At 54.9% G+C, this 57,671-nt stretch carries 64 protein-coding genes (2 of these 64 running past the window's edge); 39 read left to right on the top strand and 25 right to left on the bottom strand.

Annotated elements, in window-relative coordinates; all coding sequences use genetic code 11:
* From KJZ99_06930 to KJZ99_07000, 15 genes are all read right to left on the bottom strand, one after another.
* A protein-coding gene (locus KJZ99_06930) for a T9SS type A sorting domain-containing protein (GenBank protein ID MCL4305631.1) crosses the window boundary here: on the bottom strand, positions 1-1,481 show its 5' portion. Its footprint begins 295 nt before the window's first position; the window shows 1,481 of its 1,776 coding nt (coding positions 1-1,481); it begins with the start codon at positions 1,479-1,481; its stop codon lies off the left edge, out of view.
* Positions 1,482-1,491: 10 nt separating this feature from the next.
* Positions 1,492-1,971, bottom strand: a complete 480-nt coding sequence (locus KJZ99_06935) for a DoxX family membrane protein (GenBank protein ID MCL4305632.1) — start codon at positions 1,969-1,971, stop codon at positions 1,492-1,494.
* A gap of 247 nt (positions 1,972-2,218) precedes the next feature.
* Positions 2,219-2,752, bottom strand: coding sequence for a rhodanese-like domain-containing protein (locus KJZ99_06940; GenBank protein ID MCL4305633.1), 534 nt, complete (start codon positions 2,750-2,752; stop codon positions 2,219-2,221).
* On the bottom strand, positions 2,749-3,594 hold the full coding sequence (locus KJZ99_06945) for an LOG family protein (GenBank protein ID MCL4305634.1): 846 nt from the start codon (positions 3,592-3,594) through the stop codon (positions 2,749-2,751). Before KJZ99_06945 ends, KJZ99_06940 begins: the two co-directional genes overlap by 4 nt.
* A 261-nt stretch (positions 3,595-3,855) precedes the next feature.
* Positions 3,856-4,275 carry a VOC family protein gene (locus KJZ99_06950; protein ID MCL4305635.1) on the bottom strand — a complete coding sequence of 140 codons (420 nt, stop codon included), beginning with the start codon at positions 4,273-4,275 and terminating at the stop codon, positions 3,856-3,858.
* Positions 4,254-5,384 (bottom strand): saccharopine dehydrogenase NADP-binding domain-containing protein, encoded by a 1,131-nt coding sequence (locus tag KJZ99_06955; GenBank protein MCL4305636.1) that lies wholly within the window; start codon positions 5,382-5,384, stop codon positions 4,254-4,256. Before KJZ99_06955 ends, KJZ99_06950 begins: the two co-directional genes overlap by 22 nt.
* 32 nt (positions 5,385-5,416) lie before the next feature.
* Positions 5,417-5,761: a hypothetical protein gene (locus KJZ99_06960; GenBank protein ID MCL4305637.1), complete on the bottom strand. Its 345-nt coding sequence runs from the start codon at positions 5,759-5,761 to the stop codon at positions 5,417-5,419.
* A 213-nt stretch (positions 5,762-5,974) separates the two neighbouring features.
* Complete coding sequence (locus KJZ99_06965) at positions 5,975-6,487, bottom strand: SRPBCC domain-containing protein (GenBank protein ID MCL4305638.1); 513 nt, start codon at positions 6,485-6,487, stop codon at positions 5,975-5,977.
* A gap of 78 nt (positions 6,488-6,565) precedes the next feature.
* The gene (locus tag KJZ99_06970; GenBank protein ID MCL4305639.1) at positions 6,566-6,943 is read right to left on the bottom strand and encodes a HEPN domain-containing protein; all 378 of its coding nucleotides are present in this window, start codon (positions 6,941-6,943) and stop codon (positions 6,566-6,568) included.
* Positions 6,940-7,260 carry a nucleotidyltransferase domain-containing protein gene (locus tag KJZ99_06975; protein ID MCL4305640.1) on the bottom strand — a complete coding sequence of 107 codons (321 nt, stop codon included), beginning with the start codon at positions 7,258-7,260 and terminating at the stop codon, positions 6,940-6,942. The genes KJZ99_06970 and KJZ99_06975 overlap by 4 nt, the downstream gene beginning before the upstream one ends.
* Positions 7,261-7,263: 3 nt before the next feature.
* Positions 7,264-9,198 (bottom strand): DNA topoisomerase (ATP-hydrolyzing) subunit B, encoded by a 1,935-nt coding sequence (gene gyrB / locus KJZ99_06980; GenBank protein MCL4305641.1) that lies wholly within the window; start codon positions 9,196-9,198, stop codon positions 7,264-7,266.
* A 33-nt stretch (positions 9,199-9,231) separates the two neighbouring features.
* Positions 9,232-10,446: a DUF4935 domain-containing protein gene (locus KJZ99_06985; GenBank protein MCL4305642.1), complete on the bottom strand. Its 1,215-nt coding sequence runs from the start codon at positions 10,444-10,446 to the stop codon at positions 9,232-9,234.
* Positions 10,447-10,572: 126 nt separating this feature from the next.
* Positions 10,573-11,226: a hypothetical protein gene (locus tag KJZ99_06990; GenBank protein MCL4305643.1), complete on the bottom strand. Its 654-nt coding sequence runs from the start codon at positions 11,224-11,226 to the stop codon at positions 10,573-10,575.
* Between the two features lie 137 nt (positions 11,227-11,363).
* Entirely contained in the window at positions 11,364-12,488 is a 1,125-nt protein-coding gene (locus tag KJZ99_06995; protein MCL4305644.1) for a hypothetical protein, read from the bottom strand.
* Between the two features lie 167 nt (positions 12,489-12,655).
* A complete protein-coding gene (locus KJZ99_07000) occupies positions 12,656-12,880 on the bottom strand; it encodes a hypothetical protein (protein ID MCL4305645.1) in 225 nt (74 codons plus the stop codon).
* 232 nt (positions 12,881-13,112) lie between these two features.
* Between KJZ99_07000 and KJZ99_07005 the strand changes: the two genes are divergently transcribed.
* Both KJZ99_07005 and KJZ99_07010 read left to right on the top strand, forming a co-directional pair.
* The gene (locus KJZ99_07005; protein ID MCL4305646.1) at positions 13,113-13,535 is read left to right on the top strand and encodes a hypothetical protein; all 423 of its coding nucleotides are present in this window, start codon (positions 13,113-13,115) and stop codon (positions 13,533-13,535) included.
* A 177-nt stretch (positions 13,536-13,712) separates the two neighbouring features.
* Positions 13,713-14,114 carry a prepilin-type N-terminal cleavage/methylation domain-containing protein gene (locus KJZ99_07010; GenBank protein MCL4305647.1) on the top strand — a complete coding sequence of 134 codons (402 nt, stop codon included), beginning with the start codon at positions 13,713-13,715 and terminating at the stop codon, positions 14,112-14,114.
* 139 nt (positions 14,115-14,253) lie between these two features.
* Here the strand turns inward: KJZ99_07010 and KJZ99_07015 are convergent, their stop codons facing one another.
* From KJZ99_07015 to dnaA, 6 genes are all read right to left on the bottom strand, one after another.
* Entirely contained in the window at positions 14,254-14,457 is a 204-nt protein-coding gene (locus tag KJZ99_07015) for a hypothetical protein (protein MCL4305648.1), read from the bottom strand.
* Between the two features lie 30 nt (positions 14,458-14,487).
* On the bottom strand, positions 14,488-14,946 hold the full coding sequence (locus tag KJZ99_07020; GenBank protein MCL4305649.1) for a hypothetical protein: 459 nt from the start codon (positions 14,944-14,946) through the stop codon (positions 14,488-14,490).
* Positions 14,947-14,981: 35 nt separating this feature from the next.
* The gene (locus KJZ99_07025) at positions 14,982-15,761 is read right to left on the bottom strand and encodes a M48 family metallopeptidase (GenBank protein ID MCL4305650.1); all 780 of its coding nucleotides are present in this window, start codon (positions 15,759-15,761) and stop codon (positions 14,982-14,984) included.
* A 48-nt stretch (positions 15,762-15,809) separates the two neighbouring features.
* Positions 15,810-16,091, bottom strand: a complete 282-nt coding sequence (locus KJZ99_07030; protein MCL4305651.1) for a DUF721 domain-containing protein — start codon at positions 16,089-16,091, stop codon at positions 15,810-15,812.
* 128 nt (positions 16,092-16,219) lie between these two features.
* Complete coding sequence (dnaN, locus tag KJZ99_07035; GenBank protein ID MCL4305652.1) at positions 16,220-17,335, bottom strand: DNA polymerase III subunit beta; 1,116 nt, start codon at positions 17,333-17,335, stop codon at positions 16,220-16,222.
* Between the two features lie 242 nt (positions 17,336-17,577).
* Positions 17,578-19,014, bottom strand: coding sequence for a chromosomal replication initiator protein DnaA (gene dnaA, locus KJZ99_07040; GenBank protein MCL4305653.1), 1,437 nt, complete (start codon positions 19,012-19,014; stop codon positions 17,578-17,580).
* Between the two features lie 570 nt (positions 19,015-19,584).
* Between dnaA and rpmH the strand changes: the two genes are divergently transcribed.
* From rpmH to KJZ99_07135, 19 genes are all read left to right on the top strand, one after another.
* Positions 19,585-19,734, top strand: coding sequence for a 50S ribosomal protein L34 (rpmH, locus tag KJZ99_07045; protein MCL4305654.1), 150 nt, complete (start codon positions 19,585-19,587; stop codon positions 19,732-19,734).
* Between the two features lie 54 nt (positions 19,735-19,788).
* A complete protein-coding gene (locus KJZ99_07050) occupies positions 19,789-20,049 on the top strand; it encodes a ribonuclease P protein component (GenBank protein MCL4305655.1) in 261 nt (86 codons plus the stop codon).
* A gap of 31 nt (positions 20,050-20,080) precedes the next feature.
* Entirely contained in the window at positions 20,081-20,311 is a 231-nt protein-coding gene (gene yidD, locus KJZ99_07055) for a membrane protein insertion efficiency factor YidD (GenBank protein MCL4305656.1), read from the top strand.
* A 12-nt stretch (positions 20,312-20,323) separates the two neighbouring features.
* Entirely contained in the window at positions 20,324-22,087 is a 1,764-nt protein-coding gene (gene yidC / locus KJZ99_07060) for a membrane protein insertase YidC (protein ID MCL4305657.1), read from the top strand.
* A 374-nt stretch (positions 22,088-22,461) separates the two neighbouring features.
* Positions 22,462-23,628, top strand: a complete 1,167-nt coding sequence (locus KJZ99_07065; protein MCL4305658.1) for a hypothetical protein — start codon at positions 22,462-22,464, stop codon at positions 23,626-23,628.
* An 8-nt stretch (positions 23,629-23,636) separates the two neighbouring features.
* Complete coding sequence (locus KJZ99_07070) at positions 23,637-25,430, top strand: DUF262 domain-containing protein (GenBank protein ID MCL4305659.1); 1,794 nt, start codon at positions 23,637-23,639, stop codon at positions 25,428-25,430.
* Positions 25,427-26,812 (top strand): tRNA uridine-5-carboxymethylaminomethyl(34) synthesis GTPase MnmE, encoded by a 1,386-nt coding sequence (gene mnmE, locus KJZ99_07075; protein MCL4305660.1) that lies wholly within the window; start codon positions 25,427-25,429, stop codon positions 26,810-26,812. The genes KJZ99_07070 and mnmE overlap by 4 nt, the downstream gene beginning before the upstream one ends.
* A 13-nt stretch (positions 26,813-26,825) precedes the next feature.
* A complete protein-coding gene (locus tag KJZ99_07080) occupies positions 26,826-27,401 on the top strand; it encodes a hypothetical protein (protein ID MCL4305661.1) in 576 nt (191 codons plus the stop codon).
* A 24-nt stretch (positions 27,402-27,425) separates the two neighbouring features.
* Positions 27,426-27,824, top strand: a complete 399-nt coding sequence (gene queF, locus KJZ99_07085; GenBank protein MCL4305662.1) for a preQ(1) synthase — start codon at positions 27,426-27,428, stop codon at positions 27,822-27,824.
* 60 nt (positions 27,825-27,884) lie between these two features.
* Positions 27,885-28,493 carry an HAD-IA family hydrolase gene (locus KJZ99_07090; protein ID MCL4305663.1) on the top strand — a complete coding sequence of 203 codons (609 nt, stop codon included), beginning with the start codon at positions 27,885-27,887 and terminating at the stop codon, positions 28,491-28,493.
* A 274-nt stretch (positions 28,494-28,767) separates the two neighbouring features.
* Positions 28,768-29,253 (top strand): hypothetical protein, encoded by a 486-nt coding sequence (locus tag KJZ99_07095; GenBank protein ID MCL4305664.1) that lies wholly within the window; start codon positions 28,768-28,770, stop codon positions 29,251-29,253.
* A 40-nt stretch (positions 29,254-29,293) separates the two neighbouring features.
* Positions 29,294-30,217, top strand: coding sequence for a c-type cytochrome (locus KJZ99_07100; protein MCL4305665.1), 924 nt, complete (start codon positions 29,294-29,296; stop codon positions 30,215-30,217).
* Positions 30,218-30,318: 101 nt separating this feature from the next.
* Entirely contained in the window at positions 30,319-31,245 is a 927-nt protein-coding gene (locus KJZ99_07105; GenBank protein ID MCL4305666.1) for a c-type cytochrome, read from the top strand.
* Between the two features lie 53 nt (positions 31,246-31,298).
* Positions 31,299-31,763, top strand: a complete 465-nt coding sequence (locus KJZ99_07110) for a DinB family protein (protein MCL4305667.1) — start codon at positions 31,299-31,301, stop codon at positions 31,761-31,763.
* Between the two features lie 79 nt (positions 31,764-31,842).
* Entirely contained in the window at positions 31,843-32,280 is a 438-nt protein-coding gene (locus tag KJZ99_07115; GenBank protein ID MCL4305668.1) for a GNAT family N-acetyltransferase, read from the top strand.
* Positions 32,281-32,301: 21 nt separating this feature from the next.
* A complete protein-coding gene (locus tag KJZ99_07120; protein MCL4305669.1) occupies positions 32,302-33,279 on the top strand; it encodes an NAD(P)-dependent alcohol dehydrogenase in 978 nt (325 codons plus the stop codon).
* Between the two features lie 10 nt (positions 33,280-33,289).
* Positions 33,290-35,035: a carbon starvation protein A gene (locus KJZ99_07125; protein MCL4305670.1), complete on the top strand. Its 1,746-nt coding sequence runs from the start codon at positions 33,290-33,292 to the stop codon at positions 35,033-35,035.
* Positions 35,032-35,526, top strand: a complete 495-nt coding sequence (locus tag KJZ99_07130) for a DUF4396 domain-containing protein (GenBank protein ID MCL4305671.1) — start codon at positions 35,032-35,034, stop codon at positions 35,524-35,526. The genes KJZ99_07125 and KJZ99_07130 overlap by 4 nt, the downstream gene beginning before the upstream one ends.
* 150 nt (positions 35,527-35,676) lie before the next feature.
* Positions 35,677-36,051 carry a TfoX/Sxy family protein gene (locus KJZ99_07135; protein MCL4305672.1) on the top strand — a complete coding sequence of 125 codons (375 nt, stop codon included), beginning with the start codon at positions 35,677-35,679 and terminating at the stop codon, positions 36,049-36,051.
* 227 nt (positions 36,052-36,278) lie between these two features.
* Here KJZ99_07135 and KJZ99_07140 read toward each other — a convergent pair whose 3' ends face one another.
* A complete protein-coding gene (locus tag KJZ99_07140; protein ID MCL4305673.1) occupies positions 36,279-37,001 on the bottom strand; it encodes a hypothetical protein in 723 nt (240 codons plus the stop codon).
* 374 nt (positions 37,002-37,375) lie between these two features.
* Between KJZ99_07140 and mnmG the strand changes: the two genes are divergently transcribed.
* From mnmG to KJZ99_07225, 17 genes are all read left to right on the top strand, one after another.
* Complete coding sequence (gene mnmG, locus KJZ99_07145; protein MCL4305674.1) at positions 37,376-39,247, top strand: tRNA uridine-5-carboxymethylaminomethyl(34) synthesis enzyme MnmG; 1,872 nt, start codon at positions 37,376-37,378, stop codon at positions 39,245-39,247.
* 182 nt (positions 39,248-39,429) lie between these two features.
* Positions 39,430-39,996 carry a 16S rRNA (guanine(527)-N(7))-methyltransferase RsmG gene (gene rsmG, locus KJZ99_07150; GenBank protein ID MCL4305675.1) on the top strand — a complete coding sequence of 189 codons (567 nt, stop codon included), beginning with the start codon at positions 39,430-39,432 and terminating at the stop codon, positions 39,994-39,996.
* Complete coding sequence (gene murQ / locus KJZ99_07155; GenBank protein MCL4305676.1) at positions 39,993-40,934, top strand: N-acetylmuramic acid 6-phosphate etherase; 942 nt, start codon at positions 39,993-39,995, stop codon at positions 40,932-40,934. The genes rsmG and murQ overlap by 4 nt, the downstream gene beginning before the upstream one ends.
* Before the next feature lie 208 nt (positions 40,935-41,142).
* The gene (locus KJZ99_07160) at positions 41,143-41,619 is read left to right on the top strand and encodes an SRPBCC domain-containing protein (GenBank protein MCL4305677.1); all 477 of its coding nucleotides are present in this window, start codon (positions 41,143-41,145) and stop codon (positions 41,617-41,619) included.
* An 88-nt stretch (positions 41,620-41,707) separates the two neighbouring features.
* Complete coding sequence (locus KJZ99_07165) at positions 41,708-42,232, top strand: hypothetical protein (GenBank protein MCL4305678.1); 525 nt, start codon at positions 41,708-41,710, stop codon at positions 42,230-42,232.
* Positions 42,233-42,261: 29 nt separating this feature from the next.
* Positions 42,262-42,726 (top strand): SRPBCC domain-containing protein, encoded by a 465-nt coding sequence (locus tag KJZ99_07170; protein MCL4305679.1) that lies wholly within the window; start codon positions 42,262-42,264, stop codon positions 42,724-42,726.
* 15 nt (positions 42,727-42,741) lie between these two features.
* Positions 42,742-43,416: a hypothetical protein gene (locus tag KJZ99_07175; protein ID MCL4305680.1), complete on the top strand. Its 675-nt coding sequence runs from the start codon at positions 42,742-42,744 to the stop codon at positions 43,414-43,416.
* Positions 43,417-43,596: 180 nt separating this feature from the next.
* The gene (locus KJZ99_07180) at positions 43,597-44,085 is read left to right on the top strand and encodes a hypothetical protein (GenBank protein MCL4305681.1); all 489 of its coding nucleotides are present in this window, start codon (positions 43,597-43,599) and stop codon (positions 44,083-44,085) included.
* Positions 44,082-44,720 (top strand): DUF2179 domain-containing protein, encoded by a 639-nt coding sequence (locus KJZ99_07185; GenBank protein ID MCL4305682.1) that lies wholly within the window; start codon positions 44,082-44,084, stop codon positions 44,718-44,720. Before KJZ99_07180 ends, KJZ99_07185 begins: the two co-directional genes overlap by 4 nt.
* A 37-nt stretch (positions 44,721-44,757) precedes the next feature.
* Entirely contained in the window at positions 44,758-45,165 is a 408-nt protein-coding gene (locus KJZ99_07190; protein ID MCL4305683.1) for a VOC family protein, read from the top strand.
* Positions 45,158-48,559, top strand: coding sequence for a transcription-repair coupling factor (mfd, locus tag KJZ99_07195; GenBank protein MCL4305684.1), 3,402 nt, complete (start codon positions 45,158-45,160; stop codon positions 48,557-48,559). Before KJZ99_07190 ends, mfd begins: the two co-directional genes overlap by 8 nt.
* A gap of 47 nt (positions 48,560-48,606) precedes the next feature.
* On the top strand, positions 48,607-50,424 hold the full coding sequence (locus tag KJZ99_07200; protein MCL4305685.1) for a hypothetical protein: 1,818 nt from the start codon (positions 48,607-48,609) through the stop codon (positions 50,422-50,424).
* 16 nt (positions 50,425-50,440) lie between these two features.
* Positions 50,441-51,652 carry a hypothetical protein gene (locus tag KJZ99_07205; GenBank protein ID MCL4305686.1) on the top strand — a complete coding sequence of 404 codons (1,212 nt, stop codon included), beginning with the start codon at positions 50,441-50,443 and terminating at the stop codon, positions 51,650-51,652.
* 12 nt (positions 51,653-51,664) lie between these two features.
* The gene (locus KJZ99_07210) at positions 51,665-52,105 is read left to right on the top strand and encodes a GNAT family N-acetyltransferase (GenBank protein MCL4305687.1); all 441 of its coding nucleotides are present in this window, start codon (positions 51,665-51,667) and stop codon (positions 52,103-52,105) included.
* A 17-nt stretch (positions 52,106-52,122) separates the two neighbouring features.
* Positions 52,123-53,862: a peptidylprolyl isomerase gene (locus tag KJZ99_07215; protein ID MCL4305688.1), complete on the top strand. Its 1,740-nt coding sequence runs from the start codon at positions 52,123-52,125 to the stop codon at positions 53,860-53,862.
* Positions 53,852-54,643, top strand: coding sequence for a peptidyl-prolyl cis-trans isomerase (locus tag KJZ99_07220; protein ID MCL4305689.1), 792 nt, complete (start codon positions 53,852-53,854; stop codon positions 54,641-54,643). The genes KJZ99_07215 and KJZ99_07220 overlap by 11 nt, the downstream gene beginning before the upstream one ends.
* Complete coding sequence (locus KJZ99_07225; protein MCL4305690.1) at positions 54,640-55,908, top strand: peptidylprolyl isomerase; 1,269 nt, start codon at positions 54,640-54,642, stop codon at positions 55,906-55,908. The genes KJZ99_07220 and KJZ99_07225 overlap by 4 nt, the downstream gene beginning before the upstream one ends.
* Positions 55,909-55,981: 73 nt before the next feature.
* Here the strand turns inward: KJZ99_07225 and KJZ99_07230 are convergent, their stop codons facing one another.
* The 3 genes from KJZ99_07230 to KJZ99_07240 all read right to left on the bottom strand — a co-directional run bounded on the left by KJZ99_07230 (position 55,982) and on the right by KJZ99_07240 (position 57,368).
* On the bottom strand, positions 55,982-56,341 hold the full coding sequence (locus KJZ99_07230; GenBank protein ID MCL4305691.1) for a DUF190 domain-containing protein: 360 nt from the start codon (positions 56,339-56,341) through the stop codon (positions 55,982-55,984).
* Between the two features lie 9 nt (positions 56,342-56,350).
* Positions 56,351-56,734: a fluoride efflux transporter CrcB gene (gene crcB / locus KJZ99_07235; GenBank protein ID MCL4305692.1), complete on the bottom strand. Its 384-nt coding sequence runs from the start codon at positions 56,732-56,734 to the stop codon at positions 56,351-56,353.
* Positions 56,735-56,903: 169 nt separating this feature from the next.
* On the bottom strand, positions 56,904-57,368 hold the full coding sequence (locus KJZ99_07240; protein MCL4305693.1) for a universal stress protein: 465 nt from the start codon (positions 57,366-57,368) through the stop codon (positions 56,904-56,906).
* Between the two features lie 175 nt (positions 57,369-57,543).
* Between KJZ99_07240 and KJZ99_07245 the strand changes: the two genes are divergently transcribed.
* A protein-coding gene (locus KJZ99_07245) for a 4-hydroxybutyrate CoA-transferase (protein MCL4305694.1) crosses the window boundary here: on the top strand, positions 57,544-57,671 show its 5' end (the start). Its footprint extends 1,183 nt past the window's final position; only the first 128 of its 1,311 coding nucleotides appear in the window; it begins with the start codon at positions 57,544-57,546; its stop codon lies beyond the right edge, outside the window.

Raw genomic sequence — 57,671 nt, forward strand, 5'->3', positions numbered from 1 at the left:
CCGGTTTCCCCTACGGCGATAATCTCAAGCAGTTGTCCCGCGTCGTTCGTCACGCGCATCGGAACTTCAAACACTCCATCCTGTGATGGAATGAACATCACCGTGACCGTCATGGACTCGTTCGACTCCAGCAACACTTCAAACGGACAGCAGTCGTTGAAAAACGGCCCGCTCGTCGTCACGTCCGATACAAGCACGTGATCGTTGCCAAGATTACTTATTGTGAACTGTGCGACATCCGTTTGCCCGACTGCGGCGAATAAGCGCACGGTATCTTGGCTTGCCACCAGCACCACTCCCGATGTATCCGGAGCGAAGTAACGCGAGCGCCAGATGCCGCCGCGAAAGTCTGCAAAGTAACCCGCCGCGATGACGTTGATGTATGCGTTGCTCTCGCGCGCGACGCCGAGTTCGGTGATTTCCGCGTCAACACTCAAATCCAGCTCCCACGTGTTGCCGCCGTCTATCGTGCGCCAGACTTGTCCAGTCGCATTCGCCGCGATGCCGCCCGCCACGAACCCCAGCGTGTCGTTCACCATCACCGCCGTGCGCAACGGAATGGACGTCGTCACGCGGCGCGCCGACCATGTCGCTCCGGAATCCGCACTCGCTCTCACCCAGCCCGCAGACGGACTTTCGCGACCGCCGCAAACCAAACCCACCGCGCCGCTCGGCGAAAAGCAGATATCCGCATCGCCCAAAACATCGGCCGAGGGCAGCTGCACCCAACTGATTCCATTATCTACGGAACGCCAGATATGCGAACCGACCGCGACGATCACATTTCCAATAGTTGCGGTTTCGCTGACCCATGTGCCGCTGAAGTGATAAGCGAGCGTATCCCAATTGCGGTTTACACCCATCGAATCATTCCGATAGATATCCGCGTCGAATCCCGCGAAGGCAACGGCTGTTTGTGAATCCGGCGCTGCGATGCCGGTCAACCAGCGCCGCGCAAAAAGACTGGTGTCGGGATGCACGACGTGAATCGGCCCGAATCCGCGCAGCAGGCGCACCGCGCCGTCAAACGTTGTCGTGTTGAAAGCCGTGATATACAGCGTATCATAAATCGCTTCCGTTCGCAGCACGGGACGTGCAGTGATATCGGAGATGAATTTCGGAAAGCGAAAACCCGAGAAGGTGGGGGACTGGCCCGGAGGCGGTTGAGGATCGAGATTGGCCCACGTGCGTCCGCCATCATACGTGCCAAAAACGGTGTGCAGTGTGGCGACAAACGCACGGCCTTCGTGTGTCGTCGCATAGCCCACAGGCACCGCGCCGAACGAATCGGGCATGAACTGCGCCACGTCGTAGAGCGTCTGCACATACACCCACGGCTCATCAAGTGAGCGCGTATTCTCTTCCGGCACTCGAAACTCAGGCAAAACCGCCGGACGTTGCGGAATCAGACGATGCTGCGCGGCGGCCACTGCCGCGCACAGTAACACAATCCAGAGCACAAGTGTATTCCGCGTCCCCATGCGGTGACTCCTACAGCTTATACTTTGGTTTGGGCGGACACGCGCGCAAATAGACAAACACTGCCGCAACCAAGAATCCGGTGTTCTCGAGAACTTTCTGCCAGCCGACCTTGCTCGCAAGTGCAGATGCCGTTGCTGATGCACCGAAACATCCGCAGTCTATATTGAAGCCGCGCAAAACGGCTTGCACTATCATTACGATAAAGATAACCAGCATCACGCTCAATAGCAGCGCCGCACCGCGCCGCAATCGGCTCATGAACAAACATATCGCGCACACCGCTTCCAGCGGCGGCATCAAAATCGCAGCCGCATACACATAATCCTGTCCGATGAGCGGCAGGCTGAAACGGTAGTTGGTAATCGCCTTCGCGAACGCTCCGGGGTCCAGCATTTTCGGCCAGGCGGCATACAAAAACACGCCGGCGAGCAGCAGCCGGAAGCCCCAATCCAAACCCGTCAGTATCTGATCTCGTAAGTTCCTGTGCATAGCATTTTAGTATAGTAATACTCTGTCACAAAGTCAAGGCAAAGTCCCGATATTTTCAAGAAGTTACGTCAAAGATTTGAGACTTTTTTGTGTCCAATCCTCTCGGCTGGAATCATCTGCGGCTTGCGGCTTTTCTCTCCGCTTTTTTCGCCAGCCAAAGCCAAACGAAAACGGGCTCACCCCCGCCGGTAAGCCCGCTTCATCTCCAATCTATTCCTGCGGCAAGTGCTGCACTTGGACCGCCCAATCAGTTCTCGCCGGCTGTCTCAATGAGTTCTGTTTCGGCCGCCCATTCCGCCCAGCCCCCCGTGAACACGGCTAACCTGCCATAGCCATTTGCAAGCGCCCACTCCGACAAGTCGTGCGACAGATGGCAATCGCCTCCGTCACAGTAGATGACAATCAAATCTTCCTTCGGCAGTTCGAGAAACTTCTGTCCGTCCTGATCAAGGTGATCATACGATACGTTAATCGCCCCGGGAATATGCCCCTCCGCATAGAGCTTGGCTTCCCGCGAATCCACAAAATGTATGTTGCTCTTCGTGCGCTTCATATACAGCACCATCGCCGTCGCCAAATCCACTTCATACGGCTGGCTTGACGCCGCGAACAGGCTGTCAGGCTTGGCGGCTCCCTCCGCCGCGAACGACGGCGCAGGCTGCAGTTTGATCGGCTGCGGAAATCCCCACAGCGGTGTATCATTCTTGGTGACAACCCGCGTGCCCAATCCCAGTAGAATCGCTGCGATAACCAATGTCGTAATCTGTTTCGCCAAACTCATGGTTCCTCTGTTGTTTCAACTCCGCGTGAGACGTCGATCTGTTCCGTCAGATAATTGAACGCTTCGTCCACGTCGTCGCAGATCTTGAATAAACTCAAATCCTCCGCCGAAATCACACCCCAGCGGACCAACATGTCAAAATTCACAACGCTGTTCCAGAACTCGCTGCCGTACAGCAATATCGGCAGCTTCCGTCTGATCTTCTGCGTCTGTACCAACGTCAAACACTCGAACAATTCGTCAAAAGTTCCAAATCCGCCTGGAAACGCCACCAACGCGCGAGCCAAATAGACGAACCAATACTTCCGCATAAAGAAGTAGTGGAATTCGAACGTGTAGGGCGGATCGAGATAGCGGTTGACTCCCTGCTCGTGCGGCAGACTGATCGACAGTCCAAGTGTCTTGGCTCCGATCTTGTTCGCGCCGCGATTGGCCGCCTCCATCATTCCCGGACCTGCGCCGCTGCACACGACGTGTCGGTCGCGCGGATCCGGCATCTGCTGATAATGCGCCGCGACCTTCGCCGCCAGCTTTTCCGCTTCGTGATAATAGAATGACAGCCGGTGAAACGACTGCGCGCGCTGCTCCATGATCGCGGGTGTGATTCCCGGTTCATTTTCCCATTGAGCACGCAGCTCAACCAGCCGCTCTTTGTATTCTTCCTCCGGCACCGAGCGCGCTGACCCGAAAAAAACAATCGTGCTCCGGATTTTCTGCAAGCGGAGCCGCGATTGCGGCTCCAGATATTCTCCTAAGATGCGGAGACTGCGCGCGTGCGCGCTGTGCAGAAAGCGGGGATTGTCATACGCCTTGGGATAGAACACCTTGTCGCTTTCAATCAAGTCGCGAGGTCCTTTCTGAATCCGCTGGCAAACCTGCGGATATTAACTCATACCTCATAATGGCGCGGATGGTTCCCCTCACTTCCGCCATCAATTCTGGCTAAGTATTTGTTTTTACGTTTCTTTATTAGGTTCGGGAACATTGGCCGGAGGACAGAAGTTTAACATTTTGAACGGATGGGCAGATTTCTGTAACATATTCATTCTGCTGAACATCCGTCTTTCCCCTGATTCTTCAGCACTTAGAAGACGAACTGTAGATTACCCCTGGCTCGCCCTTGCAACCACCAACACGTGCCCATCGGGATCGCGGAAATAAGCCGCATCATCGCCCCAATTGCGAGCTTGCCACGACGAAAGTTCGGTGGCGCCCGCGCTGATTAATCTTGCGCATTGCGCAGCCGGATCATCACAATGAAAATACAGCTCAGCGCCGGAAAGCTCTCTCGCGCCGACGGCATTGGGAACTATTCCGGTATTCGCGCCGAAACTCTTGCGTTCATAGAGTCCGATCTTTCTGCCGTCAGGCATTTCGAATTCCGCATACACCGGCACATCCACCGTCTGCTTAAACTCGAACGCCGACCGATAGAAGTCTGCGGCGCGCTTCACCTCCGCCACCGCCAGGATAGTCAGAATCTGCTGCATCTCGCCCGCTGCTAACTTTTCAGGTGAATCCACCGAAGCGCCAATTCGCTCTTCATCGTCTCAAAGTTCACCACAGTCTCCTGCGGATGCGCGCCCGCCGGAATCTGTCCGAGATAAATCGCGCGCGTAATCGCCGCCGACGGAAACGATGTCATCTGCCCCATCGCGGAAATTCCGTTCACGTCGTCGCGCAGCACGGTCAGTTCGAGCTTCTCTTCGCGTCCCCCATCACCCTTCGCCCAGACCCGCACCAGCACCATGTCCGGCACATTCTTCGGCAGCATCTCTTCCAACACGTGCGTCAGCAGTTCGCGCGGTGACACGGACGTGCCGCCAAACAAAAAGGCGCGCTTCGACGTAATCCCGATCTCGCGCAAAAACTGTAAATAGTTCGCGTGCCCGGGAAAGCGAATCGTCTTGTAGTCGAGCCTCTGTACCTTGCCGAGCAGCGTGCGCGGCAGCGTGGATGTGCCGCCCGACGTGATAAACGCTTCGAGTTCGCCCACTCCGTCAAAATACAGTGTTTCGATTTCGTCGAGCGACGGCACCTTGACTTCCACTCCGTTGCGGATTTCGCGCGCGTCTTCCAGATACTCGTTGAGCAGCCCGTGAATCGAGAAAACCTGTGCATATTTTAATCTGCCGGTTGGGTCTTTGGGCAAACCGCCCACCCGTACGTGCACATCATCACACTTTTCGAAGCGGTGCACAAGCTCCCACGCCAGAATGTTCGTCAGTCCGGGCGCCAGTCCGGTGTCGGGAATCAAACACACTCCCTTGGCCTTCGCTTCGGCGTCCTTCGACAAAATCTTGTCGGTGACTTCCGGATTGCCGCCGAGATCCACGAACGACACGCCGTTCTCAAGACACGCGCGGGCAATCTGCGGATTGAGAAAATACGGCACACACGACTGGCAGACCTTGATGCCTTTCAGTACCTTGTCCAGCGACTCGTCGCGCTGTACGTCAACGACGACGCCTTCGACGTGTTCGGAATTCAGCCACTGAATGGCCTCGTCCACTGCGCCGCGCGAGAGGTCTGCAAGTCTGACGCGGTATGGCCCTTCGGGGTGATGCACAAAAAAGTGCGCTGCGACGCGGCCCATCAGACCCGCGCCAAGAATCAGAATTTCAGGTTGCATGGAGTTCTATCGTTCCACTCAAAGCGGAACGTTTAAGCTGGTTCAAGCTCGTGTTCGGAGCGCGGCAACGGCTGTTTCAACAGCGAGCCGTCCGTGTCAACCAGCACATTGAGACGGAAAGTTAAAAGATCTTTCTTTATCGGTGGATATTCGCGCGCGATGCGCTCTGCGTCCAGCAGTGTCTTGACTTTGAGCAGCCACATGCCGCCGACCGACGAAAGGTAGCGGCCGCAGGCAAGCAGGTTGCCGTGATTTCTCAAGGTCTCAAGATAGGCCGCGATGTCGCGGCGCTGCGCATTCATGATGCGCTTGGAGGTTCCGGGTCGTCCTGCGAAATGTACCTGAACAATGTAGCCGTCCGGTACTTCCGGCATCATGTGGCGTTGCGGGCGTCGCGGGCGCGAGCCGCGTCCTTGTCTTACAAAACTCATAGCCTTGTTACATCTGTCAGTTAGGTGAAATGGTTGCCACTCATCATCTGCTCCCCAGAGAATTTGCTGAACCTGCATTTCTGTCACGCGTGGCCCGTGAGGGTTCGGCGTAACACTTCCCCTAAACCTGTCGCCGCGGGTCTCCCGCCCGCAGCCGCTCTATCTCAAGATTGTCGCAAGTTCCGTGTGTCGCACGTGTCCCGGAAAATCATGCTCGTCTACGTGTGACAAAAACTCCTCGACATCCTGCTCGCTCACAGATTCGGCGACTTTGCCGATCTTCTCCAAATAATACCCGCCCCACGAATTCTGCATCATCTGCATCGCGGCTTCGTCCGGAAATCCCGTCATCTTCAAATGCAAAACGGTCTTTCCCTGCTGTGGTTCAAGTGTGAACTCCTGCCGCACAAGATAGCTGCCCTCTTCAGGCTCTTCGGGATTCACGGGAACCGCCACCAGCGCGGCCAGTCGTTCGCACACGTCATAGAGCAGAATCTCCGCTTCGAACAATGTGCCCTCTTCGTTGCGTGCGCGCAGCTTCCCGCCGACCCGCCCGTCATTCTGCCCCCAGCGGTTACCGTCCCACTTCGTCGTATACTTCGGATCCGTCAGCGCCAGCCATACTTTTTCCACCGACGCCGGTGCCGCATAGTTTAATGTGAATGTGTGCATAAGTGAGAATACTCTACTCCTTGCCTCGATTGTTCCAAGGAGGATTGGATTTCGAAATTAACGATTGCTCTAAACCTATTATCTCGCAAGTAATTCCCGACCCAGCTTCAGAAACGCCTCAGCTCTGACTATTTGTTGTTCCGATGCCTCGTGGGTGTCCTGAAAAACATTGTCATAGTCCGAGCTGTTTCGACGGTCAAAGGCTGTTGTTATGAACCTGTGGTAGTCTTTATCAACTTGTCCGGTCTTCACCCAGTTATCGTGAAAGGCAGAAATCAGAGCTGAATGGCTCTTGTATCGCTTCTCAAATTCGGACATGAGTGCACATACTACGTAAAACATCACATAGTACGATCTTGAGTTGGCATCGTTGCATAGACCATCCTTAAGGAGAAGTCGCGCGCCACGCAATGCATCGTCCGCTTTCGCAAGCCACCTCCTCTGCTCGTCGGTCAAACTCTGACCCCCTCGTTTGCGGCGTTCCGATAAATCCTGCGGTTTCTCGCTTCAAAATCTCGCCGCGACACCACTACGGTTGAAATCAACGCTCCCAATTCCCCTGACAACTCCGCTGTGATATAACTGATGCGCTCAAGCTCGTCCGAGTGCTGAACCTCCCCTTCCAGCACCACCAGCACATCTACATCGGAATCCTCCGTCGCATCACCGCGAGCTTGTGAGCCGAACAGAATCAATTGCGACAGCCGTTCTCCGTAGAGTTCCGTCAGCCTCAGCTTCAACTCGGCAAGAATGGGTCTTAAGGCTTCGTTCATTTCTTATACATCAATCGCCGTCGCGTATTTCGCGTTCTTCTCGATGAACTCGCGGCGCGGTTCGACGGCATCGCCCATCAGCATCGAGAACGTGTGGTCCGCCGCGGCAGCATCTTCGAGTGTCACATTCAACAGCACGCGGTGTTCGGGATCCATCGTGGTTTCCCATAACTGATCCGGATTCATTTCACCGAGTCCCTTGTAACGCTGCACCACCACGCCCTGCGCCCCGCCGAATTCTCCGTTGATAATTTTGTCTCGTTCGATTTCGTCCATCGCATAGCGCTTCTTCTTGCCCTTCCATACGCCGTAGAGTGGCGGCTGCGCGATAAACATCCGCCCCTGTTCGATCAGCGGCCGTTGATAGCGGAAGAAGAACGTCAGGAGTAGCGTGCGAATGTGCTGCCCGTCCACGTCCGCGTCGGTCATGATAATTATCTTTCCATAGCGGCACTTGCTGATATCGAAATCCTCTTCGGTTGCGATACCCGCGCCGATGGCAGTTATCAGCGTGCGCAATTCCTCGTTGCCGAGAATCTTGTCGAGCCGTGCCTTTTCGACGTTGATGACTTTTCCGCGCAGCGGCAGAATCGCCTGAAACTCGCGGTTGCGTCCCTGCTTCGCCGAGCCGCCCGCCGAGTCGCCCTCGACGATGAACAGCTCCGAGCGCTCGATGTCCTTGGTCGAACAATCCGCAAGTTTGCCCGGCAGGCTTCCCGATTCTAATGCTGTCTTCCGTCGCGTGAGATCGCGCGCCTTGCGGGCCGCTTCGCGTGCCCGCGCCGCTAAAATGGACTTCTCTACAATCTTCTTCGCTTCGTGCGGATGCTCTTCAAAGTATTCCGCGAGCTTTTCGTTCACCGCCTGCTCAACGATGCCCTTGACTTCGCCGTTGCCGAGCTTGGTCTTCGTCTGACCTTCAAACTGCGGCTCCTGCACGCGTACCGAAATCACCGCCGTCAACCCCTCCCGCACGTCGTCTCCCGACAACGACATCTTCTCGTTCTTGAACAGCTTGCTCTTCGCGGCATAGTTGTTCAGCGTGCGGGTCAGTGCGGCTTTGAAGCCCACCAGATGCGTGCCGCCTTCGATCGTGTGGATGTTGTTGACGTAGGTGACGATGTTGTCCGTGTAGCCGTCGTTGTATTGCAGCGCGATTTCAATCGGCACTCCTTCGCGGTCTACGGCGAAATAGATCGGCTTCGCCTGCAGCGGCGTGCGGTTCTCGTCGAGATACTTCACGAATTCCGCGATGCCGCCTTTGAATTCGAACGTGGCCTGCGTGCCGTCGCGCTTGTCCTCGGCGACAATCTTCAATCCGCGATTCAAGTAGGCAAGTTCGCGCAGGCGTTCGAGCAGGGTGTCGAACACAAAATCGATGTTCTTGAAAATCTGCGCATCCGGCATAAACGTCACCGTCGTGCCGCGTCCGCGCGCGCGGCCCAGCTCTTTGACGGGACCCTCAGGAATTCCACGGCGGTAGGTCTGTTCATAGCGTGTGCCGTCGCGCACCACCTCCGCCTTCAGCCATTCCGAAAGCGCGTTCACAACGGACACGCCGACGCCGTGCAGACCGCCCGAGACTTTATAGGAATCCTTGTCGAACTTTCCGCCCGCATGAAGCACGGTCATTACGACTTCGAGTGAAGACTTCTTTTCAGTCGGATGCATTTCGACGGGGATGCCGCGCCCGTTGTCGCGCACGCTTACCGAGCCGTCGGTGTTGACAGTCATCTCGATTTCTGTGCAGTGTCCGGCCATCGCTTCGTCCACGGAGTTGTCCACCACCTCATAGACGAGGTGATGCAAACCGCGCGTGCCGATGTCGCCGATATACATGGCCGGGCGCTTGCGCACGGCCTCCAGTCCTTTGAGCACCGTAATAGACGATGCGCCGTAATCTTTGCTCACTTTGCTATCAAATAGTGTATCGGACATGTGGGAAATCGGAACTATTCTTGTTACCCAACTTTACTCATCGTTCGCCGTATCGCCGGGTGAAGCTTCATCGGACTCGCCGAGGTTGCGGTTGTGACGTTGTTCATCACGCATTCTATCTAAGAACTGCCTCAGCGCTTGCATTGTCACCATGCTCGGGTCCCGTTCTACTTGCCGAAGAGCAGCGCGCACGGCTTCAATATCGGCGTTATGCGACTGGGTTTTAACGTATTCGAGAAACTTTATAATAGACTTATTGGCCAAAGTGGCTTTTTGTGCTTCTAAGATTGCGTGGTCTTGGCCCAATTGTGGAATTAACGCCCGCATTCTCTCTTCCCAATCTTTCATTTGCGCTCTTCGCTCGGTGACCTCTTGCCTGACTTCTCGCACTTCCCTTGTGGCCGCCTCAACAGACGATTCCTTGTCAGAAAGCGCTTCAATGTGCTTTGTCGCGAACTCTATGAATTGGTCGTTCTGATAAAACCATACTTGTTGACCTGTGGTCTCGGCAAACTCTTGAACGAGTTGTGGATGAGGTCCAACAATATTTTTGTCTATCTTCTGCCACCAATCATCCTTGTTTTCTTCTGTCACAAAAATTGTTGGTTTTTTGTCTGATTTTGCCTTGTCAATCAGTTGGAACCAAATAATAACATCTCCTGCCGCTCGCTCATTACCCTTCTTGGTATCTGTAACGCCTGGCCTAATCCCTTTTCCCAATCTTTCCATCGCTTCTTTTATCTTTTCTGCATGGGTTTTTTCATCGTAAGGGCTACCAACAGATTTCTCGAAGTATCGGTCTAGTTTTGTGCGAAGTTCGTCGTTGTTAAGGTCTTCAGGATGATTCGTTTTGGCGTCTACAATCTTTCTTCTCAGGTCATCGAGTGTCCTGGCAAAAGACGACTGAAGTTCGTCAGGGTTAAGCATCGAATGGCGCCTGCGCTTGTCTAACAGCTCCTTAAGACTATTGCCGAAATCGCCTAACTTTTGGTCTATCGCCTTGTAATGATCCAACTGTTCGACGATTGTCTTGATTCTATTCTTCTGGTACTCGAAAGCCGCTTGATGTGTGAGCCAGAGCTGAGCCTGCAATTTGTCCATTGCAGAGAAGAACAATTCTCGTGTCTCAGAAGTGTATGCGTAGAATTGCAAAAGTGCATTGGCATCAAATGAAATAATTGCGTTTTTCCAAAGTTCTTCGAACTCTGCCTCGCTTGGCCTATAATAACCCCTGAAGAGGTTTTTCAATTATCTTCACTCCGTGTTGAGCGCACCTGCGAACCGAACAGCACAGGCTTCGCCAGTCGCTCGCCATAGTGAGCGGGCAGTGCGTTGCGTGGTTCGGTGCAAATTACTTGGATGTTCTGAATCGCGTTACACCGCCACTCTTCTCTTGTCCAGCCATGCCGCGACTAAGCTGAAGACGACATACATCGCCAGGCCCGTGCCCGCCAGCGCCGTCGTGGTGGGCGGAGCTTCACCCGAAAAAGTCGTCATCGCGAAGGTGCCGAGCAAAAGCAGGCACAAGACAATCATTCCCCATCTGCCGCGTTTCCCGTCGGGTTTTGTCGCGCGCAGGTAGACCCACAAACCGCCGAGCAACAGCGCGCCCTCCAATACAACTGTGGCGATCTTGCTGTTCCACAACCCAAGTCCCACCATCGGCGAATCGCCGAACGCCAGCGGCAGATCGGGCAGATGCACCGGCACATCCAGAAACCAATGCGAGAGCGCGACCGCGCCGAGAATCAGCGCCGCACGCGCATTCCACACCATCCGCGCAACACCATACACCAGCACGCTCCACACAACCGCCATCAGCAGACTGTGTGAAAACGGATAGGAAATGAAATTCAACGGACTCGCCGCCGTATATCCGGGACGAATCTCAACCTGTTCGAGGCCTGTCAGAATAAACAGCGTCCACAGAATATCAATTATCTGTGTGGCGACGAACAGCCAGCCGAGCGAAATCTTCGGCTCAACTTTCTTCGCCGCCAGCGCGACGCCATAGTGCCCGATAAACAAATTCTACTCCCCTGAATAATTGCTCGCCGCGCGGGTGAAGCAGAGGGAATCGCTCCACCCGCGCAGCGAAAGTTCATCGCTCTCTCCATTGCGGGATTCTGCTTGTTCGCGCAGGCAAACCCGCAAGGCCGGCGTCCTTATGCTTCGACCAGAACGCCCTCGCGCGCGGCTTCCATGTGCTCAACTGTTTCGGCGGCCTGGAAATTGGCAAACGTCACAGGGAAGGCGTCAATCTCTTCAATCGTCTTTTTGCCGGCGAGACTTTGCAGAATCCGGTTCATGCCGAATCCGCAGCCCGCGTGCGGCAGCGCGTGGCTCGACACCTGCTCGATATACGGCGCGAAGTCCGCCAGCACCGAAGCTTCCACTTCGCCTTCGGTCACGTTCTTGCCGGCGCGCGCAAACCACTCGAAGCGGCGCGACACCAGATGCTCGAACATGATGGAATTCGTCAGACGCTCCTTGAGCAAATCGAGCAGATGCAGACGTACTGCCGCGCCCACCGACTCGCCGCTGCCGGGCAGAATCAAATCTGCGCTGTCGATGCGGCCCTTGCCGTCGGGATACATGTTAAAGAACTTGATCACGCGCAACTCGCGACCTTCGAGTTCCGGATGCTCCCACATCGGGTCGGGGAACTTCGTCAGAAAGACCGGACCATACATCTCGGCGAGCTTCAGCTCCTGCCAATGCGTGAAGTCCATTCCCCACTCAATCGCTTCGCCGTCTTTCTTCAGCACGGCAATCGCTTCGTCGTAGGTTAGCTTCGCAAACGGCGTCGTCGCCCACTTGTGCAGCTTCTTCGCGTGCGCGTTGCTGATACCGAGTTCGTGCGCGTGCGCGCTGATGTTCGAGGCCAGCGCCTGCACGAATCCCTGAATCTCCTGCAGCAGTGCGCCGTAGAGTTCCGTCTGTTCGCCTGTGAATTCGATTTCATGCAGGCTGAACTCCATGCAGTGGCGGCCATCCGAGGGATTGTGCCGCTCGCCGCGAAAACTTCTGCCGACCGTAAATGTTTTGGGAAAGAGTCCGAGCGCACCTTCGAGGTGCAGCTGTCCGGTCTGTTTCAGAAAGACCGGCTGCGCGGCCCAATTCAAACTTGAATCGAGCGACGCTTCCATCAGAGAATCCACAAACTCGCAGGCTCCCGACGCGCGCACCATCGAAGGCACTTCGACATAGTGATAACCGCGCGCCCACCAATGACAAAAACTGGTTTGCGTGGAAAGGTGCCACAGCTTGACTTGCTGTTCGAGGGTCATAATCATACTCCTTGTTTTGAAACCGTGAAATGTTTCGGTGCGGCTCTCTGTCCGCGCCATTCCGAATTGAAGCGGCGGCTCGCTGTCCGCCATTACTTACCGGTTCTTCCGGAGCAGGCCCTGCCTGCGTGTGTGTGTGTTGTTTTGTGGATGCTCCTGTTTTTCTTCTACGGTTGACTCATCATCGCTTTAAAGAACTGCCAATCGAGATAATTCTGATATGCCTTCTTTTCCCAATCATTCAGCAGCTCTGGATTGAAATCCTCGGATTCCGGAACCAGCATCGGACCCCACGGATCGGGAAACGGCACGTCATCTATTGGACTTTTTGCCTTTGTGGTTTTCGCTTTAGGCTTCAGCGCAGACTTCCTGTTCGCTGGAATCTTCTTCATGACGCTTGCTCCTTGCATTATGGCTAATGACGAGCTGAACCACTTGATCATTTGCTCTAATCCGCCGGCTCAAATCCCCAAATCCGGTGGTGCAATTCCCGCTCGGTTCACCACACCTAAATCCGATAAATATACGAATTTTCAGCCTTTTATTACAACTGCAAGGGTTGGGAATAAATATTGCGAATATACTTAGTAGGCTTGCGCGATTCGACATACGGAGGATAGGCTCATGGCTCAGAACTTCAACCAACTTACCACCACACGGACGGCCCAAATTTGGGTCGGCGCGCTCAGCGCAATCGTGTTTATCGTGTTGATTTCCGGTCACTTAATATCCTTGCGCGACCGCACGTTGGTCGCTTCGGCCCTGCAGGATGCCAATCGATTCCGGCAGGCCCTGGCCTCCTTTGAAATAGACTACGGCCGCTTTCCCGCCGACAGCGTTGCCAACCCCTTTCAGTTTGTCGGCGAACTGCGCGACCCCAATGGCAGACCGTATCTCAAGCTGCCGTCTGATACGGAATATATCAGCTTCAGCTATGTTCCCGCGCCGGATGGTGATGGCTATACCATCGTGATTCAGGCCCGCGACCGCAAAAATACACCGATCGTCGCCAATCCCGCAACGGTTTCTGCTCAGCCCGAGGGTTGAGTTTCGCCAAGCCTGTGGCAACCTGTTTTCGCGCAGGTTGCAAATCGCCCTTGCACAACACCAAGACTCGTCCGGAGGGCGGGTCTTCTGCTCTTTGTAAATCAAATAAAAACAGTTTTCTTCCTGTGGCACTTTGGTTGCTTTTTCCGGAGCAGAACCTTGGGAAGGAGACCCCATATGCGGCACCAACGCGGATTCACCTTGATTGAGTTGCTGGTCGTGATACTTGTGCTTGGCATTATCGCGGCAATCGCGATTCCCCGTTTTCTGGAAGCACGCGACCGTGCGAGCGTGACGGCGGCGGTCTCCGATGTGGACCACTTCCGCAAGGCACTCGCGGTCTACGAGATCGACTACGGCATGTTTCCGGATCAGAGTTTTGCCAACGTGTCGGCCATTGTCTCCGCCTTGGTTGACCCGGCGGGGAATGACTACATGATATTGCCGGACGGCCAGAATTTCACTTCTTTCAGCTATTCACCCATCAACAGCGGGGAGAGCTACGAAATACAAGTCGTTGCCACAGATCACCGCAATACGGCCGTAGTGGCCGATCCGAACGGCGCCGCCGTTCAGTAGGTGCCCCCCCATAGCACCGTTTCGTGCGCTGCTGCGCACACACTCTTTTGCAAAGAGCGACTCGATTGAGTCGCTCTTTCAGTTCAGTCATCTATTGTGCCCACGGTGTTCCGCCTCCATCCTGGAGGGGACGCGCACATCAGGCCGGTGCCCAGCCACTCGTGGCCATCCACCAGACACCGACCGCGACCAGCCCGACCAACGCCAGATAATATACCCTGCGCAACACAACAAACTTGCTTGCGAATTCCGGCTGGGCGGCGCGTCGTTTTTCCTGACGCCACCACCAGAATTCGAGCAATGCCCACGCCGTGATTAGTGCGACCGTCACAACGGTTTTCATACTTCCGCTTTCTCGCTTCGCCGCATCCTGCTACGGCATCATTTCAACTGAGGTGCGCGCGAGCGACGGATTTTCCGCCCACGCCGTGACGACAGCTTTGCGCTTTTTGACGGCGACGCGGCGCTTCATGTCTTCCAGTTCTATATAGGACGTGTCGGCCCAGCAGACTTCGTGTTTCTTGTAGGCCTCGAGTTTCATGCACAGCTTGCCGACGGGGACGCGAGTGGAATCATCGCGTGAGGCGGTGGTCCAGGCTTTTCCGATAGACTTTTGATAGATCCACGCGTATTTGGTTTCCACAACCACATGCAGCCACGGCAGCCCTGCTGTGGTGTCCCCCGACGACGCGCTGGCGGTTTTGATTTCTTCTTCGCGTTCTTCGCTTGCTCCCGCAGTCACCAGCGGCAGGTCATAGCGCGTGACTTCCGTCCGCGGCCAGAGCGAGGCGACGAGCATGAGTGTGACAACTGCGCCCAGAAACTTATTCATCAACTTCTCCCGTTTTCGTTTCACTTATATTCATCCTATTTCCCTCTTCTTTCATACTCTTTGATGGCGTCGGGGAGCAATTCTTCGAGCTGTTTGATGCGCCGCTCATCGGTTGGATGAGTTGAGAGAAATGCCGGAACGCTTCCGCCCGGGTCTTTATATTCCTTGAAGCGCTTCCAGAAATTCACCGCTTCGCGCGGGTCATATCCGGCGCGCGCCATATACATCAAGCCCATGCGGTCGGCCTCAAGCTCCTGCGAGCGCGAATGCGGCAGCGTGCGGCCCAGCGTGGTGCCCGCGCCGTAAGCCATGAGCGCAATCTGTCGCGTCTCTTCGGGCTTGTTCGACAACGCAATATCGAGCGCGACGCCGCCCAGCTGAATCAAGAGCTGTTCACTAACACGCTCTCCGCCGTGCCGAGCGGTGGCGTGCGCGACTTCGTGTCCCATCACCGCGGCCAAGCCGGCTTCGTTCTTGGTAATCGGCAGGATACCTGTGTAGATACCGATTTTTCCGCCGGGTAAACAGAAAGCGTTCGGCACCTCCGACTTGAAGCAGACATACTCCCACTGCGCGTTGGGCAATCTCACAACGCCGGAAATCTTGCGTCCGACTTTTTCCACCAGCGCCTGCTGCGCGGAATCCGTCGTGCGCGGCGTGTTGGCTTTGATATCGTTGAAGGCTGTTAATCCGAGCTGCGCCTCTTGAGACGAATTCAAGAGCATCAATCCCTTACGTCCCGTTTCGGGGTTGGTATAGCACGTGACGACCAACGCCAGTGCCAACAGTGCTCCTATCCATCCAAGCTTCTTCATGTTCTTCTCCCTTATGATTGTTCCGTCGTCGCGCGCCGGGGAATCACGCTAATTCAGAAATATCTCTTTTACCACGCCCTTGCCGACCACTTGTTCGATCCGGCCAAGCAGTTCGGGTTTGGTGTGGTGCAGCGTCGCCCGCCAGACGTCGTGGTCGCAGAGCACCATCAGCCGCCCGCGCTCCAACCCCTGAACGTGCGCATATTTGGCAATCTGTTCGCCCACGATTTCCACCCAATGCTCTTCGATCTGCGCCAGGCGCAACCCTTTCTGATACTTCTTGTCGCGCAGCAGGGAATCGAGAATCTTATTGATGGGGATGGTCTTCATATCTATAATTTACAACTTCCTGTTCCATTCTCAAGTGCTTTTTGACAGAAAAGCACAACCCCCGGCGCCGCACGCCGAGGGTTGCTAATAGCCCGCCAATGTTCTCGAACGAGTCTCTGCCGCGGCCTTCAGTTGAGCCGGACCGGCATGATCAGCATCAGCAGGTCTTCATTTTCTTCCTGTTCAGTCGGCTTCACGATGCCCGCGGAGGTGGATGAGCCCAGCTCAAACCGCACGTCCGTCGTGTCTATTTGCCGCAGCATGTCCGAGACATAGTTTGCATTATATCCGACGTCCATCGGCTCGCCGGAGTATTCACAGGGCACGCTTTCGTAGCCTTCGTTGCCCTGCTCGATGTCTTCCACTTTGATTTGCATCTCCTGCTTTTCCAGATGCACACGAATCTGCCGCGAAATCTCGTTTGCGAAGACGTTTGCGCGGCGCACTGCGGATAACAGCGAGTCCAATCCCACCGTCAAAACATTCTTGTTTTCTGACGGAATCACCGCTTCATAGTTCGGATAGCGGCCTTCAATCAAGCGCGTAATCAACGTCGTGTTCCCTGCACGAAAGCCTAATTGTGAGCCTGCAAATCCGATTTCCACCTCGCCTTCCCCTTCGCTGATGCGCTGCACGGCCTGCATCGCTTTGGCAGGCACGATAGCCGTTTGCGGATCCCCTTTGAACCCGTTAGACGGCGCGGTGATCTTCACCAAACGATGCCCATCTGTCGACACTAAGCGGAAATGCTGCTTGGAAAGTTCGAGGCAGACACCCGTCAACTGCGGACGCAATTCGTCGCGAGACACAGCAAACAACACCTTACCTATCATCCGGCGCAATTTCTGGCGCGGCATCTTGAACACTTGTGTTTCCGAGAGTTGCGGCACTTGCGGATAGACGTCCACCGACTCGGCAGAGCATTGATACTTCTTGCCTTCCGTGTCGGTTATGGTAATGCGATGTTCCTTGCTCGCTTCAATCGTCACCGTCACATCAGGTAAGCTGCGCATGAGATCAAGGAATTTGCGCGACGGCAGTAACGTGCGTCCGTCTTTCTGACCCTGCACTTCTATTTCAGTCTGCATCGTGACTTCGATGTCCGATCCCGTCAGCACGAGTCGATTACCCTTGAGTTCCGCAAGAAAATGCGACAACACCGGCATGGGGCTTTTTTGCGGAACGACCGTTGCGAGCGGGGCTAAGGCTTGTGCCAAGCTGCTTTGTGGAGCGGAAAATTTCATGGAAGTATTCTGATCCGAGAGATGAGAGAGAGATTATAAAAGAATGGTTGTAGTAGTAGAGGGCGTGAATTCGTGGACAACTGCGCTTACTGCTTGGATTCTCTGAACTCTGTCGTGCCGATAACCGAGTGCATGTCCGCCTTCACTTATCCCCTCTGTGTCCGTAGTCTCCGAAACTCTGTGCCGCTTTAAACGCTATTCACTCCGTGAACGCACTTGCCCACAGGTTTGCGGACTGCTATTCACATACTTGTCCGCACAATCGGTCCGAGCGAAAGTCTGCGTTCAAGATCGTTCAAAGCGGCAACCGTTTGCACATCTTCTGTCTTGCGCTGTTCGGCAATCGTATCGCGCGCATGAATGACAGTGGAATGATCGCGTCCGCCGAATAGTCCGCCGATGGCCTTCAAAGAATGTTCCGTCAATTCCGTCATTAGATACATGGCAATCATCCGCGCGTAAGCAATTTCCTTCTTACGCGATTTGCCGCGCAGCGCATCCTGACTGACTCGGAAATAATCGGCAACAGATTGTTGGATCAGCTCAACCGGTGGACGGCCCATGCGGCGACCGGTTTTTTCCTGAATCACGCGCTGCGCAAGTTCGAGTGTCGCAGGCACGCGGCCGAATTGACAATGCGCCACCAGAGCCGCGAACGCACCCTCCAACTCACGAACATTGCTGGTGATGTGAGTAGACAACAGATCCGCCACAGCTAAAGGCAACGGGAAATTCTCGAACTTCGCGCGATCCTGTAGAATCGCCAGGCGCGTTTCATACGTCGGCGGGTTGACGTTCGTGACCAGCCCGGAATCAAAGCGCGAAATCAACCGTTCATCAAATCCCGCCAGTTCATGCACGGGACGATCCGACGTCATCACAATCCGCCTGCCGCTCTGATGCAGCGCATTAAAGGCGTGGAAAAATTCAGTCTGCGTGCGCTCTTTCGTGGCGAAGAACTGAATGTCATCCACCAATAAGAGATCCACGTTGCGGTATTTATCCGTGAAGTCCGAGCTTTGCTGCAGCCGCACAGATTGAATAAAATCCTGAGTGAAACGCTCGGAAGAGACATAACGAACGCGGATACCGTCATTGCGTCGCACTGACAATACGCGGTTGCCGATCGACTGCAGCAGATGAGTCTTGCCCAACCCAGTGCCGCCGTAGATCAACAGCGGATTCCAGAGAGTAGGTCTTGATAAATCAGAAATAGCAAGACAGGCCGCGCGCGCAAAACTGTTGCAATCGCCTTCCACAAAGTTCTCGAAGCGATAGCGGGGATTGAGATTGGCCTCTGCGGCGGCTTCGGCTACGCTGGCACTGCGGGAATGATGGCCATTGGCTTCCGCAACGGGAGCCTCTGGAGATGCGGGCGGCGTGAAGCGCAGATTGCGTTGACGCGGAATTTCACCCGAACCCTGCACGCGCACGCGCACGCGAATTGGTTCGCCGGTATTTTCCAGCGCAACAGCTTCCAAGCCCGGCACGAAGTGTTCTTCGACGAACTCACGATGAAACTTCGAAGGGGCTAACAATGTCAGCACGCGATCTTCGAGTTTCTCAGGCTTCAGCGTTTCGATCCACGAACTAAAGGTAGTTTCCGAAACGGACGGCGCGACCGCAGACACAATGGACGCCCAGAGTTCGATTGCTGCCGGAGAATCTACAGAGGCCATAGATACGTTACTTTATTCGGAGTTTCAGGAGAGAGTAGGATACGCAGAATCACGTCTTCGCCCCCGAAGACGACCGTTCAAACCGAGACGGGCTCATAATATAGCACATCCTCAAGGATTGTCAACGAGAATAACTTCTCTTTTAACTCATACTTACGAACGTTAGAGAGTTGTTAATACGTGCTCTGATGTGGAGAACTGGGGTCATTTCGAGAGGCAAGCGAGAATCCGAGGCGAGACTCGTCTTCAACTTGGCCCATCGGTCATAATTTCCCCGCAAATCAGTTCAAAGAAAACTGGCAAGATCTGCCCAGCCCGACCGAACCACAGAATGAGCAGTCGACGTAGCCGCTTAACTCTTGTCGGACAACGCAGATTTCCAAACTCTCGCATTCGCGCCTCTTGGTATCTCCCGCACGAAAAGACCAAGCAAGCAAAAACAAACACTTGACTATTGGGGTTTCAGAAGAACCGATAAACAAGCGGTTGCCAAAATAACTCGATTTGCATATTTTTCAGGTTCGCCTGCAATGTTAAGAAAAGAATTGAAATAAAAGGGTAATTCGAACCATGAAGAGAACTTACCAGCCATCGCGCCGCCGCCGCCGCAATCGCCACGGTTTTCGCGAGCGGATGGCCACCAAGAACGGACGCCGGGTGCTTGCCCGTCGTCGCGCTAAGGGCCGCAAGCGCTTGACGGTCTCGGATGAACGACACTAAGTTCCGCCCTTCCGAGCGCCTGTCGGGCCGTTCGGAGCTGGAACGGGTACGCAAATTGGGCCAGCGCCGGACACTCCCGGAGCTGGTTCTTTTTTTTTGCCCGGCCAGGCCGAGCGCAAGCTGGCCTGCTCCGCGCTGCGTAAGGTAGGCACGGCCGTCGTGCGCAACCGCCATCGGCGCAAACTCAAAGAATTCTATCGCTTAAACAAGCATCTTTGGCGCGAGGAAACGCACTTTTTCTGCCTGTTTCGAGCCGAAATCAGCGACTGGAAAGACTTTGAGCATCGGCTGGCTGAACGGCTGAAAACCCTTTGAGTTTCACGTTTCATAGTCCCATTTTTCTCCCTTGTCCTGGCTGGTTATCCAATTGATCCGCGCCTATCAGGCGACGCTCGGCCCGCATTTGGGCGGTCGTTGTCGGTTTCATCCTTCGTGCTCAGAATATGCCATTGAAGCATTTAAGAAAAAAGGATTTGTCGTTGGACTTACACTTTCTTTGCGACGCATTGTAAAATGCGGCCCCTGGCACCCGGGAGGCGTAGACCTTGTGCCAGAGTCAAAAAGAACAACAACCTAACCAAAGAATATCGTGTTTGATCGCAATACCCTCATCGCCCTGGTGCTGGTCGGCCTGATTCTGCTTGGCCTGCCATATTACTACAAGCTGATCGCCCCGCCCGCTCCGCCGACCCCGCCAGTTGAAACAGTTATCGAAACCGCCCCGACTGAAACGGCCAAGAAAGCGGCAGATGAAGCAGCGAAGCCGACTTCCGAAATCGTGGCCGCGGATAGCTCGGCGATTCTGAATCCCGCGAGCTTCGATTCAACTCTTCTCAAGCCCTCGCGGCCCTACACGGCCACCGCCGTGGAAATCGAAACTCCGCTCTATAAGATGATGCTTGGCTCCGACGGTCGCGTCACTTCGTATGAATTGAGAGCGTACGAGATCAAGAACGGTCCGCAGGTGAATCTGCATCAGGCCGCCCAGAAACTGGATCCGGCGCTCGGCACGTGGGATTTGGATTTGGGTCCGCGCAACCTGACCACGCTGCACGATCTCTATTTTGAGGCAAGCCGTCCGCGCCTGTTTGTTCCTTCCGGACGCGATTCGCTCGAGTTGAATTACGAGTCTCCGGACGGCAAGCGGCTGACGCTGTTCTATATTGTGGATGCCGCGCAATACGGATTCACACTCAACATCAAGGCTAATGGCTTCACGCAAACCGATACGCGCGAATACAGGTTGACGTGGCAGGGCGGCGTGCCTTCGACGGAACCGGATCCGCGTTCGGATGTTGAATTCGGCGGCAGCTACGCACAGATCGGACAGGAACTGGAGGAGATCAAACTCGGCAACAATCCGAAGGTGGATTTCACTGCTACGGGCCGCACGTCGTTTGTCGCGACTCGATCAAAGTATTTTATCGCCGCGCTGATTCCTTCCGAAGCGGCGGCGGGCGCAGATCTGTCGGGCCGTTCGCGCGCGCCGGCCGACCCCACCGTTCCACATCTATATGATGCGACGCTGCGACTGGCCTGGGAAGGTCCGGCGATCGAACAGCGCGTGCACGTCTACTGGGGACCGATCAAGAAAGAGAATCTCGAAGTCTTTGAAGTCGGCCTCGAGAACACGATGAACTGGGGCTGGGCGATTGTCAAGCCGTTCTCGCTGGCCGTGTTGTGGCTGCTGCGCTTCTTCGGCAAGTTCATCGCGAATTATGGCATTGTCATTATTCTCTTCTCCATCATTGTCAAGGTGGTGCTCTGGCCGCTGACGCGCAAGTCGCAGGTGGCGATGAAGAAGATGGCGATGCTGAAGCCCGAGATTGAAGCGCTCAAAGAGAAGCACGCGAAGAATCCTCAGGCCGTCAACAAGGCGATGATGGAGCTGTACAAAGAGCGCGGCGTCAATCCAGCGGCGGGCTGCATTCCGCTGCTGATTCAGATGCCGATTCTCTACGGACTGTTCATCGTCTTCCGGTCGACGATAGAGTTTCGTCAGGCGCCGTTCTTCGGCTGGATCAGCGATTTGAGTCAACCCGATACGATCTTTCACCTCGGCTTTTCGATTCCGCTTTACGGTTCGGGTGTGGGCCTGCTGCCGATTGTGATGGGCGTGTCGCAGTATTTCATGTCGAAGGCCACGCTGACCGATCCGAATCAGAAGATGATGCTCTACATCATGCCGGTGATGATGCTCGTGCTCTTCAACAACTTCCCGAGCGGCCTGACGCTTTACTACACGCTGTTCAATCTGTGGGCGATTGTCGAGCAGAAGCTCATCAAGCTTCCCGATGCCGTCCCCGCCGCAGTGGTCGTTGAAGACAAGCCGAAGAGGAAGGGCAAGAATTAGAAGCACCGCGCTTCGCAACAAAAAAGCGGCGCTCCCATAAGGAAAGCGCCGTCAAAGAAGTCGCCAGACATTGGTTTTGCCCTCCGGCCTGGCCATGTCCAAATTAATGGGGTAGCCTTAGTGCCTGGCGTTTCAACTATTACACGCGACGAATGTTAGAAAAGTTTCCGCAGAGAATTGCTTCTTGAATTGTGTTGAGGTTTCGCGCAGTTCGAGAGAAATTGTTGGAGCATCCGCAAGTCGTGGCGAACCGTTTTACGCATAGTAATCCTGAACCCGCCGCGGGCGAAAGACCAACCGAATACCATACGAAAAGATAACGCCGCTCGACTCAGACTATTTCAAAGAATAATACTGAAACACGACACCACCCCATGACCACCGACGAGATCAAAAACGACACACCGGACGAAACACCGGAACCGAAACCCCTTGAAGATGCGGCTCCGGAACAGCCGGAAGCGGATGCTCCGGCAGAGGAAACCGTAGAGCTGACACCAGAACAGCCCGCCGCAGAACCTGCTTCCGCTGAGCAGCCCGCGCCGCCCGTCAAAGCGCTCGACGAAAAAGACGCGCAGGCCGCCGCCGCCAACCTTGCAACGCTCGACGCGGAGATTCGCGCCCTCGACAGTGGACACCTGCTCGAAGGCAAGCGCCAGTATAAAGAATTTTTCGAGCACGCCAAAGAGGTCGGCAATCTCTTCAGAACGCTGAAGCCGCTGCCGCACGAGGAACGCGAACGTCTGTGGATGGAATTCTCGACGCTCTGCGACGACGTGCGCGCGCAACAGAATATCGAACGCGAAGAGCTGAAACTCGCGTCGCTCGAACTGCGCGGCAAACTCGAAGCACGGCTGGTCGAGCTGCAGCAGGCGGGACCAAACGCGAAATACGCGGACGACTTTAATGCGCTGGCCGACAAGATGAAAGCCGTGCGCGAAGAGTTCACCGGCACAAAGGAACAGCCGGCGCAGCTGACGCCGAAGGACCGCGAAGCGCTCTGGAAACTCTGGAAGAGCACCGACGACTCCATCTGGTCGCATCGCAAGGCGATCCGCGAGGAGAACTACGCCGACGGAAAAGAGCACATCGCGATCTGCACGCAGCTTGCGACAGAAGGCGATCCCTTCGATTGTCATAAGAAGATCAAAGAGCTTCGTCCGTGGCAGCGCAATGCCGAGCTGTCGCGCGAACAGCGCAACGAAATTCGCAAAGCACTCGACGCGGCCTGGGATGCCGCCGCGGCGCGCATCGAGGCCAACCGCACTGAACGCAAACAGCAGTTTGAAAATTGGAAGGATCGCACCTCCGGTCTGTTGGAAGAGTGGGAGCAGAAACTTGAGAAGATGCGCGACTTCCGCGTGCGGCTGGAAGAGCAGATTGCGCGCTTGAACGAGATGGAAACCAACGCGCGCACCGATGAGTTTGCCGATCAGGTCGCGGGCTGGCGCACTGAAAAGGAAGACAAGCTCGCCGACGTGGACAAGAGCATCGCCGCACTCGTTGAGAAGATAGACTCGGTCAAAAAAAGATTGAAGTAGGGGAGAAAATGGCACAGAAATACTCTGTCACCCAACAACCAATCGAAACATTGCTTTCGTGGGTAAAGTCCGGCGAGATAGCAATTCCCGAGATTCAAAGACCCTTTGTTTGGAATAAGACGAAAGTTCGCGACCTTTTGGATTCATTGCTCTGTGGCTTTCCTATAGGATACCTGATAGCGTGGCGCAACCCAACGGTTCGATTGAAAGACGGAAGTCAATCGGCAGGAAAGCGAATTCTGATTGACGGTCAACAGCGGGTAACCGCGCTGATGGCGTCGTTGCTTGGACGCCAAGTTGTTACCAGTGAGTACGAAACGGAACGCATTCAAATAGCATATCATCCAGTAACCCGCCGCTTTGAGGTGGCGAATTCGGCAATCAAGAAAGATAAGAGTTGGTTGCCGGACATCTCCGAACTTTTCGCGCAAGGCGCCGGTTTCTTCTCCTTGGTGCAAGATTACTGTGATAAAAACCCCGGGGTTTCGAAGGATGAAATATTTCAAAGCTTTGAAGCCCTAAAACAGATTACAAACAACACGGTAGGACTGATAGAACTGGAAGCAGATCTTGGAATTGAGACAGTAACAGAGATCTTTATACGAGTCAATTCTTCGGGGACAGAGCTGAGTCAAGCAGACTTCGCCATGTCCAAAATCGCATCGACAGAACAATATGATGGACACGTGCTTAGAAAGGCTATAGACTACTTCTGCCACTTGGCGGTCGCCCCCGAGTTCTACGACACTATTTCTAATAAGGACAAGGAATTTTCTAGATCAGATTATTTTCAGAAAATGTCTTGGCTGAAGCAAGAGAACGACGACATATACGATCCGTCGTACACGGATATGTTGCGAGTCGCCTACACCTCAGAGTTTGGCAGGGGTCGGCTGGAGGATTTGGTCGCTCTTTTGTCGGGCCGTAATTTCGAGACGAAGCTCTACGAAGAGTCAGTAGCTGAAGAATCGTTCTCGCGCTTGAGAGCTGGGATTCTCAATTTCATGAACGAGACGAATTTTAAGCGGTTTTCAATGATCATAAGGTCGGCTGGCTTTGTGGATTCGTCACAAATAGGGTCACAAAATGCGTTAAATGTTTCTTATATACTTTACTTGTTGCTTCGGAAGCGTAATGTGCCTGCGCCAGAAATCGAGTCATTCGTTCGCCAATGGTTTGTGATGTCAATGCTGACGCAAAGGTATTCGGGTTCACCGGAAAGCACAATAGATTTTGACGTAAGGCAGTTTGAGCAACAGGGATTTCACAAGTACATCGAGGGAGTTATGGCGGGAACCCTGTCGGACTCATACTGGGCAATTCAACTACCGCAAGAGATGGCTACGTCATCGTCAACGTCACCATCCTTTCGCGTCTTTCGCGCCGCACAAATCAAATTCAATGACAAGGGCTTCTTGTCAAGGGACATTTCGGTTCTTGACCTGATTCTTAATCGTGGTGATTATCACCACATTTTTCCAAAGAACTACTTGAAGAAGGATGGGCACCCAAAGTCAGCCTACAACCAGATAGCGAATTATGCGGTAACCCAGAGCGAGATAAACATTGCGATTGGCGACGCGCCGCCCAATAAGTACTTCAAGGCTTTATTCGACTCGTGTGCCAACGGTAAGGCTGCATTTGGTGCAATTAACGACCTTGATGAACTACGGGAAAACCTATCAACCCACTGCGTTCCGGAAGAAATCGTGGAAATGGATTCACTTCGTTATAGTGAATTCCTCGATTATCGGCGAGCTGCTATGGCAGAGAAGATGCGTCGGTACTTCCACAAACTGTGAATCCCGCAAACGACACGATCGCCGCGATTGCGACGCCGCCCGGCGTAGGCGGCATAGCCGTCATCCGGGTATCCGGCCCAAGAGCCTGGGAAGTTGCCCGAGCAGTGTCTTCCCCTCGCAAGCCGTTCGAAGCAGAACAGCGGGGCATTAATCCCACCGAAAACACTGTTCGACACACATACATAGTCAATAATAACAAAGAGCTGATTGACGAAGTGGTCATCAGCTTTTTTCGTGCCCCGCACTCTTATACGGGCGAAGATGTTGCCGAAATCTCCTGTCACGGCGGCAATATATCTTCTAAACGCATATTAAAATTGATATTGTCGTTGCACGTGCGACTTGCGCGGCCGGGTGAATTCACCGAGCGAGCCTTTCTGAACGGCAAGCTCGATTTAGCCCAAGCAGAAGCAGTTGCCGGCTTGATCCACGCCAGAACCGAAGCATCTGCCCGCGCCGCAGTCAATCAATTGGCAGGAAAGCTCTCTGAAACAATTCGAGAAATGCGCAGTAAAATACTGGATTTATTGGCATTGTTGGAGCTTGAGCTGGATTTTAGTGAAGAGGACGTGAGTTTTCAGTCTTGGGAGTCGCGCAAGAGAGATTTGTTAGATTTGCAAGACAAAATAAAACATCTTACCTCCACATTTGCTCGTGGCCGCCTCGAACGCGAAGGTCTGCGCGTGGCAATTGTCGGTGCGCCGAATGCCGGAAAGTCCACCCTGCTCAACCGGATTGTCGGGGACGAGCGAGCGATAGTCTCGCCGCACCCGGGAACGACGCGTGATGTGGTCGAGGTTCACTTGGAGCTGGGCGGTCACGAGGTGATCTTTCAGGACACCGCCGGCCTCCGCGAGACCTCTCATGAGATAGAGGCCATCGGTATCGATCGCACGCGAAAAGCGCTGAGCCGTGCTGATATCATCCTACTTTTGGTGGATTCGGTGTCCGGCGCGCTGCCCGGAACTGAGATTTTATCAGAAATTTCTTCGAAAAATGCCCTCATTGTCCTCAATAAATGCGATATTGTTGGAAGCGAATCATTCTCCCTGCCCGCCGCGTTATATAAGGAAGGAAGCAAGCACTTCCAAATTTCGGCATTAAACGGTGATGGCGTGGAAGAGGTGCTTGCCGAACTGACCCGCCGCCTGACCGAAGAGTTCGAAACCGCAGGCGATCTGATCATCACGGAAGCCCGTCACCACGACGCGTTGCGCAGGGCGCAAGACGCACTGAGCCGCGCGCGCGAGCTGATGCATGAGCCGACCTTGATGGCCAGCGACCTGCGTGACGCGGCCAACGCACTTGGCGAAATCACCGGTGAAACCATCGGCGAAGAAGTGCTGGACAGAATTTTTTCGCAGTTTTGTATTGGAAAATAGAAAAGAGGTAATCGTGGCTGTGCTCAGCAAGTCGGTATTGGAATCGGTCGTCAAGAATTACAAGGAGTCAAATCGTCCGCGCAATAAAGCAGAGTTCTCGTGGTATGCCGCGCAGCCTTCACTCGAAGCCGCAGTGCGCGCCGCCGCGCTTGGAACATCTTCTGACGGTAAGCGCGGCCGGCAGGCAAGACGTGGAACGGATGAAGCGTTCAAGCTCGCCGAAGAGAAACTTGTGCTCTTGTTAGATGCGATGCAATCCGCCAAAACTTTTGACGCGCTCCTTGAATTTGTTGAGCGCGCCGTGCTCCCGATTCCCGGATTGAATGACGTGTATGCCTATGAAACCGCTATGCGTATCGGCGCGTATCTGAATATCTGGCCGAAGCACGTCTATCTCTACACCAGCACGCGCTCCGGCGCAAAACAGTTGGGCATCGTCAGCAAGAAGCGCCTGTTATTGTTTAACAGTTTGCCCGAAGCCTTTCAGGAACTTGAGCCTTACGAAGTAGAGGAAGCCTTAAGCAATCTGAAGAAATTGAACACCGAGCCCGCAGCTCCGGTGTCCTATTTCGGCAAAGGAATTGAGTAGTTAGATTACCCACCCGCTTCAAGAGTGCCCACTACAAAATCAGACACCAAATCTCTGAAGTCCCTCGGCCGCAGGGCAAAGGCTTCGCGCAGGCTCGAAGTGTTTCCCAATCATTCGCCGGGCGCACTCGAAGTCACGTTGCACTGCACCGAGTTCACCTGCCTCTGTCCGGTGACCGGTCAACCTGATTTCGCGCAGATTGAGATTGTCTACACGCCCGACAAGTTTGTGGTCGAGTCCAAATCGCTGAAACTTTATCTGGAGTCTTTCCGCGGCGTCGGAGTCTTTCACGAGCATCTTGCGGTGGATATCGGAAAGGATTTCATGAAGTTTGTCAAACCGCGCGAAGCGAGAGTCACCGTCCACTTCAACACGCGCGGCGGCATCGCGATCTCGGCGGCATATTCAGACAAGCAGAAATAGACCGCCCCGTTTTCAATTTTGAGTTTTGATTTTCTGATCTTCGATTGTGACGGAGTGCTCGTGGACAGCGAGTGGTTGGTTGCGCGGATTGAAGTGGAGACGCGCGCCGAATTCGGACAGCACATCTCCGTCGAAGAGTATATCCGCCGCTACGTCGGACTGTCGACGCGTTCGCCGGACTACTTGAAAAGTCTGGAGGGGTTGCCTCCAGACTTTCGTGATTTAATGAAGCTCCGCGTCGAGCGCGCCTTTAACGAAGAACTCGAAGCTGTCGCCGGAGTTGCCGAAGTGCTCGAAGCGTTGAAGTCGAGGCCGAAAGCGATTGCCTCAAGCAGCAGTCCGCACGAAATTGAAATGATGCTCTCGCACGTCGGCCTGCTTCATCACTTTAAGAACCGCATCTATTCCGTCTCGATGGTGGCGCGCCCCAAGCCAGCTCCCGACGTCTACCTGCATGCCGCCGAGCAGAATAATGTGCTGCCATCACAATGTCTCGTCATTGAAGACTCCGTGGTCGGTGCGACTGCCGCCCTGAGCGCCGGCATGACCGTTTGGGGCTTCACCGGCGGCCGTCACATCACCTCCGGTACAGAGGAGAAACTTCTCGACCTCGGAGTTCAGCGGGTGATCCGGCACATGCACGAGATTCCTGGACTTCTGGTGTCGTAAACCCGACCGCCTCGCCCGAAAGAATCCTCAGATTCTCGCACAGCTCGCCAATCAGACGGCCCCGAATTTCGGGTCTTTTTTTGTTGCGCGACACACCACATAAATAATTGTTATATATACAATTGTCAAACAAACGACAAAAAACCACAGTCGCCCCGCAACGGCCACAATCTTGCGCCCAGAACCTGACACAAATACTCGCATTATTCAGTCCAAAATTCGTATATTACTGGCTTGAATAAATTGGAGAAATCTAACCTCGACCGGAGGTCGCATGGCTGAACTTGATCACTACAAATATCGCGGCGCGCGCGCCTGCGTGCTGATGCACGAGCAATTCATGCAGGACTTTCTGGATATCTGGTGGGCCTCCAAATCCGCGGAAATCACCTTGCCGCAAACGACCGACACCGATTACCAAAGTCTTGATCATCTACTCAGTCACGTGCTGCGCTCCGCGCGCGGCTACATGACGTGGATGTGCGAGAAACTCAATCTGCCTGATCCGGGCATCGCGGAAGTTCCGTCCCTCGACGAGATCGAAGAACACTGCGACGAATATCTTGAGCACCTGCTTGAGAAATGGCGCGAACCCCTCGCGAACATTCCCGAAGATGCGTTCAGTGGCATGCACAAGTCCCGCTGGGGTCAGGATATGGCGATCGAGGGCATGCTCGAACATGCGGTGATGCATCCGCTGCGTCACTCTTTCCAACTTGAAGAAATCTTGTCAGAACAGGCTCCAGATTACTTGGAGTAAGAACATTAAGTTAAACAAACTTTTGCGGGAGAAATTAACGATGAAGAAAGCATTGAAGTGGATCGGGATAATCGTCGGTGTATTGGTCTTATTAATCGTTGCATTTGGCGGTTATACATTCATGAAGGCAAACAGCCTGCTGAGCAAAACGTATCCGGAGTTGTCCGGAAAGAACATCTACGTTACAGATGACAGCGCTACGGTGGAACGCGGCCGCTACGTGGCGGAAACGTTTGCCGGATGCTCGGGCTGCCACGGCCGGAATCTTGGGGGGGAGTCGATTGACGCAATGCCCTTCGCGGAAATGAACAATCCAAACATTACGTTCGGCAAGGGCGGCTTGCCGGCGGACTATTCGATTCAAGACCTCGACTTGAGCGTGCGGCACGGTGTCAAGCGCGACAAGACGGGGGCTATGCTGATGCCGTCTTTCCATTTGAATCGATTGGCGGATGAAGACCTCGCAGCGGTTTTCGCATTTTTGAAAACAACACGAAAGGTGGACAAAACCATTCCACCTTATAAACTGGGACCGGTTGGTAAGATTGCGCTTGCGACGGGCGGCATCGTGGTGCAGGCCGAAGTCGCGGATCACAAGTTCAAACCAACTCGACCGGAAATTGCTCCGACCGCAGAATACGGAAAATATGTCGCGGAAGTCGGATGCATGGGCTGTCACGGTCCGAACTACTCGGGCGGTCCCGTCTTTGAGGGCGACCCTTCGTGGCCGCCCGCGACGAATCTGACCAAGACCCTCAAGCAATACAATGCGGAGTCCTTCGCAACATTCATGCGCACGGGCAAACGGCATGACGGCACATTGATTGATACGCGGCCGATGCCCACCGATATCTATCGTGAATTGGCCGACGTCGAAATTACTGCAATGTGGGCCTATTTCAGCGGACTCGCACCGCAGGACGATGCAAGCCTGCGCTGGCCCGACGTCTTTTCGGCCAACTAACCCGCGCACAAGTCTCAATCTTTAGTTCTACGTCTGAACCAGGAACAAACAACTCGGAATAACCTCAACCCACAAAACACAACGTCTCGCAGGGGAGAAACATGAAGAACATTTTGAAGTGGATTGGCATCCTTGTCGGTGTCTTGATCCTGATCGCCGTGTCGTATGCCGGTTATATCTTCTGGAAGGCGGGCTCTATCTTGAGCCAAACCTATCCGGATGTAAAAGGCAAGAACATTTACGTTCCAAGTGACAGCGCAACCGTCGAACGCGGCCGCTATTTAGTCGCTTCGGTAGGAACGTGCGCGGGTTGCCACATGCCCGACCTGAGCGGACATGAAATGGACATGGGCCCCTTCGCCTTTTACAGCACGCCGAACATCACTTTCGGCAAGGGCGGACTGCCGGCGAATTATTCGATTCAAGACCTTGACCTGATTGTCCGTCACGGTATCAAGCGCGACAAGACCGGCGCACTGGTTATGCCAAGCTTCCACCTGAATCGCATTTCCGATGAAGACTTGGCCGCAATCTATGCATATCTGAAAGTCGCGCCGAAGGTGGATGTCGAACGTAAGCCATTCACGCTCGGACCGATTGGTAAGATGGTCTTGGTCAAAGGCGGCCTTGTGAACGAAGCGGCGGTCACCGATCACAACTTCAAGAGTCCCGTGCGCCCCGAAATTGCGCCAACCGCCGAGTATGGAAAATACCTTGCGGAGATTGCCTGCATGGGTTGCCACGCACCGAACTACAGCGGCGGCCCCGTATTCGAAGGCGACCCCAACTGGCCGCCTGCGGCAAATCTCACAAAACATCTGAAACACTACACACACGAGTCGTTCGCGCACTTTCTCCAGACGGGAATTCGCCCGGACGGAACCTTGGTAGATACGCTGGCGATGCCGACCTACATTACGAAACTCGCCGACAGCGTCGACGTTGCGGCGCTGTGGAACTATCTGAGCACGCTTTCGCCGAAGGAAGACGCGAGCGCAAACTGGTTCGACGTTCTCGCTAAACGCTAAACAACCGGATGGCGGGGGAACCGCACGGTTCCCCCGCGTTCGGCACTCCGATCATGACAATTTCCGACTTCCAGCATCTGCTCCGCTACAATCATTGGGCAAACAGCCAGATTCTCGAAGAGTTGATGACGCGCGGTCAACCGCCGAAACGCGCAGTGATATGGTTTGCGCATATTCTTGCCGCCGAGCATCTCTGGCTCGACCGCATGACGGATGCTCCGCTCAATCACGTCGTTTGGCCGGATTGGGAGGTATATGAATGCGACGAGCACTTTCACGAGCTGGAAAACCGTTGGCGCGAGTTTATTGAAAACTTGCGCGAAGCGGATCTGGATCGCGAAGTGAAATATGTCAACACACAGGGCGATGCATTCTCAAACACCGTGCGCGAGATATTAACGCATCTCGTTTTGCACGCGCCGCATCATCGCGGACAGATCAACGCCGAATTCCGCGCCGAAGGCTTCACCCCGCCGTGGGTGGATTACATCCAGGCAGTTAGAACAAAACAGATCTGACCATCTGATTTCTCTCGCGTATCTGCAGCAAGAGTAGGCCGCGACTCCGACATTCGCAGTAGAATTCTATGTCCGTCTCTTGAACATCCGTCTCCTGAAAACTTCCGATAAGCCCTACTGGCTTCGCATGCGCTGCAAGCTCTGGCCCGACACAGCAGAGCAGGAGCATCAGCGGGAGATGCAAATCTTCAGCGCGCGGGCAAACTACCTCGTCTGGATTGCGGAGTCTGAGGAAGGTGATATTGCCGGATTTCTCGAAGCGCAAACGTGCAATCGCGCCGATGGCTGTTTGAGCGATTCTATCCTGTTTATAGAGGGTTGGTGGGTTGAGGAAAATTTCCGCCGACGCGGTGTCGGCCACGCCCTGATGCGCACCGCCGAAGCGTGGGCACGCGAACACGGCTGTCAGGAACTCGCCAGCGATACGTGGTTGGACAACGAAGAGTCCCACGCCGCGCACCTGTCCTTCGGTTTTGAAGAAGTGGACCGCAACATCACCTACAAGAAAACCTTGTAGCCGCTTCTTGGAGCACATGCGATGAAGGCCATCACCTTCTACAACTACGGTTCGCCGGATGAATTGAAGTATGAAGATGTCCCGCAGCCGACACCAAAGGATGACGAAGTATTAGTTAAGATTCACGCATCCTCCGTGAACGCGGCGGATTGGCACCTGCTGCGGGCGGATCCGTTTCCAGTGCGGTTCATGTTGGGGCTGACGAAGCCGAAAGCGAAGTTCCGGATTCTCGGCGGAGACATTGCGGGCACGGTCGAATCAGTCGGCCAAAATGTACGCGAGTTCAAAGCTGGCGACGCAGTCTTCGGCGACGTCTTCGATGACGGATTGGGCGGATTCTCAGAATACAAATGCGCACGCGAGAAATTTCTGGTTGCCAAGCCGCACAATTTGTCTTTCGAAGAAGCCGCTGCCGTGCCCCTCGCTGCTGTGACTGCGTACTACGGCTTGTGCGACATCTGTAAGGTTCAGCCGGGACAGCAAGTGCTGATCAACGGCGCCGCCGGCGGAGTCGGAACCTATGCGGTGCAAGTCGCCAAAGCGCTTGGTGCCGAAATCACCGCCGTCTGCAGCGCGCGCAATCTTCAGCAGGCGCGCGAACTCGGAGCGGATCATGTGATAGACTATGCGCAGGAAAATTTCACGCAGGGCGACAAGCGTTACGACGCGATCTTCTGTATCAACGGCTATTATCCGATCGGAGATTTCAAACGAGTGCTCGCGCCAAACGGTATCTATGCGATGGCTGGCGGCGGCAACAAATTGCTGTTGGAAGCGATGTTCCTCGCTCCGTTACATTCAATGTTCGGCAAAAAGAAGATGCAGTTGGTTGCGTCGAAACCTCACAAAGGCAGACTCACGGCCGTCAAAGACCTCATCGAAGCAGGCAAGCTTCGTCCGGTGATTGAAAAGAGCTATCCATTGCGGGAAACCGCCGAAGCAATTCGCTACGTCGAAACCGGCCACGCTCGCGGCAAAGTCGTGATTCAGATAGCATAGCACATCCTCCATGCTCCTCCTGATCATTCTAACCTCCGCGCTGATCCTCGTCGTGGCCTATAAGACCTACGGCAATCTGCTCGCACGGTTGCTCAGGTTGGACGGGAGCAGAAAAACGCCGGCGGTGGAATTCAACGACGGCGTGGACTACGATCCGATTGACTGGAAGTTCCTGATGAGTCAGCACTTTTCGGCCATCGCCGCGGCCGGACCGATTGTCGGACCCATCATCGCGGGCATGATGTTCGGCTGGCTGCCGACCTTATTGTGGATTCTGCTCGGCGCGATCTTCATCGGCGGCATTCACGACTTCGGGTCGCTCGTCGCCTCGATTCGCCACAAAGCCCGCTCGATTGCTGAAGTCGTGCGCGAACACATGACGCGCCGCAGCTACGTGCTCTTCCTTGCTTTCGTCTGGATCGCGCTGATCTATATAATAGTCGCGTTCACCGACATTGTGGCGGGCAGCTTCGTCGGAACGATTACTCTCGAAAACGGCCAACGCGTCAGCGGCTCGGGCATCGCCACCTCGTCCCTGCTCTATCTCGCGCTGCCGATTGTCATGGCCTTCGTGCTCAGGATGACCAAGCTCTCGTTGCTCACAACCACGTTGATCTTCCTCCCGCTGGTCGGAGCGGCCATCTGGTTCGGCCAATATCTTCCGCTGGATATTGCGAGCTGGTTTGGAGTCAGCGACCTCGCCGCGCAGAAAATCTGGGTCGTCGCTCTCCTTATATATTGTTTCATTGCAGCGGTCGCTCCGATGTGGATTCTGCTGCAGCCGCGCGGACACTTGGGCGGATTCTTTCTGTTCGCCGCGCTCTTGGCCGGAGCTTTCGGCGTTCTCTTCAGCGGCAGCGACGTTCAGTATCCCGCGTTCATCGCCTGGAATGTTCCCTCTGGTGCGGGCACGGCCTCGCTCTTTCCCATTCTCTTCATCACCGTCGCCTGCGGCGCGTGCAGCGGATTTCATTCGATTATCGCCAGCGGCACCAGTTCAAAACAGCTGAAGAACGAACTCGACGCGAAGAAAGTCGGCTACGGTTCGATGCTGCTCGAAGCGATGGTCGCGGTGGTCTCGCTCGCCTGCGTGATGATTCTTTCGAAGGAGGCGATTTCCGGTCTCGGCGGCAAACCGAACTTCATCTACGCGCTCGGACTTGGCCGCTTCATGGAAGTCCTCGGAATTCCCGCAAGCTTCGGAGTGCTGTTCGGCTTGATGGCTTTTACGACGTTTGTCTATGACACGCTCGACGTCTGCACGCGTCTGGGCCGTTACATCCTGCAGGAGCTGCTCGGCTGGCAGGGCGCGCTCGGACGATATGTTGCGACAGCGATCACCGCGTTTGTGCCGTTCTTCTTCGTCATGCAGACGGTGACGGACAGAAGCGGCAATGTGATTCCGAGTTGGCGCGTCTTCTGGCCTTTGTTTGGTGCGAGCAATCAACTGCTCGCGGCAATCGGTCTGCTCGGCTTGACCGTCTGGCTCCATCGCACCTATCGTGCGCGTTGGGTCTGGCCCGTCGTCGGCCTCCCCACTTTGGTGATGTATCTGATGAGCGGCTGGGCTTTGCTGCAATATGTAAACAGTGGTTTTATTACGCCGACCGGCTTCACGCTGCCGGATAACTTCGTGCCGTGGGTTGCGCTCGTGTTAATCGTGCTCGCAGTGTTGTTATTATGGGAAGCAATTAAGATCTTTACAAAACCCGATGACACGGTAGGAGCACTGCACGTTCCGCAAACAACAGCATGAGGCATCCGAAAGTGAACCACGTACATCATCACTCCCACGAGCACGCGCCAACACACACCGCACCGAAGACCGAATCCGTTTGGCCATTCGCCATTAGCGCGACGTGGCATTGTCTGCTCGGCTGTGGCATCGGTGAAATCACCGGCATGATCATCGCCACCGCCTTACACTGGGAGCCGGTGCCGTCGATCATTCTCGCGGTCATCATGGGAATCATCGGCGGCTTCGCCTTGGGTATTGTGCCGTGGTTGAAACATGGCTATAGTTTTGCCGCCGCCGCTAAGAAAGTCCTGGTGATTGAAGGCCTGAGCATTCTCGTTATGGAGACGGCGCAGGTCTTGACGGAAATCTACACTCCGGGCGTCATGGAAGCGCATCTCACCGATGGCATCTTCTGGCTCGGAATGCTGCTTGCGCTCGCCGCCGGATTCATCGCCGCGCTGCCCGTCAATTATATGTTCGCCAAGCGCGGGATTCGTCACGCACATTAACGACTCGCAATGTTTCACGTGGAGCAATTTCCGCGCGAAGCAGAGTCGTTCGCGTACACAAATACCAATTGCGTCGTCATCCTGAACGAAGTGAAGGATCCCTCCGGTGAGCGTCAAGACAAACCGAGCATTTAGAGTCTCTTAAAACCTATGAGCATCCATCAGGACATCCTTGATTACTACGTTGAACGTCTCGCGTTGCTCGGCAAGGTGAGTGTTAAGAAGATGTTCGGTGGCGCGGGCTTCTATTTGAACGGACGCGTCTTTGCGATCACCGACGGCGATACCGTCTACTTGAAAAGCGATGAAGAGAACCGCGCACGCTTCGAATCGCGCAGGATGAAACAATTCGTTCCGTTCGAAGACAAGCCCGAGCAGAAGATGAATTACTACTCATTGTCTTCTGAGGATTTGGAAGACGACGATGCGCTTCGTGAGTTAGGCAGACTCGCCATCGAAGCAGCGGCTCGCGCCGCGCACAAAAAGCAACCTGCCAAAACAAAGCGAGTGAAATCAAAACCGTAGGGGCGCGGCATACGCTCCGCCCGCAAAATCCCTGAGCCAGCACAGCACGCTCTGCGGCACGAGAACACAATCGCCTGTCGTGTCGTCATCCTGAACGCAGTAAAGGATCTCGCTGCATCGTGACAACCCGCAGCGACTGTCAGTTCGAGTCCACGAATTCCAGGCCTGTCGTCATCCTGAACGCGGTGAAGGATCTCTTTCTATGACACGCAGCTGAGCGATTTTATCTACCTGAAAGGAGACAACGTTGTGATGTCAACCCTTCCCTGATCGCCGTATGCAATCAATTTGCCGGGCTCGGCGCCTTCAAAGTCGACGGTGAAGTTCAGCCGCTCTTTCCCTGACGACGGATTCTGTATAAAGGCATCGAAGTTGTCGAAAGTACCTTTCGTACTCTGCCAAACCGCACGCACTCCGCCGATACTATCCAGCCCAATCAAAACGAGCTTGAAACTCTTGGCATTGGCTATCATGGAGTTGTACTTCTCTTTATCCAGCGAGATCCAGTAGAAGTTTTTTCCGGAGCAAGGATTCGCAGCATGAATCCAGACGATATCGCCGTCGCGTACAAAATAGGCGATACCGCCGAGCCACCGCAGTGACCACCCCTCAGCGAAAAACTGCGATAGGTGAGTTTCTATGAGCTGCGACTTGAGGTTCTTCCCAATCTTGGTGCTTCCGGTGCCCTGACGCGCTTCTCCCATCACGTGCCGTATTGCTGACGGAGATGGGTCTCTGTTCAGACTAATCCGAGGCTCTTGAGCCGTTTGTGCCTTTCCTGCGGGGCGAGTTCGGTCAACTGCACCAGAAGACGGGGAATAGCCTAAAGACTCGCTGCCTGCAATTTCCTGTAGTATTTTGCGGATCATCGCCCCCGGCGTAAGCCCAGTCAACTTCGAGGCAACCAGCAGCAGAACATAGGAATCATCATCTAACTCTAGTGTTTTCAATTCGAATCTCCTCAAGATGTTAGCTGTTTCTATTAACCAAACCTAACGCAGATAATTTACTACGATTTTCTGTGAAACACAAACTACGACAGTTAGCATTCATATATGTCCAAAGATAGATTTATTAGAATTTTACGCAAACAGAGTTCTGTGTCAGAAGTTTATTCCTGTAGTTTCTGAGGTTCATGCCTCTCGGTACTTGACTTTTACTACAAAGCTCATTCGGGTCGTTCTTCTGCTGGAGAATGCCCCCACCAGTCATCAACGCACCCTCTGTGCTCGATTTAGCAAGAAACAAGAGCAACTTAAGACTCTGCTCATAAGTTCACAAACAGAGCATAAACAACTCATTGTGCTCGACTTAGCAAGGAAGAATGCCCATTTCACATATATATGATGTCGTCGTGATCGGCGGCGGACACGCGGGAATCGAAGCCGCACTGGCAACCGCGCGCATGGGCTTTCGCACCTGTCTGGTCACGCAGAATCTTCAGACTATCGGCCAAATGTCCTGCAATCCGGCCATCGGCGGGCTTGCTAAAGGCCAATTAGTCAAGGAGATAGACGCACTCGGCGGCGAAATGGGCAGGCTGGCAGATTTGGCTACCGTGCAGTTCCGCATGCTGAACCGCTCCAAAGGCCCAGCCGTCTGGTCACCGCGCGCCCAGTGCGATCGCGGTCTGTATGCTCGTGAAGCACGCAAGACTTTGGAGGGCCAGCGGAATCTTGATCTCAAACAGAATACAATCATAGATTTCGAGACAGCCGGAGGTCGGCTGACGGCCTGTATCGCACAGAGCGGCCAGCGCATAGAGTGCCGTGCCGCCGTGCTTTGCGCCGGAACATTCCTGAACGGCCTGTTGCACATGGGCGATTGGCAGCTCCCGGGCGGCAGAATCGGTGAGGCTCCCGCCTTGGTCCTTACCGAAATGCTTATGAAACATGGGTTTGAAGTCGGTCGTTTGAAAACTGGCACTCCACCGCGCCTTGACGGTCGTACTATTGATTACACCCGTTGCGAGTATCAGCCCGGCGATGGCCGCATTGTTCCATTCTCGGTGCGTTCTGGAAAGTCCGTCACCGACCAACTCGCGTGCCATCTAACCTACACAAATACAAAGACTCACGAAATTCTGCGCAACGGGCTGCACAAGTCCCCGCTGTTTGCTGGCCGGATTCAGGGGCGCGGTCCGCGCTATTGCCCGTCTATTGAAGACAAGATCGTCCGCTTCGCCGATAAGGACAGGCATCAGATTTTCCTTGAACCTGAAGGCTGGGACACGTTTGAAGTCTACATGAACGGCTTCAGCTCAAGCCTTCCAGAAGAGATTCAATTTGAAGCACTTAGAACTGTTCCCGGGCTTGAACAGACCGAAATGATGCGTCCGGGTTATGCCGTTGAGTACGACTTCTTCCCTGCTCATCAGCTTCATTACTCTTTGGAAACCAAGGTGATAGACGGCCTGTTCTTCGCTGGGCAGATCAACGGCACCACCGGCTACGAGGAGGCAGCCGCGCAGGGCTTGATTGCCGGAATAAACGCTGGTCAGAAACTGAACGGCGGACAGTCTCTGACGCTGGGAAGAGATCAAGCCTATATCGGCGTGCTGATTGACGACCTCATCACGAAAACGCCCGACGAACCCTATCGGATGTTCACTTCCCGCGCCGAGCACCGTCTGATTCTGCGTCAGGACAATGCAGACCTGCGTTTAACAGATATTGGCCGCAAACTTGGATTGGTATCGGATCGGCAATACGATTGCTATTTAGAAAAGAAACAAAAGCTTACTGAGCTGACCGCCCTCCTGCACGAAACCCGTCTCGAAGAGCTGGCTGATTCCGGCTTGCTCTCCGATCCGAAACTGAAAGGCAGCCGCTTCGCAGCCATCTTGAAGCGTCCTGAAGCGGAACTCGGTTCACTACTTAGGGATAGTTCACAGCTTGCCGGAAAGGTTGCGGATGATCTCGACGAAGACCTGATTGCGGCTGTTGAAATGGATGTAAAATATGAAGGTTACATCCAGCGCGAGCGCTTCCGGGCGGAGCAGGTGCGGCACTGGGAAGAGGTGCGGCTCCCTGAGAATATGGACCTTTGGGCGGTGCACTCGATGTCTCACGAGGCCCGCGAGAAGATCAAGCACTTCAAACCCAAGACCTTGGGCCAAGCCGGGCGGATTTCCGGTGTGCGCCCTTCAGACACTTCGGCACTGCTGATCCACCTCAAGAGAACGGGCCACTTGTAAGCTCTTGTTTTGGAGTGTTTCACGTGAAACATCCACATTCTCTGGTGGATAACTTTGTGAAAATGCTCAGGATAGAGTCCATCTTTGCCAGATAAATCTTATAATATCAAAGGTCAGCATTTCAGGAATCTGCTGGACAGCGACCGCCGGTTTTGTGAACAAACTGTGAATGGCGGTTTTATGTGAACCCCGATCAGCTACTGCATCTCGAGCACTACCTCACCCGCGTGGCCGAAGCAGGCATCCTGCTGGTTTCTCAGGCCGATCGGTCGCGACTGCGGGAACGACACTTAGCTCCGTCTTTGGCGGGGCTTGAGCTGCTCCCGGCTACCGGCAGGGTTTTGGACATTGGCAGCGGCGGAGGGTTTCCGGCCATTCCGTTGGCTATTCTAACTCCTCACTTAACATGGACTTTGGTCGAGTCGAATCAGCGGAAAGCCGCATTTCTGACTCGTGTTTCACGTGAAACAGAGCTCACACAACGGCTTACGGTGGTTTGTCAACGTGTGGAGAAACTTATCCACTCTGAAGTTGGAAGATTCGACTGCATCACAGCCCGCGCCGTGACTGAGCTGCCCCAGTTGGTTAAATGGTGTCGGCCTTTGCTGGCGCCGGAGGGCGAGCTGCTGTTCTGGAAAGGTCGGGAATGGCGGCACGAAGCCTGGCCGGAAGAACTTGGGCTTAAATTACTCTCTGAACTCAACTTAGCCGACGGCGGCCGACTCATAAAGCTGATGATCGACAAGTGAAAGAAGACGTTTTCAAGGAACTCGCCGGATTGACGACGGAAGCGCGGAATCCGGACACGATGACTCTCGACTCGATGACGACGCGCGAGATTCTCGAAGCAATGAACCGCGAAGATCGGAAAGTGCCCGAGGTGCTGGCCTCGGCGCTGCCGCTGATCGAGCAGGTGGTCGATCGGGTGGTGCAGGCCTTTCAGAAAGGCGGCCGCCTCATCTATATAGGTGCCGGAACTTCTGGACGATTAGGGGTGCTGGATGCGGCGGAGTGTCCGCCGACTTTCGGAACGGATCCCTGGCAGGTGCAGGGGTTTATTGCCGGAGGGCCGGACGCGCTGGTGCGGGCTGTGGAAGGGGCGGAAGATAACCCCGACGGCGTGCTACACGACTTTGAGATGTGTTGTATAAATGAGGAGGACGTGGTGGTGGGTATCACGGCTTCCCGCCGAACTCCTTATGTTTTAGGAGGTTTACGTCACGCGAAAGCGCACGGCTGTTTTACGGCACTGCTCATTTGCAATAGCTGGAACGAAGAGACCCCCCCTAACCCCCCCGTGAACGGAGGGGGACCGGCGGACATCATTATTGAATTGCCGGTCGGGCCGGAAGTGTTGACGGGCTCGACACGACTGAAGGCGGGGACGGCAACGAAGCTCGCGCTGAACATGATCACGACAGCGTCATGGGTGCGGATGGGGAAGTGCTACGAAAATCTGATGGTGGATTTGCGGATGGGGAGCCAGAAGCTGCAGGCTCGCGCGCGGCGGATCATGATGGAGATCACCGGCTGCGATTACGAATGGGCCGACGAGCTCTTGCGCTCGGCGGGCGGCGAGCTGAAGACCGCGCTGATGATGCACTTTCGCGGCGTGACCTCGGAACATGCGCGCGAGTGGCTCGAGGAGCATGGGGGGAAGGTGGGGAAAATGGAAGGTACGAAATAGAAAATCGGAAAAGCAGAGAAGGAATACCGCGTCGGCAACGGAGTTTTGTTTTGACTGGAAAGCATGCGATTGAAAAGCGTTTTCAAGCGGAGATAAAGTTAAACGACACAGAGTGCTTGCACAAACAGAAGGCAAGCGAAAGATAAGAATACAAAGATATCATACGCGGACACAGCGAGCTGTGTCCCAACAGAGCATCACACACATCATGCCACACAACCTAAAACTCCCTGTATCGAAGTCGAAGCTTGGCTATACGACTTCGCACGTGATCAAGCAGCCGCTCAAGAAAGTCTGGGAAGCGGTGACCGAAGGACAACATGTCAAGAAATATTTCTGCGATAAGCAGATCGGCGAATGGGGTCCCGACCTCGCGCCGGTGCGCTGGTGGTGGAAAGAATACGGCGACGAAACGATGGATATGTATCCGATCGAATATAAGAAGTATGAGAAAATCGTATTTGTCGGGCCGGCGATGGGGCCGAAGTATATGACGACGATGACATTTGAATTCATCAAGAAGGGTCCGCGCGAAACCATCTTCCGCGTCCACGACTACGGCTACAAGCAGAAAGACCTGAAGGTCGCGTTCATGATGTGCGAAGGCTGGACGGAATTTCACACCTACCTGAAGGCCTATCTGAAATTCAACGTGGACACGATGCGCGAGAAGAAACACAGATAACAAAGCGGATAAGAAGACCGAGCAGAGAGCGAACGCATCGGTTTGCTATATCCAATATTGACTTTTCAATTCTGAGAGAGGATTAAACATGATCCCGATTCCGGAAAATGCGGCGCACTGGCACATTGTCTTAGTGCACATGCCGATGATATTTTTCAAGGTGAGCGCAATCGTCATGGTGCTGGCGACGCTGTGGAAGGACGGACGTTGGCAGCGGGTCGCCTTAGGATTTCTGATTGCGGCGGTGCTGCTCACGGGCGCGGCGTTTCAAAGCGGCGAGTCGGCGGAAGATATTGTTGAGCAAACGATACCCGATGCCGAGCCGCATATTCATCCGCACGAGGAAATTGCGGAAACGGCGCGGAATATTATCATCCCGTTTGGTATTCTAATGCTGATTCTCCTGTGGTTCACACGGAAGCACACGCTGTTGCCGGTGTGGGCCTCGTGGGGTTCGGTGGTAGTGATGACAGGAATCATTATATTATTGTTGAATGTCGCCTCGGCGGGCGGGAAGATCAATCATCCCGAAGTGCGCGGAGGAGCGGCCATTCAGATGCAGTATGATGATGATGACAGTGGCAGGGGTCGCGGCCGCTCGTCGGACGACTGACAAACAGAGTAATAACAGGGAGTAGGGTCATGGCGAAGCAGAAGGCGCCGGATTTCACGTTGGCGCGCGGGAAGATCGGGTTTACGGTGTCGCATGGGATGCGCGCTCCGCTGAAGAAGGTGTGGGAGGCGGCGACGCAGGCGAAACATCTGGAGAAGTTTTTCGTACACAAGGTACGCGGGGACTTCAACGAGAAGTTTGAGCCGGTGTTTTGGACGTGGCCGAGTCACGGCGAGTTTCCGCTTTATCCGGTGGCCTACGCACCCGGGAAGTATTTGGAGTTTCACTGGCAGCTCTACGGCTCGAAGAATAAATTTTCGCATGTGCGGTTTGAGTTTGTGGAGAAGAAGGGTGTTGTGACGGTGACGATCAGCGAGTCGGGTTGGACGCAGAGCGGATTGGCGCGCGCGTTCGACAACTGTCAGGGGTGGACGGAGTTTCTGCTGGGCTTGCAGGCTTATGTGATGTGGAAGAAAGACTTGCGGACACGCTGAGCGGGAATCGAGACGATGGCGGAATTGATTGGAGAGATACTTGATTACGAAACGATAGCGGCGTTGGAAGAAGACGGAGCGTTTGACTTGCCGATGGAAGACAGGTTGTTTGTGGTAGACCTGGGGAATGTGCTCTTACAGCTTGATTTTGAGCGGTTTGTCGCGCGTGCGGCGGAACGCGGCACACGGTCGCGCGAGGAGATTCGCGAGCGCTACATTCGCGGAGAGAGCAAGGCGAACTTCGAACGGGGGCAACGCACGTCGGAAGCATTCATTGAAGAGCTGCGCGAGTATTTGGGTTGGCCGAAACTTGCGGCGAACTATGAGCGGCTGCGGGAAATCTGGTGCGACATCTTCGATGAGTTTCCCGGAGCACAAGAAGGGCTGGAGCAGCTCAAACGATTGGGTCCGGTTTGGGTGCTGTCGGATACAGATCCGCTGCATATTCAATGGGTGTCACGTTATTATTCGTGGGCACTCGAAGTGGATCAGGTGCTGACGTCGTACGAGCGCGGCAAGTTGAAACGCGACGCAGGCTCTTTTGAAAGTCTTGTAAGACTTTCGGAGTTGAAGCCGAAACAGATCACGTTTATAGACGATCTTCCTGACAATGTGGAGGCCGCGCGGCGCGCGGGGCTGTCGGCGATACTGTTTACGACATGGGAAAATGTGTGGCTGGAGTTGGAGTAGCGGTCGACCCACAGGGTTGTCCACGATAACTTGAGCAATGTGGATATACGTTGTGGATTTGTGGAGAAGTGTCAAATCGGCAAAAACGATTGAAGCGGGAGCCTTTGCGAGCGAATTTGGATTCATCAGAGATAGAACTGCAGGAATTTTGAGCAGAGAGCAGAGAAAAGGAGACCCATCATGAAACTGAAGCAAATTGCGCTGTTGATAAGCTGTGTGTGGTTGTGGACAACCGCCGTTCAAGCTCAACAGATTTCGTATACGGGATTGAGCGGAGATTTAGCAAAGATCACTGTCAACGAGATCGGCGATAGTGTGGGACTTGAGAAGGAAATGCGGGCGGCCTTCGACAGTCTTGCGGGCAAGGCAGGGATAATGATAGATTTGCGCCGCATGGAAACGGAGCAGAAAGCCTACAATCAGGGGTTGGCCGCCGCGATTGCGAAAGCCTACGAGGGTTACGGCAAGCCGATGGTTGTGTTGATCGCGGTTCGTCTGCGTTGGGAAACAGACCTCGGAGTATGGATGAAGGATAAGGAGTGGGTGCGCTTCGAGTCGTCGAACGATCATGAAAAGGCGGAGTCGAAGCTTAAGATACTTGTCGGTCGGCACATGAAAGAGGGACAGGAACGGATGGACTGGCTGATGCAGCAGGAGAAGAAGCGATGAACTTTTTCACGGACCTGATTGATTGGATCACGCGAGTGGGCGCGGGTCAGGTCTGGGTTCTTGCGCTGGGAATTTTTCTTGCTCGTATCGCGGACCAGAGCTTCGGGACGCTGCGCACCATTTCGATTTTTCGCGGCTTCAAGGTGCTGGCGGCGCTGTTCGGATTTGTCGAGGTTTTGATTTGGATCAACGTGGTCGCGCAGGTGATTCGCAATTTGGACGAGTGGTATCTCGGAGTTGTGTATGCGGCGGGATTCGCGGCGGGAAGTTATGTCGGGATGTGGATCGAGTCGCGGCTGGCGATAGGTCATCAGGTGGTGCGCGTGATTTCGCGGAGAGAAAGCAATCTTGCCGACAAACTTTGGGAGAAGAATTACGCGGTCGTCGAACTTGCGGGCACGACGAAGGCGGGTGAAATGGACGTGCTGTTTGTCGCGGAGAAGCGGCGCAACGTGCCGAGATTATTGCGGATGATTCATGACATAGATAAGCAGGCGTTCTTCACGGTGGAAGATGTGAAGCAGGTGGGGCTGACGCAGCGCGACCCGAGCGTCGTGTGGGGCGAGAAGGTCATCGAAGACGTGAGCAGCTGGGTGCGGAGTCCGATCAAACGGAACAAGAAGGACAAGCGTTAGGGCGATTCCGCGTCGGCATGCTACCCTGCGACTTCTGATGCTGCATCACGTAGAGATAAACGTCTCAAATCTGGCCAGATCGCGTGCGTTCTGGCAATGGCTACTCTGCGAGGAATTGGGCTACGAAGTCTATCAGGAGTGGCCCCGGGGTGTGAGCTTCCGGCAGGGGCAGACGTATCTCGTGTTTGTGCAAACAGAAGAAAAACATTTAGATAAGACATATCATCGGTGCCGGACGGGGCTGAATCACATGGCCTTTCACGGCCGCTCAAAATCACATATTGATGACCTGTCCGCCAAGCTTCAGGCGCGCGGCATCATTATATTATATACGGACAGACACCCCCACGCCGGCGGCCCGGACAGCTATGCCGTGTTTTTCGAGGACCCGGACCGGATCAAGGTGGAGGTGGTAGCGAGGAATGTAGACGCTGCAGATGGATAAGCTTAAGCAACGGATTTTTTCATACTCGGGATTTGCAGAGACGTTAGCCGCGCTGGAGGAAGCGCGGTCGGGCGTGTTGGTGAAAAATGTGCCGGGCGCGCTGCCGGTGCTGATGGCAAGCTACTTATTTGAGAAATCGAAGCGGCCGCTGTTGCTGGTCGCGGAAACGCTCGAAGATGCGGAAGAGTTCGCGGACGACTTGACGATTCTGCTCGGTGAAAATGTCACAAGTCTGTTTCCGGGTCTGCCGGACTATCACCGCGAGCTGAATCCGATAGAATTATCCGAACGCGCGGAAGTGATGATGACGCTGTCGCGCGCGAAGCAGCCGCTGGTGGTTGCGCCGGCCTCGGCGTTGCTCGATCCGCTGCCCGATTTGCAGGACGTGTCGCGCAACACGTATACGCTGTCGAAGGGCGAAGTGCTGCCGCGCGAGTCACTGATTCAATTCCTGCACGAGTCGGGTTACTCGCGCGAAGTGATGGTGGAAGGAGTCGGGCAATACGCGGTGCGCGGCGCGGTGCTCGACATCTATCCGTATGGCGGATCAACGGCGGTGCGCGTCGAGTATTTCGGCGACGACATTGACGATCTACGCAGCTTCGATCCGCAGACGCAGCGCTCGACGGGAAGATTGAACGACGTGACGGTGATGGCGGCGGAAACTCCGGGCGTCGGGAACAGTCACCTGCTGCAATATCTTCCTGAGAACACGATCATCGTGTGGAGCGAGGGGCGTCCCGCCTACTTTGCGGTGAAGGAACGCTACGCGGAGCGCACGGCACGACCGGGATTGCGGTTGCGCGACTTGCGCTCTTCCGCGACGAGCGACGAGGACGACGACGAAGATCGCCTGAGTGCCGAGCTGCACGACATCGTTTACGAGGAAGACGAAGAGATTCCCGTTTCCATTCCGGAGCAGGTGCGCGCGCTGCGCGAGCCGGGGAAGTGGATGGAGCCGGAGTTGATCTACAGCGCGTCGCAGAAACATGCGCAGGTCTTTCTGCACAGCGCGCCGCATCCGCCTTCCTACACACTGGACTTCAACGGTTCGCCGCAGGAACGTTTCGCGTCGAATCTGCCGCTGCTCGCCGATCGCGTCAAGGAATATCACGAGCGCGGATTGGAAACGCAGCTGCTGTGTGACAACCAGCTCGCGGCCGACCGCCTGGGTCAGGTGTTGATCGAGCGCGGCGTTCCGGAGCACGCATTCAGCGCGCGCGAAGGCGGATTGCGTCACGGCTTCATGCTTGAAGCGGCACAGCTCGTGGTGCTGGTGGATCACGACATTTTCGGGCGCAAGCGTCGCAGACGGCAGTTCATGAAATTCAAGAACGCCGTTCCGCTGCACGACATAGACGCGCTGAAGATCGGGGACTTCGTGGTGCACGTCGAGCACGGTATCGGGAGGTATTGCGGGCTGACGAAGATCGCGGTCGGCGGAGTGCAGCGCGAAGTATTGCAGATCGAATATCGCGACGGCATCAAGCTCTTTGTCAAACTTGAGAATCTTGCGCAGGTTCAGAAATATTCCGCGAAGGAAGGTTTTCAGCCTCCGCTGTCGAAGATCGGCGGCAAAGAGTGGCGCGAGATCAAGCGCAAGACGAAAGAATCGCTGGTTTCAATCGCGGAGGATCTCATCAAGCTTTACGCGAAACGGCGCGCGGAGCGGGGGATCATGTTTTCGAGCGACACGCCGTGGCAGCGCGAGATGGAAGCGAGTTTTCCGTATGAGGATACGCCGGATCAGTTGATGGCAAGTGAAGCGGTGAAGCGCGATATGGAGAGTCCGACGCCGATGGACAGACTGGTATGCGGCGACGTGGGCTACGGAAAGACTGAAGTTGCAATGCGCGCAGCGTTCAAGGCGGTGACGGACGGCAAGCAGGTTGCGGTGCTCGTGCCGACAACGATTCTCGCGCAGCAGCACTACAGAGTGTTCCGCGAGCGTTTCAAGAACTGGCCGGTGGACGTGCGCGTGATTTCGCGCTTTCAATCCACACGTGAACAGAAGGAAACGATCAAGAAACTTGCGGCGGGCGAGACGGACGTCATCATCGGCACGCACCGGCTGCTTTCGAAGGACGTACAGTTCGATGATCTCGGATTGCTGATTATCGACGAGGAGCATCGTTTCGGCGTCGTGCAGAAGGAAAAGATCCGCTCGATGCGGTCGAATGTTGACGTGCTGGCGATGAGCGCGACGCCGATCCCGCGCACGCTGCACATGGCGTTGATGGGCGCGCGCGATCTATCACAAATCACGACACCGCCGCCGGGCCGTCAGCCGATCGAAACCGACGTCGTGCCGTTTTCCGAGAAGGTGATCAAGGAAGCGATTCACCACGAATTGACGCGCGGCGGTCAGGTTTTCTTCGTGCACAACCGCATTCAGAGCATCTCGCAGGTATCGGAGATGATTCACCGGTTGCTGCCGAGCGTGCGAATCGGTGTCGCGCACGGGCAGATGAACGAGCACGAACTCGAGCAAGTGATGTTCGATTTTTCGGAAGGCAACCTGGACATTCTTGTTTCCACGCTGATCATCGAGTCCGGGCTGGACATGCCGAACGTGAACACGATGATCATCAACCGCGCGGACAGACTTGGCGTGGCGCAGCTGCATCAATTGCGGGGGAGAATCGGGAGAAGCTCGCGCAAGGCGTATGCGTATCTGGTGGTTCCGCCGCACTTCGAAATGTCGCGCATCGCGCGCGAGAGGTTGTCCGCACTGACGAATTTCTCTTCACTCGGCGCGGGGTTTCAGGTTGCGATGCGGGATCTCGAAATTCGCGGGGCGGGGAATTTGTTGGGACGCGAGCAGTCGGGGTATATCAACTCCATCGGCTTTGAGATGTATCAACAGTTGATCGAGGAAGCGATCCGCGAAGTGCAGATCGAGGAGAGTTCTGCGCCGCTCGAAGAGAAGCGTGACGTGAAACTGAAGATCGACACGGACGCGTTCCTTCCGGAGAGCTATCTGCCGGAAGGCGGATTGCGGTTGAACATCTATCGCGAGCTTGCACGGGCGAAGGAGTTTGCGAAGGTGGACGACATGGCGCGCGAAGTGGAGGATCGCTTTGGCAAGCTGCCGGAGGCCGCGCGGAATTTGTTTGATATGGTGCGCGTTCGCATTCTTGCCGAGAAGGCGGGAGTGGACGAAGTCAGTTTGTATGCGCAGCAGCTGGAGCTTGTGTTTGCGGCGGATCGCGCGGGGCGCGACAAGATGCTGACGCTGGTTTCGCGGAGCGAGGGATTTCCGATCGAGTTTGACGCGACGCGTGGAGTGACCGTGAAATTATCGATGAAGAGTATGGCGACGTGGGAAGAGCGGCTGACTTATGCGGAAGAGTATCTTGCCGCAGTGGCTGGCGAAGAGTTAATGACCGCATAATGCCGGAGGGACTTGTTGTGCTACAACGCGGAATATGGTTGCTATTATTGATGCCATTATCGGCGATTGCGATGGTGCAGGAGACGGGAACGCTGACGGGATTTCTGATGGGATCTTGCTCGACGTGCGCGTACGACAACTGGCAGTCGCACGTGTCGGAGAAGATCGCGCGGCCCGGGTATAACGATTACGGACCGGATCATCTCGATCCGCAAACGAACGGATTCGGCGGCTTTCAGTATATTCGCACGGGTGCCGCAGGCGACTCGACGCTGGCCCGTTGGCGTGCAGTGTTTCAACACTCGCTTGCGGGCAATTGGGCGATCGTGGATTCGTTGCTGCAGCGGCAGGATTCTCTGTGGAACTATGAGTTGGTGGAATTTTTCGATTCGGACAGTCTACGTGACTATTATATTATTCGCGAGCGACTCGACTCTTCATTTGTGGACCTGAACGGGGACACGCTTCCTGAAAACGATGTGATTGGTGGGTTTCGGACGGGCTGGGGCGTGTTTGTGTTCAACCCTGAGCCGCGACATCCGACGGCGGTGCTGCAGATGCCGCATCCGGAGGATGATTTCATGTCGATACCTGTGGGGATTCAGTTATATCAACAGGCGGAACTTGGGATTCTGATGATCGCGGGCGCGGGCCGCGAAGTGATGTGGGATACGACGAGGACGACTTATAACAACGCGTTGTCCTATTCGGATCCGTCGCGCAACGGGCGGCATCCGTTTGCAGAGTTATCGAGAGTGGTGACGGACGCGTGGAACGCTCCGCCGGTGAATCCTCTGGTGATTATTCAATTACATTCCTACGATCATGCGACGCACCTTCCGCTACCGGACGTGCAGGTGAGCGCATATCACGACGACTCGCGGCCCAATCCTCCGCTGCGCGATCTTGCCTATCATCGCGACTTGATTCACGCGCTGCCGTTGTATCCGATGACGGGAGCGGACGGCGACTCGACGCTGCTTGCGCTCATCGATGCCTACATCGGTTTGTACAGCAATCCGGAGTATTCGTATTACGGAGTGGATACAACGATACTGATACGTTCGATCAATGATTTGTTGGGCGCACCGGACAACGTGCAGGCGGTGTATTGTCATATCGGGCAGGATGTCACGCGGCACACGGAGAATTTTCTGCATATCGAGCTTGACGAATATCCGGACGCGCTGTGGCTTCCGCCGGACTGGGTGCGTTGGCTGCCGGGCACGCCGCCATCGGACTGGAGCACGTTTGTGCACGGGTTGGAGTATTATCAGCCGTTTGTCAAGGCGATCGATTCCGCGCTGACGTGGCACGCGATCCCGGATACGCTCGCGCCGGAGTATTGCGAAGTGACGGATGTTTACTCATACGGCGACGGCAGGGTGCGCGTCTACTGGAGTCCTCCGGCGCTGGATACGCACTTTGACACGTATCAGGTATTTTTCGACACGAATACTGTCACGCTCGCATCTCCGAATCGCACGCGCGCCAATCAGGGGTTTTCGTCGCTCGGTGATATGTTCACGTCGTCGGTAACACTTGGGAGTTTTGCGGCGCCGGTCTGGCGATACCAATTCGCGATCCGCGCGATTGACGTGCTCGGGCAGGCGTCGGCGCTGTCGCCCGCGATGGGGATAACGGACGGCGCGCTGACGGATGTCTGCATCGTAGCTGACGGCGATTCGCTCCGGTTATTCTGGACGGGCATTCCCATTGATTCACTCTACGAAATTCACGAGCACCTTCAGGAGAACGTGGACTATTTTCTGATCGGCACAACAGCAGACACGACGTTTTCGTTTCGACCGATCGGATTCGACGGATTGGTGTATCGTTACATGGTCAAGAGGATCGTGCGGTAAGGTTGAGGAGGAGAACATGAGCAAGCAGTGGCAGAAGCGCGTGGAGCGATTCAAGCAGATTCGCAGCGGCGGCAACGATCTATTTCCTGAAGCAGTTAAGAGTCCGGCGACACTGCCGCTTCCGGAAAAGCGACCCATGTCGAAGCGGTTCAGCTTAAAGAAGCTGATAAAACGCTTGCCCCGCGAAGGAGATATGTTTCCGCAGTCAATTCAGAAGAAAGAACTGCTGGATGCGGTGGATCGTGTGTTGCTTCGTCAAAAAGGCTGGATCACTCGCTTAGAGTATTTGCGAGAATGTGCGCACGAGATCGGAGCCCATTATCCGGACATTGCGGCGATGATACTGGAGCGTGCGGGCTATTCTATTTGGCGCCTGCCGCTAAGAAACGCCACAAGAATCTGGCAGCGCAACTACACAGACGCCGCAGAATATTGGCAGAAAGCAGGAAACCCTGAGGAGCGGGAGGATACGCTGCTGCGCGCGACGGTATTGACACTGAAAGAGAATCGCGAACAAGCCTCATGGGGGAAACGGAGTGCAACTAAGCTCGGTCCACTGTGGTTTCTTGCGAAGACGTACTACGACGAAGAGAATTTGGAGAAGGAATACGGCGTGCTATCGCGCATAGTCGATATTTGTCTCGAATATGAGGATTATGTAGAGGCAGCAGGAGCGCTCGCGAGTCTCGCGTCTTGGCACTTTAGAAAAGGCAATTGGAATAAGGCGTACAAGACTGGCAACCAAGTTGTGGATATCTACGAGCAGGCAAGTGATAAGTCATTGCTCGATCCCATGTATGAGGCCGACGCTAACTTCCTGATGGCATTGAGCATTCTGTACGACGACACCAGTTGCTGCGTTCACGGCTTTTACGTGGCCATTGATCACTTGAAACGCGCGCAGGAGATTAAGCAGAACTCTGGCGACTATGAAGATCATGAGATGGATGATATACATAGATATCTTGCGATTGCGTGGGGGATGATGTCAGAAGTTCTGCTGACGCTGTACTACAAGTATGGAAGCGGGTTTGATCTCAAGGAGGCAAAAACCGCAGCGCTGAGTTGCCTGAAAAATCTGGAAGCAATGCAAGAAATGCTGGTTTCATCCTTTGGCAGAATATACGCGATGCTCAGCACGATTTATACGTTGCTGGGAGAGCTCGAGCGAGCCGAGGATTATCGGAACAAAGCCATGACGCTGGGATATGATTTGTCGGAAGAGTAGCAAACCACGCACATGGACATCTTAACCGCCGCCACCCCCGAGCAACTGCGCCGCGTTTTTCCGGTGATGCGCGAGCTGCGGCCGCACCTGAGCGAGGAGAACTTTGTCGAACAGGTTCAGCGTCAGGCACAGGCTCACGGCTACATCCTTATATATGTGGAGGACGCGCAGGGGGAGCCGTGCGCGGCGGCGGGGTACCGTCCGACGGAGATGTTACATTGGGGAAAAGTTTTGTATATTGACGATTTGGTGACCGCCGAGCAAGCGCGTGAGCGCGGCGCGGCTGGCCATTTGTTCAATTATATTGTCGAGCTTGCCCGCACGCAAAACTGCGACGCAGTTCATCTGGACAGCGGCACACACTCGGGGCGCTGGGCTGCACACCGCTTTTACCACAAACGCGGCATGAGCATCACCAGCTATCACTTCGTACTGAATCTTAAAACAAAATAGACCGACAAGGAGCAACCGTGCAACGATTGATGACCGCACTAAGTTTGCTGGCCATACTGTTGGCAGCGGGCTGCGGTTCCAAAGAGCCTTACGTCGCAAAAGTGGGCAACTCGATTATCAGCGAGGACAGCTACCGCAAAGCGATGACCACACAGTTCCGCAGCGACGAGAACATTCAGCAGCGCACGCTGGATGAACGCAAGAAAGTCGCACGCGACATGGCACTGGAGGAGGCGAAGTATCTCGAAGGACTCGCGCGGAAATACGATCAGAACACCGAGATCGCGCAGAACGTTGAGAACACGGCGCGCCGCAAGGCGCTGGATCTGCTCTATCAGGAGAAAGTCATTAACGAGGTGATCAGCGAGGCATCGCTGCGGGAGTATTACAACAACTCCGCGAAGGAAGTGAGCGCGCGTCACATTCTGGTGAAGAAATCGGCGGCGGACACGAGCGAGGCAGATCGACAGCGGTTGAAGGGCCGGATAGATTCCATTAAGACGGCGATCAACGGCGGCCTCAGTTTCAAAGAAGCCGCTGCGCTGTTAAGCGAAGATGCGACGACCGCGCGCGACTCCGGAGATCTTGGCTGGTTTCCGTGGGGCAGGATGGTGGACGAATTCCAGAAGGCGGCATGGGCCGCGAAGCCGAACGAATTGGCTGGTCCGGTGGAGTCACCGTTCGGCTGGCATTTGATTTGGGTGGACTCGACTCGCGAAGTGCAGGGACGTCCGCCGTTTGAGAAGATGAAGGACGATCTGATGCTGCGCATGCGCGAAGCAGAAGGACAAAAGCTAAGCGATCGCGCGCGCGACTATGTGAACAAGCTGCACGACGAATACAAGCTCGTGATAGACGAATCGACGACCAAGGACTTTGTGACCAAGCTGCAGGATCCGCAGATGAGTCTGAACAAGGAACTCGGGCCGATGTTCACGCAGGAGGAAAAGGATCGCGTCGCGGCGACGCACAAGCTCGGCAAGGTGACAGTCAACGACATGATTGAGAAGGTTGGCGGGAATGCCTATCGGGTGGACTGGAAGAATCCGCAGTCGGTCAAAGATCTCATCCACGCGATAGTGGAGCCGGCATTCCTTGAAGACGTGGCGGAGAAGGAAGGCTTTACGAAGCGCGCGAAGAACGATCCTGACGTGAAGGCACAGCAGCGGTCGGCAATCATCCGGCTGGTGGACAAGGTTGAGATCGCGGACAAACTCGATCAGAGCGAGGACGCGGATCGCGCCTATTACGAGCGCAACTTACAGGATTTCGTGCAGCCGGAGACGCGCACGATACGGGAAATCTTCATCAAGGAAGACAGCACAAAAGCGGCACGCGTGCTCGCGCGCGCCAAGCAGGGCGAAGATTTTCAGAAGCTCGCCTGGCAATTCAACGAGAAGGAATCCACGAAGCGCGACAGTGGCCGCATCGGACCATTTGAAGAGAAGCGGTTCGGGTTGATCGGCAGCGCGGCATTCAGACTTTCGAAACCGGGCGAGATATCAGACCTCGTGAAAATCGGCAAGAATTTCTCGATCGTGCAGTTAATAGATGTGTTTCCGTCGCGCACGAAGACGTGGGAGGAAGCGAAATCTGACGCCCGCCGTGAAAACCGCGTCGCACGGACCAAAACATTGACGGAAGAGCTTGAAAAGATGCTGCTGGCACGTTACCCGATAACTGTGGACGAGGAGAAACTCGCCGCAATGTGGCCGCTGCCTGCGGAACGAAAGGAGCGCGCAGCGCGTGATCAATAGGGTTCTGCTGATGGCGGCATTCGTGCTGCTATCAGTCGGCTGCACGCCGTCGGAGCAGAGCGATGTGATAGCGGAAGTAGGCAGCCGCAGATTAACTCGCGCGGAGTTTGAGTTCTGGGCGGAGAAGCCTTACGAGAAGGCGAGCGAAGCGGAGCGCATCGCAGTGGTTTCCGAGTGGGTGGATTTGTCGATGTTGGAGCAAGCGGCGGAAGCCGCAGGATTACTTGACGATCCCGTTGTACAGCAGAGGTCGCGCAAGATGCTGGCGAATTACTATCGGGCGACGCTGTTGGCACGCGAGCCGCAGCCTGAAATAAATGATTCGCTGATTACGGCTTACTATAAAGAGCACGAGGGCGAATTCAAGCGCCCAAGCGACAGCTATTTGATTGAAGGATTCTGGTGTGAATCAGAGGATTCGCTCAAGGTCTTTCGCCGCGCGTTGGAGAAGGCGGACACGTCGCAATTGCGTTCGGGGTTTGTCATCTGGGAAGGGAAATGGCTGGCGGAGACGTCGGAGCTTGAAGACAATCTGCTCGCGGCCTTGCGCTGGCTGCCGCCGGGCAGCCTGACTCCGGTGCTGCCGATGGGCGACGGCTACCGACTCGTGCGGCTTCACGAAGTATATCCGAAAGGCACGCAACTCAGTCTCGACGCCGTCCGTCTGGAGATTCGGGAACAGTTGCTGGTGGAGCAGAGTCAAAGAAGACAGGAGCGCTGGCTGACCGAATTGCGCAGCCGCTATCAGCCGCGCCTCGCGAAAGTAACCCAATCACAATGATTCGATTTGTTTTAGCTATTCTGCTTGCCGTCTCGCTGGTCTCGCGCGCCGAAGAGGTGATAGACCGCATTCTTGCCGTTGTGGACAACGAGATAATTCTCGAGTCCGAGGTGTTGCAGTATCTTCAATACTCACTTGGCGCATCAGGGAAGCTTGAGAGTCTGTCCGAAGCTCAAATGGATTCACTGGGCAAACTCGTGCTCGAAGACTTGATCGCGCAGAAGCTGTTGTTAACGCGTGCGCGAGCCGATTCGGTCACGGTGTCGCAAAAAGAGGTGGATCGCGAGTTAGACATTCGCATGAGCAATTTGATTGATCAGGTGGGCGGACAGGAAAAGCTCGAATCGTATTACGGTATGCCGCTGCCGAAGATCAAGCGGCAGTTCCGCTCACTCGTCGAAGAGACGCTGTTAATCGAGCGCATCCGGCGTCAGCGGTTGTCGAATATTCGCGTGACGCGCAGCGAAGTGCTGGCGTTTTGGGACTCAGTCAAGGATTCGATTCCTCCGTTGCGTGATGCGATACGGCTTTCGCACATTTTGTTGCAGGACCGCGTCTCGCAGTCTTCGATTGACGCCACAATTGCGCGCGCGGATTCCGCACGGCAGGAAATCGTCTCCGGCAGGATGACGTTTGAAGAGTTCGCATCGCGCTACTCGGAGGATCCCGGCACGGCGGCACGCGGCGGCAAACTCGGGACGACACACCGCGGCGACCTTGTGCCGGAATATGAAGCGGTCGCTTATGCGCTGGAGCCCGGCGAGATCAGCGAGCCGGTGGTAACTCAGTTCGGCGTGCATCTGATACGGTTGAACGAGCGCACAGGCGAGAAGATCAACACGGATCACATACTTTTCAAAGTGGTACCTGCGGCAGCGGATCAGCAGCAGACGATGGCGGACGGCAAAGCATTGACAGAGCGGTTGCGCGGGGGGGCGGATTTTGTGGAGCTTGCGCTGAATTTGTCCGCCGACACGAAGACGGCGGCGAACGGCGGGGATCTCGGATGGTTCAGTCCGGCCGAATTGCCCGACGAATTCCGCAAGCCGCTCGAAGGAAAGCTGAAAGGCGAAGTCACGGAACCGTTCCGCACGGATTTCGGAGTGCACGTGCTGAAAGTGACGGATCGTGTGTACTCACGCAAGATATCGCTCGAGGAGGACTACAATCGTATCGAGCAGCTTGCGCTGGCCAGAAAGCAGGAAGAAGAATTCAGGAAGTGGATAGAGAAGATTGCCGCGGAGACTTACGTTCAGCGCAAGTAACGGCAGAAGCGACCGACAATTCAAAGCCCCTCATCGGAGGGGCTTTTTCGTAATCAAGGAGAACGAAACAGCTTCAGGATTTCTTGTCGCTCTTGCGATATTGAATAACATGCGCCTTTTCTTCCGTCACGAGTGCACCGCACTGCGCGGATTCAATGAGTTCGCCAACGCGCTTGACGAAGGCATCAACTTTTTCGACGGAGTCGACAAATTCAATCACGATGGGCATATCCTCGGAAAGCCGGAGAATTTTTGCCGTGTGGATATACAGGCTGTTAGCACCGAAGCCCGCAATGCCTCGCAGGACGGTTCCGCCGGCCATACCTTCATTGCGCGCTGCCTTCAGGATGGCTTCATAGAGCGGCAGATTTCCAAGCTTGTCCGTCTCGCCGATGAAGATGCGCAGGAGTTTGCCTTCGCCTTCCAGCACCATAATGTCACCTCAGGAATTAGAAAGAAACTGTCCGAACTCAAGGCCGAGCCACGCGCCGACCAAACACAAGAGGGTGGTTAAGATCACGTTTGACGCGGCGTAAAGATATTGTGCGTCGCGCAGCAGGGCGATGGTTTCATAACTGAACGTCGAATAGGTGGTGAATCCGCCGAGAATTCCGATGCAGAGAAATACGCGCAGGGTAGGGTCGGCGACGAACCTGCTGGCCAGCAGTTCCATCACAAGGCCGAGCAGAAACGAGCCGAGCAGATTGACCGTCAAGGTGCCGATGGGGAATCCCGTCGGAATCAGACGATACATCAGACCGGTGAGCCAGTATCGCGCGCTTGCTCCGATTCCACCACCGATGAACGTCAGCAGGAGAGTTTTCATGCGGGAATGATTGGATTGAATTCAGCTTGGCGGGCGGCGGCGGAACATAAACGCGCGGAGCAGTCCGAGTGCGAAGCCCATACGAACTACAGAAAATAGCAGGATTCGTCCGGCTTGTCAAGGACTCCGGAGGAAGAAAGTGATTTATTCATCCGCAGACTGAACGGACCTACGTGGTCAAGTCGTGCGCGGGAATCGTGAGCACGGCACACGGCGAGCGCCGCACGACGGCTTCAGCGACAGAACCGAAGAAGAATCTGCGCAATCCGGTACGTCCGTGTGTTGCGATGACAATCAAATCGCTTTTCAGCTCCTCGGCCATGACAATGATCTCGTGCGCGGGATCACCCATTTCAAGATGCTGCGATACGTTCACGCCCGGCTTGATGTTTGCAGTAATGATTTCGTTCAGGAAGTTTTGATAGCTCGTCAAGAGTTCAGTTTCATACTTCTTGACGTCGAAGGCGACGGTGCCGGAGCCGGGGGGCAGTTCGACAAGCGGAACGGGCGGCACGACATGCAGCACATGCAGTTCGGCTTCATAGCGTCGCGCGAGTTCTTCGGCGGCGACCAAGGCCCGCGTGGATGGCTCTGAGAAGTCAACCGGGCAGAGGATTTTTCGGAAGGGAAGCATGACGACCCTCCTGTTGGATGCGTTGAAAAGAATCGGCTAAAATCGTATACTATGGGAGGAGAATATTCAATTCTCCCCTCTATTTACATTCATCAAAACAGATTAAGTTCCCATAAATGTAATTTGACTGAAACGGTCAGGTTCGGGGAATCGAGGAAGGTTAGCGTTAGTAGAAATGTCAAGCCATATAATTGAGCGGACACCGGCACCTCAGGAGCTATTGGATGAAGCAATTGACGCGCTTCGTTGTGTGTCGTCGGGTCAACGGGTGTTTGTGGGTTCGGGATTGGCTGTCCCGCAGTT

The sequence above is a fragment of the bacterium genome, assembly GCA_023382385.1.
Lineage (GTDB): Bacteria > Electryoneota > RPQS01 > RPQS01 > RPQS01 > JABWCQ01.

Bases quoted from the DNA above. Each gene is read 5' to 3' on its own strand.
- KJZ99_06935 (MCL4305632.1), bottom strand. From the start codon at position 1,971: ATGCACAGGAACTTACGAGATCAGATACTGACGGGTTTGGATTGGGGC.
- KJZ99_06940 (MCL4305633.1), bottom strand. From the start codon at position 2,752: ATGAGTTTGGCGAAACAGATTACGACATTGGTTATCGCAGCGATTCTA.
- KJZ99_06955 (MCL4305636.1), bottom strand. From the start codon at position 5,384: ATGCAACCTGAAATTCTGATTCTTGGCGCGGGTCTGATGGGCCGCGTC.
- KJZ99_06960 (MCL4305637.1), bottom strand. From the start codon at position 5,761: ATGATGCCGGAAGTACCGGACGGCTACATTGTTCAGGTACATTTCGCA.
- KJZ99_06965 (MCL4305638.1), bottom strand. From the start codon at position 6,487: ATGCACACATTCACATTAAACTATGCGGCACCGGCGTCGGTGGAAAAA.
- KJZ99_06975 (MCL4305640.1), bottom strand. From the start codon at position 7,260: ATGAACGAAGCCTTAAGACCCATTCTTGCCGAGTTGAAGCTGAGGCTG.
- gyrB (MCL4305641.1), bottom strand. From the start codon at position 9,198: ATGTCCGATACACTATTTGATAGCAAAGTGAGCAAAGATTACGGCGCA.
- KJZ99_06995 (MCL4305644.1), bottom strand. From the start codon at position 12,488: ATGACCCTCGAACAGCAAGTCAAGCTGTGGCACCTTTCCACGCAAACC.
- KJZ99_07000 (MCL4305645.1), bottom strand. From the start codon at position 12,880: ATGAAGAAGATTCCAGCGAACAGGAAGTCTGCGCTGAAGCCTAAAGCG.
- KJZ99_07005 (MCL4305646.1), top strand. From the start codon at position 13,113: ATGGCTCAGAACTTCAACCAACTTACCACCACACGGACGGCCCAAATT.
- KJZ99_07010 (MCL4305647.1), top strand. From the start codon at position 13,713: ATGCGGCACCAACGCGGATTCACCTTGATTGAGTTGCTGGTCGTGATA.
- KJZ99_07015 (MCL4305648.1), bottom strand. From the start codon at position 14,457: ATGAAAACCGTTGTGACGGTCGCACTAATCACGGCGTGGGCATTGCTC.
- KJZ99_07020 (MCL4305649.1), bottom strand. From the start codon at position 14,946: ATGAATAAGTTTCTGGGCGCAGTTGTCACACTCATGCTCGTCGCCTCG.
- KJZ99_07025 (MCL4305650.1), bottom strand. From the start codon at position 15,761: ATGAAGAAGCTTGGATGGATAGGAGCACTGTTGGCACTGGCGTTGGTC.
- KJZ99_07030 (MCL4305651.1), bottom strand. From the start codon at position 16,091: ATGAAGACCATCCCCATCAATAAGATTCTCGATTCCCTGCTGCGCGAC.
- dnaN (MCL4305652.1), bottom strand. From the start codon at position 17,335: ATGAAATTTTCCGCTCCACAAAGCAGCTTGGCACAAGCCTTAGCCCCG.
- dnaA (MCL4305653.1), bottom strand. From the start codon at position 19,014: ATGGCCTCTGTAGATTCTCCGGCAGCAATCGAACTCTGGGCGTCCATT.
- rpmH (MCL4305654.1), top strand. From the start codon at position 19,585: ATGAAGAGAACTTACCAGCCATCGCGCCGCCGCCGCCGCAATCGCCAC.
- KJZ99_07065 (MCL4305658.1), top strand. From the start codon at position 22,462: ATGACCACCGACGAGATCAAAAACGACACACCGGACGAAACACCGGAA.
- KJZ99_07070 (MCL4305659.1), top strand. From the start codon at position 23,637: ATGGCACAGAAATACTCTGTCACCCAACAACCAATCGAAACATTGCTT.
- KJZ99_07095 (MCL4305664.1), top strand. From the start codon at position 28,768: ATGGCTGAACTTGATCACTACAAATATCGCGGCGCGCGCGCCTGCGTG.
- KJZ99_07100 (MCL4305665.1), top strand. From the start codon at position 29,294: ATGAAGAAAGCATTGAAGTGGATCGGGATAATCGTCGGTGTATTGGTC.
- KJZ99_07105 (MCL4305666.1), top strand. From the start codon at position 30,319: ATGAAGAACATTTTGAAGTGGATTGGCATCCTTGTCGGTGTCTTGATC.
- KJZ99_07110 (MCL4305667.1), top strand. From the start codon at position 31,299: ATGACAATTTCCGACTTCCAGCATCTGCTCCGCTACAATCATTGGGCA.
- KJZ99_07120 (MCL4305669.1), top strand. From the start codon at position 32,302: ATGAAGGCCATCACCTTCTACAACTACGGTTCGCCGGATGAATTGAAG.
- KJZ99_07125 (MCL4305670.1), top strand. From the start codon at position 33,290: ATGCTCCTCCTGATCATTCTAACCTCCGCGCTGATCCTCGTCGTGGCC.
- KJZ99_07130 (MCL4305671.1), top strand. From the start codon at position 35,032: ATGAGGCATCCGAAAGTGAACCACGTACATCATCACTCCCACGAGCAC.
- KJZ99_07135 (MCL4305672.1), top strand. From the start codon at position 35,677: ATGAGCATCCATCAGGACATCCTTGATTACTACGTTGAACGTCTCGCG.
- mnmG (MCL4305674.1), top strand. From the start codon at position 37,376: ATGCCCATTTCACATATATATGATGTCGTCGTGATCGGCGGCGGACAC.
- KJZ99_07160 (MCL4305677.1), top strand. From the start codon at position 41,143: ATGCCACACAACCTAAAACTCCCTGTATCGAAGTCGAAGCTTGGCTAT.
- KJZ99_07165 (MCL4305678.1), top strand. From the start codon at position 41,708: ATGATCCCGATTCCGGAAAATGCGGCGCACTGGCACATTGTCTTAGTG.
- KJZ99_07170 (MCL4305679.1), top strand. From the start codon at position 42,262: ATGGCGAAGCAGAAGGCGCCGGATTTCACGTTGGCGCGCGGGAAGATC.
- KJZ99_07175 (MCL4305680.1), top strand. From the start codon at position 42,742: ATGGCGGAATTGATTGGAGAGATACTTGATTACGAAACGATAGCGGCG.
- KJZ99_07180 (MCL4305681.1), top strand. From the start codon at position 43,597: ATGAAACTGAAGCAAATTGCGCTGTTGATAAGCTGTGTGTGGTTGTGG.
- KJZ99_07185 (MCL4305682.1), top strand. From the start codon at position 44,082: ATGAACTTTTTCACGGACCTGATTGATTGGATCACGCGAGTGGGCGCG.
- KJZ99_07190 (MCL4305683.1), top strand. From the start codon at position 44,758: ATGCTGCATCACGTAGAGATAAACGTCTCAAATCTGGCCAGATCGCGT.
- mfd (MCL4305684.1), top strand. From the start codon at position 45,158: ATGGATAAGCTTAAGCAACGGATTTTTTCATACTCGGGATTTGCAGAG.
- KJZ99_07205 (MCL4305686.1), top strand. From the start codon at position 50,441: ATGAGCAAGCAGTGGCAGAAGCGCGTGGAGCGATTCAAGCAGATTCGC.
- KJZ99_07210 (MCL4305687.1), top strand. From the start codon at position 51,665: ATGGACATCTTAACCGCCGCCACCCCCGAGCAACTGCGCCGCGTTTTT.
- KJZ99_07225 (MCL4305690.1), top strand. From the start codon at position 54,640: ATGATTCGATTTGTTTTAGCTATTCTGCTTGCCGTCTCGCTGGTCTCG.
- KJZ99_07230 (MCL4305691.1), bottom strand. From the start codon at position 56,341: ATGGTGCTGGAAGGCGAAGGCAAACTCCTGCGCATCTTCATCGGCGAG.
- crcB (MCL4305692.1), bottom strand. From the start codon at position 56,734: ATGAAAACTCTCCTGCTGACGTTCATCGGTGGTGGAATCGGAGCAAGC.
- KJZ99_07240 (MCL4305693.1), bottom strand. From the start codon at position 57,368: ATGCTTCCCTTCCGAAAAATCCTCTGCCCGGTTGACTTCTCAGAGCCA.